General features: G+C 61.7%; 56 protein-coding genes. 38 read left to right on the top strand and 18 right to left on the bottom strand.

Features of this window, described 5'->3' with window-relative positions:
- The first annotated feature begins 328 nt into the window (after positions 1-328).
- The 11 genes from glnA to IE093_RS16760 all read left to right on the top strand — a co-directional run bounded on the left by glnA (position 329) and on the right by IE093_RS16760 (position 12,859).
- Positions 329-1,735, top strand: coding sequence for a glutamate--ammonia ligase (glnA, locus tag IE093_RS16810; RefSeq protein ID WP_189471206.1), 1,407 nt, complete (start codon positions 329-331; stop codon positions 1,733-1,735).
- 163 nt (positions 1,736-1,898) lie between these two features.
- On the top strand, positions 1,899-2,504 hold the full coding sequence (locus IE093_RS16805) for a DUF4124 domain-containing protein (RefSeq protein WP_189471204.1): 606 nt from the start codon (positions 1,899-1,901) through the stop codon (positions 2,502-2,504).
- A 212-nt stretch (positions 2,505-2,716) separates the two neighbouring features.
- A complete protein-coding gene (glnL, locus tag IE093_RS16800) occupies positions 2,717-3,760 on the top strand; it encodes a nitrogen regulation protein NR(II) (protein ID WP_189471202.1) in 1,044 nt (347 codons plus the stop codon).
- 73 nt (positions 3,761-3,833) lie between these two features.
- Entirely contained in the window at positions 3,834-5,243 is a 1,410-nt protein-coding gene (gene glnG, locus IE093_RS16795; RefSeq protein WP_189471200.1) for a nitrogen regulation protein NR(I), read from the top strand.
- A 137-nt stretch (positions 5,244-5,380) separates the two neighbouring features.
- Positions 5,381-6,331, top strand: a complete 951-nt coding sequence (locus IE093_RS16790) for a hydroxymethylglutaryl-CoA lyase (protein WP_189471198.1) — start codon at positions 5,381-5,383, stop codon at positions 6,329-6,331.
- Positions 6,332-6,333: 2 nt separating this feature from the next.
- Positions 6,334-7,539: a CaiB/BaiF CoA transferase family protein gene (locus IE093_RS16785; protein ID WP_229803678.1), complete on the top strand. Its 1,206-nt coding sequence runs from the start codon at positions 6,334-6,336 to the stop codon at positions 7,537-7,539.
- An 84-nt stretch (positions 7,540-7,623) separates the two neighbouring features.
- Positions 7,624-8,619, top strand: a complete 996-nt coding sequence (locus IE093_RS16780; RefSeq protein WP_189471196.1) for a Bug family tripartite tricarboxylate transporter substrate binding protein — start codon at positions 7,624-7,626, stop codon at positions 8,617-8,619.
- 26 nt (positions 8,620-8,645) lie between these two features.
- Positions 8,646-9,104: a tripartite tricarboxylate transporter TctB family protein gene (locus IE093_RS16775; RefSeq protein WP_189471194.1), complete on the top strand. Its 459-nt coding sequence runs from the start codon at positions 8,646-8,648 to the stop codon at positions 9,102-9,104.
- A 10-nt stretch (positions 9,105-9,114) separates the two neighbouring features.
- Positions 9,115-10,608, top strand: coding sequence for a tripartite tricarboxylate transporter permease (locus IE093_RS16770; protein ID WP_189471192.1), 1,494 nt, complete (start codon positions 9,115-9,117; stop codon positions 10,606-10,608).
- Between the two features lie 122 nt (positions 10,609-10,730).
- The gene (locus tag IE093_RS16765) at positions 10,731-12,068 is read left to right on the top strand and encodes a deoxyguanosinetriphosphate triphosphohydrolase (RefSeq protein WP_189471191.1); all 1,338 of its coding nucleotides are present in this window, start codon (positions 10,731-10,733) and stop codon (positions 12,066-12,068) included.
- Positions 12,069-12,076: 8 nt separating this feature from the next.
- Positions 12,077-12,859: a ribonuclease T2 family protein gene (locus IE093_RS16760; protein ID WP_229803676.1), complete on the top strand. Its 783-nt coding sequence runs from the start codon at positions 12,077-12,079 to the stop codon at positions 12,857-12,859.
- 4 nt (positions 12,860-12,863) lie between these two features.
- On the opposite strand, the gene IE093_RS16755 is transcribed toward IE093_RS16760, so the two are convergent.
- Positions 12,864-13,775 carry a nuclease-related domain-containing protein gene (locus IE093_RS16755; protein WP_189471190.1) on the bottom strand — a complete coding sequence of 304 codons (912 nt, stop codon included), beginning with the start codon at positions 13,773-13,775 and terminating at the stop codon, positions 12,864-12,866.
- 96 nt (positions 13,776-13,871) lie between these two features.
- On the opposite strand from IE093_RS16755, the gene IE093_RS16750 reads away from it, so the two are divergent.
- Positions 13,872-14,780 carry an NAD-dependent protein deacetylase gene (locus IE093_RS16750; RefSeq protein WP_189471188.1) on the top strand — a complete coding sequence of 303 codons (909 nt, stop codon included), beginning with the start codon at positions 13,872-13,874 and terminating at the stop codon, positions 14,778-14,780.
- Here the strand turns inward: IE093_RS16750 and IE093_RS16745 are convergent.
- The 3 genes from IE093_RS16745 to IE093_RS16735 all read right to left on the bottom strand — a co-directional run bounded on the left by IE093_RS16745 (position 14,746) and on the right by IE093_RS16735 (position 16,320).
- A complete protein-coding gene (locus IE093_RS16745) occupies positions 14,746-15,132 on the bottom strand; it encodes a YbaY family lipoprotein (RefSeq protein WP_189471187.1) in 387 nt (128 codons plus the stop codon). The genes IE093_RS16750 and IE093_RS16745 overlap by 35 nt on opposite strands.
- Positions 15,133-15,154: 22 nt before the next feature.
- Positions 15,155-15,529, bottom strand: coding sequence for a translation initiation factor Sui1 (locus tag IE093_RS16740; RefSeq protein ID WP_189471186.1), 375 nt, complete (start codon positions 15,527-15,529; stop codon positions 15,155-15,157).
- A 113-nt stretch (positions 15,530-15,642) separates the two neighbouring features.
- The gene (locus tag IE093_RS16735; protein WP_189471185.1) at positions 15,643-16,320 is read right to left on the bottom strand and encodes an HAD family hydrolase; all 678 of its coding nucleotides are present in this window, start codon (positions 16,318-16,320) and stop codon (positions 15,643-15,645) included.
- Positions 16,321-16,597: 277 nt separating this feature from the next.
- Between IE093_RS16735 and IE093_RS16730 the strand changes: the two genes are divergently transcribed.
- From IE093_RS16730 to uxuA, 8 genes are all read left to right on the top strand, one after another.
- Positions 16,598-17,341 carry a GntR family transcriptional regulator gene (locus tag IE093_RS16730; RefSeq protein ID WP_189471184.1) on the top strand — a complete coding sequence of 248 codons (744 nt, stop codon included), beginning with the start codon at positions 16,598-16,600 and terminating at the stop codon, positions 17,339-17,341.
- Positions 17,338-18,549, top strand: a complete 1,212-nt coding sequence (gene manD, locus IE093_RS16725; RefSeq protein ID WP_189471182.1) for a D-mannonate dehydratase ManD — start codon at positions 17,338-17,340, stop codon at positions 18,547-18,549. The genes IE093_RS16730 and manD overlap by 4 nt, the downstream gene beginning before the upstream one ends.
- A gap of 15 nt (positions 18,550-18,564) precedes the next feature.
- Entirely contained in the window at positions 18,565-19,587 is a 1,023-nt protein-coding gene (locus IE093_RS16720) for a Zn-dependent oxidoreductase (RefSeq protein ID WP_189471180.1), read from the top strand.
- 64 nt (positions 19,588-19,651) lie between these two features.
- Positions 19,652-20,620, top strand: a complete 969-nt coding sequence (locus tag IE093_RS16715; RefSeq protein WP_189471178.1) for a TRAP transporter substrate-binding protein — start codon at positions 19,652-19,654, stop codon at positions 20,618-20,620.
- Positions 20,621-20,673: 53 nt separating this feature from the next.
- A complete protein-coding gene (locus IE093_RS16710; protein ID WP_189471176.1) occupies positions 20,674-21,273 on the top strand; it encodes a TRAP transporter small permease in 600 nt (199 codons plus the stop codon).
- Positions 21,264-22,544 (top strand): TRAP transporter large permease, encoded by a 1,281-nt coding sequence (locus IE093_RS16705; RefSeq protein WP_189471174.1) that lies wholly within the window; start codon positions 21,264-21,266, stop codon positions 22,542-22,544. Before IE093_RS16710 ends, IE093_RS16705 begins: the two co-directional genes overlap by 10 nt.
- Positions 22,545-22,591: 47 nt before the next feature.
- Positions 22,592-24,058 carry a mannitol dehydrogenase family protein gene (locus IE093_RS16700; RefSeq protein ID WP_189471172.1) on the top strand — a complete coding sequence of 489 codons (1,467 nt, stop codon included), beginning with the start codon at positions 22,592-22,594 and terminating at the stop codon, positions 24,056-24,058.
- An 84-nt stretch (positions 24,059-24,142) separates the two neighbouring features.
- Positions 24,143-25,318 carry a mannonate dehydratase gene (gene uxuA / locus IE093_RS16695; protein WP_189471170.1) on the top strand — a complete coding sequence of 392 codons (1,176 nt, stop codon included), beginning with the start codon at positions 24,143-24,145 and terminating at the stop codon, positions 25,316-25,318.
- Between the two features lie 261 nt (positions 25,319-25,579).
- Here the strand turns inward: uxuA and IE093_RS16690 are convergent, their stop codons facing one another.
- Complete coding sequence (locus IE093_RS16690) at positions 25,580-26,554, bottom strand: LysR substrate-binding domain-containing protein (RefSeq protein ID WP_189471168.1); 975 nt, start codon at positions 26,552-26,554, stop codon at positions 25,580-25,582.
- A gap of 198 nt (positions 26,555-26,752) precedes the next feature.
- Here IE093_RS16690 and IE093_RS16685 point away from each other — a divergent pair, with 198 nt between their 5' ends.
- From IE093_RS16685 to IE093_RS16640, 10 genes are all read left to right on the top strand, one after another.
- Entirely contained in the window at positions 26,753-27,787 is a 1,035-nt protein-coding gene (locus tag IE093_RS16685) for a GlxA family transcriptional regulator (protein WP_229803673.1), read from the top strand.
- Between the two features lie 200 nt (positions 27,788-27,987).
- The gene (gene dapA, locus IE093_RS16680; RefSeq protein WP_189471166.1) at positions 27,988-28,878 is read left to right on the top strand and encodes a 4-hydroxy-tetrahydrodipicolinate synthase; all 891 of its coding nucleotides are present in this window, start codon (positions 27,988-27,990) and stop codon (positions 28,876-28,878) included.
- A 24-nt stretch (positions 28,879-28,902) separates the two neighbouring features.
- The gene (locus IE093_RS16675; protein ID WP_189471164.1) at positions 28,903-30,231 is read left to right on the top strand and encodes an NAD(P)/FAD-dependent oxidoreductase; all 1,329 of its coding nucleotides are present in this window, start codon (positions 28,903-28,905) and stop codon (positions 30,229-30,231) included.
- 25 nt (positions 30,232-30,256) lie between these two features.
- Complete coding sequence (locus IE093_RS16670; RefSeq protein WP_189471162.1) at positions 30,257-31,762, top strand: aldehyde dehydrogenase; 1,506 nt, start codon at positions 30,257-30,259, stop codon at positions 31,760-31,762.
- A 266-nt stretch (positions 31,763-32,028) separates the two neighbouring features.
- Positions 32,029-33,063, top strand: coding sequence for a TRAP transporter substrate-binding protein DctP (dctP, locus tag IE093_RS16665; protein ID WP_189471161.1), 1,035 nt, complete (start codon positions 32,029-32,031; stop codon positions 33,061-33,063).
- 77 nt (positions 33,064-33,140) lie between these two features.
- On the top strand, positions 33,141-33,662 hold the full coding sequence (locus tag IE093_RS16660; RefSeq protein ID WP_189471159.1) for a TRAP transporter small permease: 522 nt from the start codon (positions 33,141-33,143) through the stop codon (positions 33,660-33,662).
- A 45-nt stretch (positions 33,663-33,707) separates the two neighbouring features.
- On the top strand, positions 33,708-35,006 hold the full coding sequence (locus IE093_RS16655; protein WP_189471157.1) for a TRAP transporter large permease: 1,299 nt from the start codon (positions 33,708-33,710) through the stop codon (positions 35,004-35,006).
- Positions 35,007-35,053: 47 nt separating this feature from the next.
- Positions 35,054-36,106: a proline racemase family protein gene (locus tag IE093_RS16650; protein ID WP_189471155.1), complete on the top strand. Its 1,053-nt coding sequence runs from the start codon at positions 35,054-35,056 to the stop codon at positions 36,104-36,106.
- Positions 36,107-36,142: 36 nt separating this feature from the next.
- Positions 36,143-37,135, top strand: coding sequence for an Ldh family oxidoreductase (locus tag IE093_RS16645; RefSeq protein ID WP_189471153.1), 993 nt, complete (start codon positions 36,143-36,145; stop codon positions 37,133-37,135).
- A gap of 417 nt (positions 37,136-37,552) precedes the next feature.
- Positions 37,553-38,140 (top strand): enolase C-terminal domain-like protein, encoded by a 588-nt coding sequence (locus IE093_RS16640; protein ID WP_189471151.1) that lies wholly within the window; start codon positions 37,553-37,555, stop codon positions 38,138-38,140.
- Here the strand turns inward: IE093_RS16640 and IE093_RS16635 are convergent.
- On the bottom strand, positions 38,049-39,002 hold the full coding sequence (locus IE093_RS16635) for a LysR family transcriptional regulator (protein ID WP_189471149.1): 954 nt from the start codon (positions 39,000-39,002) through the stop codon (positions 38,049-38,051). The genes IE093_RS16640 and IE093_RS16635 overlap by 92 nt on opposite strands.
- 150 nt (positions 39,003-39,152) lie before the next feature.
- On the opposite strand from IE093_RS16635, the gene IE093_RS16630 reads away from it, so the two are divergent.
- From IE093_RS16630 to IE093_RS16620, 3 genes are all read left to right on the top strand, one after another.
- A complete protein-coding gene (locus tag IE093_RS16630) occupies positions 39,153-40,280 on the top strand; it encodes a 4-oxalomesaconate tautomerase (RefSeq protein WP_229803671.1) in 1,128 nt (375 codons plus the stop codon).
- Positions 40,281-40,344: 64 nt separating this feature from the next.
- Positions 40,345-41,463 carry a Bug family tripartite tricarboxylate transporter substrate binding protein gene (locus IE093_RS16625; protein WP_189471148.1) on the top strand — a complete coding sequence of 373 codons (1,119 nt, stop codon included), beginning with the start codon at positions 40,345-40,347 and terminating at the stop codon, positions 41,461-41,463.
- 84 nt (positions 41,464-41,547) lie between these two features.
- On the top strand, positions 41,548-43,497 hold the full coding sequence (locus tag IE093_RS16620) for a tripartite tricarboxylate transporter permease (protein WP_189471145.1): 1,950 nt from the start codon (positions 41,548-41,550) through the stop codon (positions 43,495-43,497).
- A gap of 173 nt (positions 43,498-43,670) precedes the next feature.
- Here the strand turns inward: IE093_RS16620 and IE093_RS22795 are convergent, their stop codons facing one another.
- Positions 43,671-43,937, bottom strand: coding sequence for a BCCT family transporter (locus tag IE093_RS22795; protein ID WP_308427209.1), 267 nt, complete (start codon positions 43,935-43,937; stop codon positions 43,671-43,673).
- Positions 43,913-44,098, bottom strand: a complete 186-nt coding sequence (locus IE093_RS22790) for a BCCT family transporter (RefSeq protein WP_308427211.1) — start codon at positions 44,096-44,098, stop codon at positions 43,913-43,915. Before IE093_RS22790 ends, IE093_RS22795 begins: the two co-directional genes overlap by 25 nt.
- Here IE093_RS22790 and IE093_RS22785 point away from each other — a divergent pair.
- The gene (locus IE093_RS22785; RefSeq protein ID WP_308427210.1) at positions 44,012-44,284 is read left to right on the top strand and encodes a hypothetical protein; all 273 of its coding nucleotides are present in this window, start codon (positions 44,012-44,014) and stop codon (positions 44,282-44,284) included. The two genes, IE093_RS22790 and IE093_RS22785, sit on opposite strands and share 87 nt — an antisense overlap.
- A gap of 26 nt (positions 44,285-44,310) precedes the next feature.
- On the opposite strand, the gene IE093_RS16610 is transcribed toward IE093_RS22785, so the two are convergent.
- Genes IE093_RS16610 through IE093_RS16595 form a run of 4 tightly spaced genes read right to left on the bottom strand, consistent with a single transcriptional unit; the run spans position 44,311 to position 48,099 of the window.
- Complete coding sequence (locus IE093_RS16610) at positions 44,311-44,988, bottom strand: HAD-IA family hydrolase (RefSeq protein ID WP_189471143.1); 678 nt, start codon at positions 44,986-44,988, stop codon at positions 44,311-44,313.
- A 14-nt stretch (positions 44,989-45,002) separates the two neighbouring features.
- A complete protein-coding gene (locus IE093_RS16605) occupies positions 45,003-45,989 on the bottom strand; it encodes a 2-hydroxyacid dehydrogenase (protein WP_189471141.1) in 987 nt (328 codons plus the stop codon).
- Between the two features lie 23 nt (positions 45,990-46,012).
- Entirely contained in the window at positions 46,013-46,999 is a 987-nt protein-coding gene (locus IE093_RS16600; protein ID WP_189471139.1) for a sugar kinase, read from the bottom strand.
- Complete coding sequence (locus IE093_RS16595) at positions 46,996-48,099, bottom strand: LacI family DNA-binding transcriptional regulator (RefSeq protein ID WP_229803668.1); 1,104 nt, start codon at positions 48,097-48,099, stop codon at positions 46,996-46,998. Before IE093_RS16595 ends, IE093_RS16600 begins: the two co-directional genes overlap by 4 nt.
- 220 nt (positions 48,100-48,319) lie before the next feature.
- Here IE093_RS16595 and IE093_RS22515 point away from each other — a divergent pair, with 220 nt between their 5' ends.
- On the top strand, positions 48,320-48,760 hold the full coding sequence (locus tag IE093_RS22515; RefSeq protein ID WP_229803667.1) for a hypothetical protein: 441 nt from the start codon (positions 48,320-48,322) through the stop codon (positions 48,758-48,760).
- A 197-nt stretch (positions 48,761-48,957) separates the two neighbouring features.
- Here the strand turns inward: IE093_RS22515 and fba are convergent, their stop codons facing one another.
- From fba to IE093_RS16565, 5 genes are all read right to left on the bottom strand, one after another.
- Positions 48,958-50,022 carry a class II fructose-bisphosphate aldolase gene (gene fba / locus IE093_RS16585; RefSeq protein ID WP_189471137.1) on the bottom strand — a complete coding sequence of 355 codons (1,065 nt, stop codon included), beginning with the start codon at positions 50,020-50,022 and terminating at the stop codon, positions 48,958-48,960.
- A gap of 67 nt (positions 50,023-50,089) precedes the next feature.
- Positions 50,090-51,262 carry a phosphoglycerate kinase gene (locus IE093_RS16580; protein ID WP_189471135.1) on the bottom strand — a complete coding sequence of 391 codons (1,173 nt, stop codon included), beginning with the start codon at positions 51,260-51,262 and terminating at the stop codon, positions 50,090-50,092.
- 31 nt (positions 51,263-51,293) lie between these two features.
- Positions 51,294-52,334: a type I glyceraldehyde-3-phosphate dehydrogenase gene (locus IE093_RS16575; protein ID WP_189471134.1), complete on the bottom strand. Its 1,041-nt coding sequence runs from the start codon at positions 52,332-52,334 to the stop codon at positions 51,294-51,296.
- A 108-nt stretch (positions 52,335-52,442) separates the two neighbouring features.
- The gene (locus IE093_RS16570) at positions 52,443-53,153 is read right to left on the bottom strand and encodes an LrgB family protein (protein WP_189471132.1); all 711 of its coding nucleotides are present in this window, start codon (positions 53,151-53,153) and stop codon (positions 52,443-52,445) included.
- Entirely contained in the window at positions 53,146-53,538 is a 393-nt protein-coding gene (locus tag IE093_RS16565) for a CidA/LrgA family protein (protein WP_189471130.1), read from the bottom strand. The genes IE093_RS16570 and IE093_RS16565 overlap by 8 nt, the downstream gene beginning before the upstream one ends.
- 143 nt (positions 53,539-53,681) lie before the next feature.
- Between IE093_RS16565 and IE093_RS16560 the strand changes: the two genes are divergently transcribed.
- The 3 genes from IE093_RS16560 (at position 53,682) to IE093_RS16550 (ending at position 55,787) form a co-directional block, all read left to right on the top strand.
- Entirely contained in the window at positions 53,682-54,143 is a 462-nt protein-coding gene (locus IE093_RS16560) for an Hsp20/alpha crystallin family protein (RefSeq protein WP_189471128.1), read from the top strand.
- Positions 54,144-54,164: 21 nt separating this feature from the next.
- Entirely contained in the window at positions 54,165-54,560 is a 396-nt protein-coding gene (locus tag IE093_RS16555; RefSeq protein WP_189471126.1) for an Hsp20/alpha crystallin family protein, read from the top strand.
- A 174-nt stretch (positions 54,561-54,734) separates the two neighbouring features.
- Positions 54,735-55,787, top strand: a complete 1,053-nt coding sequence (locus IE093_RS16550) for a class I fructose-bisphosphate aldolase (RefSeq protein WP_189471125.1) — start codon at positions 54,735-54,737, stop codon at positions 55,785-55,787.
- Positions 55,788-55,861: 74 nt separating this feature from the next.
- On the opposite strand, the gene IE093_RS16545 is transcribed toward IE093_RS16550, so the two are convergent.
- Positions 55,862-56,193 (bottom strand): transketolase-like TK C-terminal-containing protein (locus IE093_RS16545; RefSeq protein WP_308427208.1); only part of this gene is annotated, 332 nt, incomplete at its 5' end.

Below are 56,193 nucleotides of genomic sequence, written 5' to 3'. Positions count from 1 at the left end.
GCGATTTTGATGGGCTATAATGGTGCAAGGCGATCTATTTTTGCACTCATGTGGTGCGTTTGTGCTCGTCGTGGTGGTGAAACGCACCGATGTCGCGCTCGAGATCAATTGAAGCTGGTGCAATAAATTATTTTTATTTCAATGTGTTGTCTGTGAGTGGGATCGGATGCGCGCCATTTTGGCACGCTGCCTGCATTGCACTCTTCAGAGTCATGAATGCCTATTCGTCGTCAAGACTGCCGTGGGCAAGCTGCCCGGGGCATGCTACAAACGACGCGGGATACTTAAGCCAACGAGACGAGCCATCGCTCACATAGTGGAGGACAACATGTCTGAGAAGACCCTCGCCCTGATTGACGAACATGATGTTAAGTGGGTCGACCTGCGTTTCACCGATACCAAGGGTAAGGAACAGCACGTCACCATTCCGGCCAACGCCGTCGACGAGGAGTTCTTCGAGAACGGCCAGATGTTCGATGGTTCCTCCATTTCCGGCTGGAAGGGCATCAACGAGTCCGACATGATCCTGCGTCCGGAGGATGGCACTGCCTTCCTCGACCCGTTCACCGAGGATTCAACCCTGGTGCTGCGCTGCGACATCATCGAGCCGGCCACCATGCAGGGCTACGAGCGTGATCCGCGCTCCATCGCCAAGCGCGCCGAGGCCTACCTGCAGTCCAGCGGCCTGGGCGACACTGCCTTCTTCGGTCCGGAGCCGGAGTTCTTCATCTTTGACGAAGTGCACTGGAAAGCCGACATCGAAGGCGCCATGTACAAGGTGACTTCAGAAGAGGGTGCCTGGTCCACCGACCGTCCCATCGAGGGTGGCAACCTGGGCCACCGTCCGCGCATCAAGGGTGGTTACTTCCCGGTACCGCCTGTGGACAGCTTCCACGATATCCGTGGTGCCATGTGTAACACCATGGAAGCCATCGGCCTGACCGTCGAGGTACACCACCACGAGGTGTCCAACGCTGGCCAGAACGAGATCGGCGTCAAGTTCAACACGTTGGTCAAGAAGGCCGACGAACTTCAAATGATGAAGTACGTGGTGCACAACGTGGCGCATGCCTATGGCAAGACCGCTACCTTCATGCCCAAGCCGCTGGTCGGTGACAACGGCTCCGGCATGCACGTCCACCAGTCGTTCTGGAAGGAAGGGGTCAACCAGTTCGCCGGTGACGAGTATGCCGGTCTGTCCGAGATGGCGCTGTACTACATCGGCGGCATCATCAAGCATGCTCGCGCCCTGAACGCCTTCACCAACGCTTCCACCAACTCCTACAAGCGCTTGGTGCCGGGCTTCGAAGCGCCGGTGATGCTGGCCTACAGTGCCCGCAACCGTTCCGCGTCCATCCGCATTCCGTACACTGCCAGCCCCAAGGGCAAGCGTGTCGAGTGCCGCTTCCCGGACCCGACCGCCAACCCCTACCTGGCGTTCGCCGCCATGTTGATGGCCGGCATCGATGGGATCAAGAACAAGATCCATCCGGGCGACGCCATGGACAAGAACCTGTACGACCTGCCGCCGGAAGAGGGCAAGTCCGTACCGACCGTGGCCGAGAGCCTCGACCAGGCCCTGGCGGCGCTGGACGCCGACCGCGGCTTCCTTACCGAGGGTGGCGTGTTCACCGACGATATGATCGATGCCTACATCGAGCTCAAGAACGAGGATGTCGAGCGTCTGCGCATGACCACGCATCCGGTCGAATTCGACCTCTACTACAGCTGCTAAGCCCGGTTCCGACCGTCGCACTGCAACTGGCGTGACCTGAAGGGGTTCCACCGCGAGGTGGAACCCCTTGTTTGTGCTTTACACTCACCAGGAACTGATCGCTTCGCGTCGGGGGGACACCGCTGTGAGCTCACCGCGCCCTGCACTGGTGGGAGAAGAAAGAGTGCGACTTCGTCTGATAGGGCTGGTGTTCGGGCTCTGTTTGCCGCTCGCCGCTTCGGCGACGCCCATCTATCGCGGCACCGATGCGCAAGGCAACGTGATCTTCACCGACCGGCCCCTCCCGGGTGCCGAGCGGGTCGAGCTGCCACCGGTAACGGTCGTGCCGTCGCGCAAGCTCCAACTCTCCGAGCCTTCTCGCGAAGCCGACAGGGATCGCATGCGCCGCGAAGAGACGGCGCCGTTGCCGCCATTCATGCCGTATACCACCTTTCGCATTACCTCTCCCGGCGATGGGGAAACCTTGCCCACAGGGTATGCCGGTAATGTCCGGGTCGAGCTGAATATCGAGCCCGAACTGCGCCGGGATAATCGGGTGCGGCTGCTCGTCGATGACCGTGTCAGCCAGACGGCCAGGCATACCTCGACCTTCATGCTCACCAATCTGGAGCGAGGCGAGCATGAGCTGCGGGCGGAACTGCTCGACACCAATGGCGAGGTGCGTCACCTCAGTGCGCCGGTGACTCTCTACGTGCAGCGTGCCAGCGTGAATCTCCCGCAAAATCCCAATAACCCCTCTCATCGCTTGTCGCAGGTCTCGCCACGATGAGGCACGGCGCCGACAACATGGCATGGCGGTGCGCAACGAACGCGCGGCGTTCCTTCCTGTTTTGCCCAAGATGATAGCGGCCGTCTTCCTTTATGCACTAAATTGGTGCATAGGGGTGGGTTGCGTGACCGAACCGGCGCGCTTTTTCGCCATTTCAGGGCTGGCGCGCTTTTTGCACAGCAATAGTGAATGCCATCAATGTGGGATGCACCATGTACCAACGTCTGCTCGAACACCTGACCACGGCGGTGCTGCTGCTCGACGGCACCCTGCGGGTGCGCTGGCTGAATCCGTCGGCTGAGGCGTTGCTTGCAGTCAGTCTGGGACGCGTGCAAGGAACTCGCCTCGAATGCTTGGAGGGCGTCGGTGGTGAAGTATCCGAGGTGTTGACCAAGGCCCGCGTCGAATTCCACCCGTTCACCCAGCGTGAAGCCCTGTTGCGGTTGGCCAGTGGCGACAGCATCACGGTCGACTTCACCGTGACACCGTTGTCGGATGATGAGCTACTGTTGGAAATCGAACCCCGTGATCGCTTACTGCGCATCTCGCGCGAAGAAGCTCTCATCGCACGCCAGGAAACCATCAAGGTGCTGTCCCGCGGCTTGGCGCACGAGGTCAAGAACCCGCTGGGCGGCATTCGCGGTGCGGCACAGTTGCTCGAGCGCGACCTGCCCGATCCGCAACTGGCCGAGTTCACACGCATCATCGTCGAGGAAGCCGACCGGCTGCGCGACCTGGTCGACCGTATGCTCGGCCCCAACCGGCCGGAGCGCCATGCGCCGCTGAATATCCACAAGGTGCTCGAAAGGGTTCGCACCTTGCTGACCGCCGAACATCCGCATATCGAGGTGGTTCGCGACTACGATCCCAGCCTGCCGGAGCCAGTGGGCGACGAAGCGCAGTTGATCCAGGCCGTGCTCAACGTGGCGCGTAACGCTCTGGAAGCCATGGAGGAGAGTGGGACGACCGAGCCACTGCTGACCCTGCGTACTCGCGCCAAGCGCCAGTTCACCTTGGGCACCGAGCGTCATCGTCTGGTTTGTGAAGTGGCGATCATCGACAACGGCCCCGGCATTCCCGAAGGACTGCGTGAAACCTTGTTCTATCCGATGGTGTCCGGTCGCGCCGAAGGCAGCGGCTTGGGATTGTCCATCGCCCAGTCGATCCTGCATCAACATCAAGGACTGATCGAGTGCGATTCCGCTCCCGGGTGGACCGAGTTCCGTTTATTGATGCCGTTGGAGACCGCTTCATGACGTCAGGCGTATCTCTCTCAGTGGCGAATTCTTCCATCTCAGCCGCCGCAGGCACTATACGCAGGAGGCCCTTATGACCGATGCCGCGCGTATCGTCATTGTCGACGATGACCGAGCCATTCGTTGGGTGCTGGAGCGCGCCCTAGCCCAACCCGATCTCGAGGTCGAGAGCTTCGAGCGCGCCGACGCGGCTCTCGAGAGCCTGCTGCAATCGCCCCCGGAGGTGCTGCTTACCGATATCCGCATGCCTGGCCTGGATGGCCTCGACCTGATGGCCAAGGTGCGGGAGTCCCATCCAGACCTGCCGGTGATCGTGATGACCGCGCACTCCGATCTCGATAGCGCCGTGGCGTCCTACCAGGGCGGTGCCTTCGAGTACCTGCCCAAGCCGTTCGATGTCGACGAGGCGTTGGCCCTGGTGCGGCGCGCCGTGGCCCATGCCCGTGAGCGTCAGAGTCCAGCCAGCGCCCCCGAGGGGCTGTCCGCCGAGATCATCGGTGAGGCGCCGGCCATGCAGGAGGTGTTCCGCGCCATCGGCCGGCTCTCGCAGTCGCACATCACGGTGTTGATCAATGGCGAGTCGGGGACCGGCAAGGAGCGCGTGGCGCAGGCGTTGCATCAACACAGCCCACGGGCCGGCAAGCCGTTCATCGCGCTGAACATGGCGGCGATTCCCAAGGATCTGATGGAATCGGAGCTGTTCGGCCATGAAAAAGGCGCCTTCACCGGCGCTACCGCCCAGCGTCGCGGTCGCTTCGAGCAGGCCGACGGCGGCACCCTGTTTCTCGACGAGATCGGCGACATGCCGCCGGATACCCAGACGCGCCTGTTGCGTGTGCTGGCCGATGGCGAGTTCTATCGGGTTGGTGGGCATGTGTCGGTGAAGGCCGACGTGCGGATCATCGCCGCCACACACCAGAACCTCGAAAAGCTGGTCGAGGACGGGCGCTTCCGCGAGGACCTCTTCCATCGCCTCAATGTGATTCGCATCCATCTGCCGAAGCTTGCCGAACGTCGCGAGGATATTCCGCGCCTGGCCCAGCACTTCCTGGCCGAAGCGGCCAAGGAGCTTTCCACCGAGGCCAAGGTATTGACCAAGGAGGCCGAGGAGCACCTGACGCGACTTCCGTGGCCGGGCAATGTGCGCCAGCTTGAGAACACTTGCCGCTGGCTGACGGTGATGGCCTCGGGTCGCGAGATCCTGGTCGACGATCTGCCGCCGGAGCTGCGCAATGTCGGAGACAGCGAAGCCGCCGCCGGCGACTGGCGGGCAGCTTTCCGCGACTGGGCCGATCGTGCCCTGTCTGCTGGCCATACGCATCTGCTGGAGGAGGCGGTACCCGACTTCGAGCGCATCCTGATCGAAACGGCGCTCAAGCACACCGGTGGGCGCAAGGGGGAGGCCGCCGAACTGTTGGGCTGGGGACGCAACACGCTGACCCGTAAGGTCAAGGTCCTGTTGCCGGCGCTAGCCGAGGATTGAGCTTTATGGCACCGGGGTGGTAGAGCCTCGGCCCCGGCAGTACGTACCATACTAGTACGAAAGGTGCATGGTCGCCGGTAGCGGGTGGTCCTTATATTCGAGGGATATTCGACACTCACTACGTAGTAGGCGCGATTATGCACGACGCCACTCCGAACCCAAGGCGGGTTCATATCACCGAAGTTGGCCCGCGTGATGGGCTGCAGAATGAGACAGTCCTGCTATCCACGTTGGAAAAGGCTGAGCTGGTGAGAGCCTTGGTGGCCGCCGGGGTCAGGGAATTCGAGTTGACTTCCTTCGTCAGTCCGCGAGCGGTACCGGCTCTCGCCGATGCGGCGGAGCTAGTGGCCGAGCTCAAGGATATCGAGGGCGTTCACTTCTCGGCGCTGGTGCCCAATCTTCGCGGTGCCGAGCGAGCGCTGGAAGTGGGAGTCGACTCCGTGGTGCTGTTCGTCTCGGCCTCGGAGAGCCACAACGCCAAGAACGTCAATTGCAGCGTGAACGAATCGCTACAGAGCTTCGAGCGGGTAGCCGGGTTGCTTGAAGGCAGTGGCATCGAGTTGCGTGGGGCAATCGCCACCAGTTTTGGCTGTCCTTTCGAAGGTGATATCGATGTTGCTTCCGTGGGTCGCATCGCCCGACATTTTGTCGAACTCGGTGCGGCTCATGTGTCGCTGGGCGACACGACCGGCATGGCGACTCCTCCTCTGGTGACCGAGCGTATCCTCCACCTGCGTGAGGTTTCACCGTCGCTGTCGCCCACGCTGCATTTCCACAATACTCGCGGTATCGGCCTGGCCAACGTCATGCAGGGCCTGGCGCTCGGCGTCGACCGTTACGAGAGTTCGATTGGCGGCCTGGGAGGCTGTCCTTTCGCTCCGGGCGCTTCAGGCAATATCGCCAGCGAGGATCTCGTCTACCTGCTCGAGGAAATGGGGATCGAGACCGGCATCGATCTCGAGGGTATGATCGATGCCGCTCGCATTGCCACTCGCCTGATGGGGCATCCATTGCCTGCGCAGGTTTCCAAGGCCGGGCCGCGTCTGTCGCTCAGCGACTGTTCGGCCGTGGCCACGGCAAAAGGATGAGCATGTCAGCTTCACAATCCCACATGGCGGGCTCCCTCGACGGCATTCGCGTCATCGATTTGACGCGGGTGATCTCCGGGCCCTTCTGTACCCAGATACTCGGCGACCATGGCGCCGAGGTGATCAAGATCGAACCGCCGGGGCGCGGCGATGTGCTGCGTGTGCAGGGCAACATCGTCAACGGTTTCAGTTGGTATTTCGCCCAGTTCAATCGCAACAAGCGCTCCCTGACCCTCGATCTGCGCAGCGACGAGGGCAAGGCGATTCTCTGTCGGCTGCTGGAAGAGGCCGATGTGCTGGTCGAGAATTTCCGTCCCGGCGTCATGGCCAAGATGGGGCTCGACGACGAGACATTGCGCAAGCGTTACCCACGCCTGGTCGTCGGACGCATCAACGGCTTCGGTTCCAGCGGTCCTTACCGCGACCGTCCCGCCTATGACTTCATCGCCCAGGCCATGAGCGGCTTCATGGGCGTCAACGGGCCCAGTGACGGTGAACCCATGCGCGCGGCTCCGCCAATCAGCGACATGGTCGCTAGCCAGAACCTGGCCTTCGGCGTCTGCGCGGCCTTGGTGCGTCGCGAGCGAAGCGGCCAGGGCGATATTGTCGAGACCGCGCTGACCAATGGCTTGATCAGCATGATGGGCTATCTGGCGGCGGAGTTCTTCGCCACCGGCCAAGTTCCGGCGCGCACCGGCAATGACCATCCCATGCTCTACCCCTATGGCCTGTTCAAGGCCAACGATGGTGAGGTGGCCATCGCACCCAGCAACGACATCATGGTCGAGCGTTTACTGGAAGCGCTGGACATGTTGCACCTGCTAGAGGATGAGCGCTTCAGTGACAATGCCCGCCGCATGGCTAACCGTGAAGCGCTACGCGAGATCCTGACGGGGGTGACCGAGCGGCGCAGCGTCGACGAATGGATCGAGCACCTCAACCGGGCCGGTGTACCCTGCGGGCGGGTCTATAGCCTGCGCGAGACTTTCGAGGATCCCCAGGTGCAGGCCCAGCACATGAAAATCGAGCTGGATCAGGGCGAGTTCGGCCGGGTTCCCACCACCGGCTTTCCGGTGAAGATGAGCGAGGCTCCGGCGGCGGTGCATCATTCGGTGCCGAGACTTGGCGAGCATAGCCGGGAGGTCCTGCTCGAACTGGGCTTCGATGAAGCGGAAGTCGACGCCTTGCATGAGCAAGGCGTGATTTGAACTACCCTGCAAGGTGTCGCCGGGATCCAGACGGGGCTCGGCCATAACAACAAGCGACATAAAAACAAGCGGAGGAACGACAAGATGCCAATTTTCAAGCATGCCCGCCACACTCTTGCTGCTTCGACCTTGCTGAGTCTTGGTTTGGCTTTCAGCGCGCCAAGCCAGGCGCTGCCCATTAGTGAATGCATTGCCCCGGCCGATCCCGGGGGCGGCTGGGATTTCACCTGCCGTTCGGTAGGCAAATTGCTGCTAGATCTGGAACTGGTGGACAGCCCGGTTCAGGTCACCAACATGCCGGGTGGTGTCGGAGCCGTGGCGTTTTCCAACGTGGCCAGCAAGCGTCCCGCCGACAGCGATGTGGTCGTCGCCACCAGTACGGTGGGCATGACCCAGATCGCTCAGGGCAAGTATCCAGGCGGCGCCGACACCATGCGCTGGTTGGCCATGCTGGGAACGGACGTGGGTGTCATCCTGGTCGACGATGAGAGTCCCTATGAAAGCCTGGACCAGTTGCTCGAAACCATGGTCGAGGAACCGGGCTCGCTGGCCATGGCAGGCTCCAGTGGGGCTGGGGGATGGGATCACATTCGTGCCCTGATGCTGGCCAAGGCTGCCGGCATGCCGGCCGACCAGATCGGCAGCGTGCGCTGGGTACAGTTCGACGGTGGTGGCCCGGCCGTGACCCAGATGATGGGTGGCCATGTGGATGTCGTCTCCACCGATCTGGGCGAGATCGCCGGCTTCATCGAGTCGGGTGACGTGCGGGTCCTGGCGGTGCTGTCCGACGACCCGCTGCCCGAGCCCTTCGCCGATCTCCCGACCGCCGTCTCCCAAGGCTACGATGTAACCGGTTACAACTGGCGCGGTTTCTACACCGGTGGCGAGGTGTCGGACGAGGACTACGCTGCCATGGTCGATACCCTGCAGACACTCTATGAGAGCGACGAGTGGAAGGACGTCGCCCAGCAGAACGGCCTCGTACCGCTATGGCGTGGCGGTGAAGAGTTCAACGACTTCGTGCGCCAGTCGATCGATGAGGTCGAAGCGGTCTCTCGGGAGATCGGGGTCATCCAGTGAGCGATCCCGGTATGAATGAGTCCGGCATGGAGTCGTTACGCACTTCCGGTGTCGTCGGCGACCGCATCGCCGGCACCGTGCTGGCGGTGCTGGCGGCAGGCGCCTGGTGGCATTCACACAGCTTCGCCACCGGCTTCATGCAGCCGGTGGGGCCGGGCGCCTTTCCCCGCCTGGTCAGCGTGCCGCTGGGCCTGCTGGCGCTCTATCTGATCCTGCGTCCCGGCTTCAACCAGCGCTGGCCGCACCGTGCCGCCCTGTTGCGTCAGGTTGGGGCGCTGATGCTGCTGGGAGGTTATTCCGCCTTTCTCGAGCCCTGGGGCTTTCTGCCAGCGTCCCTGGTCACCGTCATCGTGTTGATCCGGCTGTTCGGAGCGCCCTGGAAGCAGTCGCTGGTCAGCGGCGCCATCCTGACAGTGGGGCTCTACGCCCTGTTCGAATTCGCCCTGGGCATGCCGCTTCCCAATATGCCCGGCCTGAGTTGGTAACCCCTTCGCTATGGATATTCTCACTTTCCTCGCCCAGGGGTTCGCCGTAGCGCTCGAGCCTCAGCATCTGTTTCTGGCGCTCATCGGCTGTGCCTTGGGTACGCTGATCGGTGCCCTGCCCGGGCTGGGGCCGGTCAACGGCGTTGCGCTGATGATTCCCTTGACCTTCAACTTCGGGTTGACGCCCACTGCCGCCTTGATCCTGCTGGTCAGCATCTATTACGGCTGTATGTACGGGGGGCGCATCAGTTCCATCCTGCTCAATATCCCGGGCGACGAACCGGCCATGATGACCACGCTCGACGGTTATCCCATGGCGCTCAAGGGGCGAGGGGGCGAGGCGCTGGGGCTCTCCGGAGTGGCGTCCTTCATCGGTGCCACCGTCGCCACCATCGGCTTGACGCTGTTCGCGCCCTTGCTGGTGGGCTTCGCGATTCGCTTCGGTCCGGCCGAGTACTTCGCCCTGTTCGTGCTGGCCTTCGCCACCATCGGCGGCGTGACCAGTGGCAGCTTGACCAAGAGCTTCATCGCCGCCTGCCTGGGGCTGCTGCTGGGCACTGTGGGGATCGACGCGGTCAGCAGCGTACCGCGCTACACCTTTGGTTGGTTCGAACTCTATGACGGCATAGATTTCATCGTCGCCTTGGTTGGCCTGTTCGCGATCTCCGAATGCCTGGTTTTCCTCGAGAATACCCAGCATGGCAGCAAGCCCACCATGAAGCTCGGCTCGGCTATTCCGGGCATGCGTAGCGCCTGGCAATGCAGCCCCACCATCGCCCGCAGTTCGTTGATTGGTTTCATTTCCGGGGTTCTGCCGGGGGCCGGCGCCGCGCTGGGCAGTTTTCTTTCCTATACCCTGGAGAAGCGCTGGCTGGGGAAGCGGGGTGACTTCGGCCGCGGCGACCCGCGCGGCGTAGCGGCCCCGGAAGCGGGCAACAATGCCGCCGCCGGCGGTGCCCTTATCCCCATGCTGTCATTGGGGATTCCCGGCAGCGGTACCACGGCGATCCTGCTGGCACTGCTGCTGTCGATGAACATCACTCCGGGGCCGCTGCTGTTCGCCCAGCAGCCGGAGATGGTCTGGGGACTGGTGGCGGCGTTGTTCATCGGCAACGTCATGCTGCTGGTGCTCAACATCCCGCTGGTAGGGTTCTTCGCCAAGGTGCTTCAGGCGCCCGGCTGGTTCCTGATGCCGATGGTGGTGATGGTGGCCTTCGTCGGTGTCTACTCGCTCAGCAACAGCGCCTTCGACCTGTACCTGATGCTGGCCTTTGGCGTGCTCGGCTACGTGTTGCGCAAACTCGAGATTCCCACAGTGCCGGTGGTGCTCGGGCTGCTGCTAGGCGGCCAGATGGAATACAACATGAGGCGAGCGATGTCGATCTCCGGCGGCGACTGGAGCATCCTATGGAATAGCGGCATCTCCATCGGCATCTATGCGTTCGCCATCACGCTGATCGTCGCTGGGTTAGTATTTAGCTGGATGGTCAAGCAGCGGGCGTAGCTGGGCTGCAGGTGTGGGCCAAGGACGAACATGCTTGATGGTGTACACAGCCAATGCCGGAGTGATGGCTGGCCGGGTAGCTCGGAGGGTGCCAGAATGGGGTTTCTCGAGGAGAATCGCCCATGACGCAGATGCACTGGGAGCGGTTGCTCTCGCCCGACCGCCTCAATGACAAGCCGCGCGAGGCGCGCGGCGAGATCGGTCGCAGTCCCTTCCACAAGGATCACGACCGGATCGTCTTCGCCGGTTCGTTCCGCCGTCTGGGACGCAAGACCCAGGTTCATCCGTTGACCGACAACGACCACATTCATACCCGCCTGACGCACTCACTGGAGGTCGGCTGCGTGGGACGTTCGCTGGGTATGATCGTCGGCGAGCGGCTTCGCGAGCGGCTGCCCGAGTGGATCACCCCGGCCGACCTGGGCGTGATCGTCCAGGCCGCCTGTCTGGGCCACGATATCGGCAACCCGCCTTTCGGCCATGCCGGTGAGTACGCCATCCGCGACTGGTTCAAGCGTGCAGAGAGTGACGGCAGCGGCCTGCTCGATGATCTCTCCGACGCCGAGCGCGCTGATTTGCTGACCTACGAGGGTAATGCCCAGGGGTTTCGCATCGTCACCCAGATCGAATACAACCAGTTCAAGGGCGGCATGCGCCTGACCGGGGCCACGTTGGGGACCATGCTCAAGTATCCCTGGACGGTGGAGCATGGTGGTGTGGCCGGCAAGTTCGGCTGCTATCAGTCGGAGAAGCATTTGCTGGCTGAGGTCACCAGTCGCCTGGGGTTGAAGCCTCGCGGCGAGTGGACCTGGTGTCGCCACCCCTTGGCCTGGCTGGTCGAGGCCGCCGACGATATCTGTTATGCGCTGTTGGATCTTGAGGATGGTCTGGAAATGGGCATCCTACGCTTCGACGAAGTCGCCGACGTGCTGATCCAGATCGCCGGCGAGTTGCCGCCGGAATATCACGACATGCAGCGCGACGGTGTCTCTCAGCGCCGGCGTATCGCTGCCCTGCGAGGCGCGGCCATGGAACGTGCGGTGAACGACGTGGGCGCGGTGTTCGTCGAGCACGAGCAGGAGTTGCTCAACGGCAACCTGCGGGACGATTTGCTTGAGCTTTGCCACCCGGACCTGGACTGGGGAGTGAAAGCGGCCAAGCAACTGGCTCGCGAGCGGATCTTCCAGAACGAACGCAAGGCCAAGCTGGAGATCGGCGCCTACACCACCTTGGGAATCTTGCTGGAAGCCTTCATCGGTGCGGCCCATGAATTGCACTACACGGGCCGTTCGACCTTCAAGCACCAGCGGGTGCTGGCGCTGATCGGCGAGAACACACCGCGGCCGTCGTGGTCGCTATACGACAGCTACCGGCGCATGCTCGACTTCATCGGTGGCATGACCGACCACTATGCGGTGGATCTGGCACAAGAGATGGGCGGGCGCCTGAAAGGCGACTGAGTGAAGTGATGAACGACTGGAAGTGGCGACTCCGTGTGGTGGTCCTGTCGGCGATGGTGGCGCTCCTGGTTGGCTGGGGGGTGTCCACTGCAGCCGCGCCGACGCTCGAGAGCGAGGGATTCGATCATTACACTCTGGCGCTGACCTGGCACCCCGGCTTTTGTAGTACGCAATCGCGTCCGCCTCGCGAATGCCGCGAGCCGTCGCTGCGTGAGGGCTCCGAGCAGGGCTTCGTTCTGCATGGGCTGTGGCCGTCACTACCGCAACGCTTTGCCGAGCGTGGTGTCGACCGACCGCGCTGGTGGCGCGAGGGGTGTTTTCTCGAGCAGCCGCGTGCCGATGGGAGCTTCTGTCGCGCGCATCCCCCGTTCGATTTTCCCGCCGAGCTTGCCAGCGCCCTGGACGACGCCATGCCCGGGCGCGCCAGTTGCCTGGATCGCTACCAGTATGCCAAGCACGCGGCTTGCCTGGCGCTGCCGGAAGAGCGGTATTTCGCAGTGTCATTGGCCCTGCTGGAAGCGGTCAACGAGAGTGCTTTCGGCGCCTTCGTGGCGCTCAACCAAGGGGGCGAGGTTGGCCGTAACGACCTGATCGCCGCCTTCGAGGCCGCCTTTGGCGAGGGAACCGGACGCGCCCTGCGCCTGGAGTGCCGCGGGCGTGGCAACCGGGTGCTGACCGAGGTGCGCATCGGTATCGACGCCCAACGGCTGGGCGACTTTCCGGCCGCCGAGAGCCTGGCGATGCAGGGGCGCGGGCGCTGTCATCCGCGAGTTACCATCCCCACTTTCTAATTCCCTATACCGAGGGGCCCTGAATATCCTTCAGCTCCGTCAGGGTGGCGCGTTTCATCAGCACCCGGATCACCCGGTCGTGCACTTCCACGTCGAAGCGCCCCAGGGACATGGCACCGAGCAGGTCGGCCAGCCCTTCGCCGCTGACCACCAGCAGGTCGCCTGGCGCTTGGCTGACGTCGATGTCCCAGCCGGGCAGGGTCAGGATGCCGCGCACCGGCACTTCTCCCCGGCATTCGCGCGCCAGCCAGTGGCGCAGCCATTGGACCGCCTGGCGAGTCTTGCGCATCGGGAGGCGTTCGCTCCAGCCAGGGAAGCGCAGGCGCTCCCGCTCCACCGCCACCTGACTCTGTTCCCGGCCATTGGCGTCGAAAGGGGGGGTACGCGCACGGGTTTCGATGACGAACACTCCGTGTGGCGTGACCGCGACATGGTCGATGGTATAGGTGTCGGCAGGGATATCGTGGAAGACGTAGTAGGGGTGGGCATCGGGGCGAATCAGGCGCTCGAGCTCCTGGCCCACGGCGAGTTCACAGGCCAGGCCGAGCTTCATGCGTCGGATACGCTGGAAATCACGGATCAACAGGAAGCAGAATAACAGTACCAGAGCGGTGCTCAGTAGACCGTACAGCGCCCATTCGAGCCAGTCCTGTTCGCTGGCGAACAGCATGCGCCCCATGCCGTAGACCAGCGGCACCATGGTGAGGATGGGACCCAGGGCGCCGTTGAGGAAGAGGCTGGCGAAGGCGCGGTCGAGTCGATCGCGCAGCACCTGGCCGGGTTCGCGCAGTTGATGCGCATCGAAGGGAGAACGCACACGCGCATCGTGCAGGTTGCGCAGGGCGAGCACGATGACCGCCATGGCCCCCAAGGGGAACAGGAAGATCAACGGTAATAGGTATTCCAGCCAGGCCATCGAGAGGAGTCCTTGCCCATATGATGTCGGTGACGCTCCATTCTAGCCAACCCAGGCCATCGAGAGCCATGAATCCTTGCCCGGGAGGATGACGGCATGCAGCCCGACAGTAAGCGCTTGCTGGCCGCCGACCAAGAGGCATTGGCGGCTTTCGTCGAACGTCATCCGCGATTGATGGTGCTGACCGGTGCTGGTGTCAGCACAGAGAGCGGCATACCCGACTACCGTGATGATCAGGGAGCGTGGAAGCGTTCCCCTCCCATGCGGCACCAGGAGTTCATGGCCAGCCCAGCCGCCCGGCAACGCTATTGGGCACGCGCACTGATCGGTTTCCGGGCGCTGAGCGAAGCGCGGCCGGGGGCTGCCCACCGGGCTCTGGCGCGATTGGAAACGATGGGGTATGTCAGCGCCGTGGTCACTCAGAACGTCGATGGCTTGCACCAACAGGCCGGTTCACGGCGGGTGATCGACCTGCATGGTCGGGCCGAGGTGGTGCGCTGCATGACCTGTCAGGGGCGGCGCATGCGCCATGACCTGCACGCCGAACTCGAGGCGCTCAATCCGGACTGGCTCGCGCGGAGCGCGGCGGCCGGACCGGACGGCGATGCCGACCTGGAAGCGGAGGATTTCTCGAGCTTCCGGGTCCCGGCCTGCCAGCGTTGCGGCGATGGCATTCTCAAACCGGACGTGGTGTTCTTCGGCGACAGTGTGCCGGCCGAGCGGATAACGGCGGCACTGGCTGCTCTGGAGGCTGCCGAGGCACTGCTGGTGGTGGGTTCATCGCTGATGGTCTATTCCGGCTACCGCTTCGCCCGCGAGGCCGCGCGCCAGGGTAAGCCGGTCGCCTGTCTCAACCTTGGCTATACACGCGCCGACGACCTCTATGCCCTGAAGGTAGAGGCTTCTGTCGGCCTGACGCTGAATGCCTTGGTCGAATCGCTTGGGCGGCGCAAGGCGGCCGATACCGCCGTCAGTGGTTCATCGTCTCCAGCGGAATCTCGATAACACCAGGGGGGACATCGCCGGTCAGCACTGGTACGGGCTCGGGGCTGACGTGTGTCGACCGGCCATCGGCCCGCACTTGGGCGCGCAGGACGTAAGCATGGTCATCGTCGATGGCATTGGCGTCGTAGCGCAGCGCAACATCGTAGGGACCAGCGTCAAGGCGGGTATAGATGCTCTCGGCGATCACCGTGGCTTGCGAAACGTCTTCCAATGTCACGCGTAACTCGGCGTCTGCGGGCAACTCGAGAGGGGTAGTCGGCACCACCCGGGCGTCGAGGGTCGCGAAGCGTGGGCCGCTGGCGCAGGCGCCGAGCAGGACCAGCATCGCCAATAGCGGCAGCGATCGTAGCATGTGAAGGGCGACCATCCTCCGTTCAGCCTCCTGCCAGCTTGACCTGGAAGCCACGACGTTCCAACTCGGCCTTGAGGACGTCGCGGTGGTCGCCCTGGATCTCGATGACCCCGTCCTTGACGGCACCGCCGGTGCCGCAGCGTTTCTTGAGCTCCTTGGCCAACGCCTTGAGCTCCGAACTGGCCAGGGGCACCCCTGCGATAGTGGTTACACCCTTGCCCTTGCGACCGCTGGTCTCGCGTCGAATGCGTACGGTGCCATCCAGAACTGCCAGACGTTCGCTTTCGGCCCGCTCGGTACATTGGCAGGCGTCGATGGGCTGACGGCAGTCGGGGCAGGTCTGACCATGCTCGGTGGAATAGACCAGACCGCGTAACTGATCTTGAAGAGAGGCCATGCCGCACTCCTGAGGAGAATGTGGCGTTATCTTAGCGCAGTTGGTAGCGGTGCTCATCGTCCGGGTTATCCACAACGTCTTTGTCTCCAGGTGTTGTGGATAACTCGGCTGGTTCATGACAGCAGCGCAGGTTCGCGTGCCAGGTTGGCGACGACCGTGGGGAGTTGGTACATGCTGCTGATGGCAATGGCGCCATCGGGGGTCATCTCGGCGTCGGGGAAGCGGTTGAGATGGATCACGGTCATACCGGCCGCCAGGGCCGCCTTGACGCCGACAATGGAGTCGTCGATGGCCACGCACTCATCGGGACGGAAGCCCATGATGCTGGCCGCATGCAGGTAAAGGCAGGGATCGGGTTTCCAGCAGTTGGCGGTATAGCCGCTGAACAGCTTGTCGCCAAAATAGTCGCTGAGCCCGGTAGCGGCGAGGCCGGCACGAATCTTGTTCTCGGGACCGTTGGAAACCACCGCGCGGGGATAGGATGCCAGAGCATCCAGGGCCTCGTGCACGCCCTCCAGGGGGCGGAGCTCGGTGGCCAGTCGGTCGGCCAGCTTGCGGCGCATGTCGGCTTCGGACTCCTTGAGTCGTTGCGGGTCGATGTCGCCGTGACGGCGTTGCAACTCGGTCACGATATTGACGAAGCGGGCGCCGCGGAATTCGCCCATGTAGTCGCTGGGCGAGAAAGGCAGGCCAATGTTGGTCAGGCTTGCCGCCATCTCGTCGGCAAGCAGGGGCTCGCTATCAACTAGGGTGCCGTCGCAGTCGAACAACAGACAATGTGGTTTCGTCATCGCCGGGCCTCTCGGGTCAACTCAAGGGCTCATGAACCCAGTGTTACAGTTATCGGCTCCCCGCGGCCATAATTGAGCCTGGATTTCCTTCTTTTTTGAACACTGTTCTTTAACCTTTCCTTGCAGTGTAATCGATCTTTCTTCGTTCTACCAAGGTCGTATCGCGTGAGGGCGATTCAGGCTTGTGTCTGCCAATTTGTTTGCCATACTACCATACTAGTCATATCAGGGTGCCGTCGCCAGCCGGCCGACATCCAAGTTTCGGGATGAATGCGTCATGAACACCACCTTGCAGTCCTTGTGGCGGGATACCCCAGACAATGGCTCCGTACGCCAACGCCTCTACCGGGTGTTGCGGCAGTCGATCATTCGCATGGTACTGGCGCCGGGACAGGCGTTGTCCGAAAAGGAGCTGGCCGACACCTTCGCGGTGAGCCGCCAGCCGGTACGCGAGGCCTTCATCCGGCTCTCGGAGGCGGGCCTGGTCGAGGTGCGCCCGCAGCGCGGCACCTATGTGGTGAGAATCTCGCAGCAAGCGGTGCTCGAGGCCCGCTTCGTGCGTGAGGCGATCGAGGTCGCCGTGGCCAGGGCTGCCGCAGAGGCAGGGCTCGAGCCGCGTGTGCTGGCCGAGCTCAATGAACTGATCGAACGCCAGCGGCGTTGTGAGACGACGGGAGATTACGACCGTTTCTTCGAGCTCGACGAAAACTTCCATCGTGCCTTGTCGCTAGGCGTGGGACACGGTGTGGCTTGGCGGGTTACCGAGGAGGTCAAGGCGCAGTTGGATCGGGTGCGTTACCTGAGTATTCCGGAGTCGACCCCGATCCCCAAGCTCACCGATCAGCACCAGATGATCGTCGATGCCATCGCCAGCCGCGATGCCGACGCGGCGGCACAGGCGATGGGGGTTCATCAACGCGAGATCCTGCAGTCGCTGCCGGATCTGGTACGTCGCTTTCCCGAGATGTTCGATGCCGGCGCCCAACAGGCGGAGACCCTGGTCAAGGAGGTCAGCGCATGAAGATCCAGGATGCTTATCTCATCGTCACTTCGCCGGGACGTAATTTCGTCACCCTTAAGATCGTTACCGAATCAGGTATCCACGGCATTGGCGACGCCACCCTGAACGGCCGCGAGATGGCCGTGGTCGCCTACCTCGAGGAGCACGTGATTCCGGCTCTGATCGGGCGCGACGCCAGCCGCATCGAGGATATCTGGCACTACCTCTATCGCGGCGCCTACTGGCGGCGCGGGCCGGTAACCATGTCCGCCATCTCGGCCGTCGACGTGGCGCTGTGGGACATCAAGGCCAAGGCGGCCGGCATGCCGCTCTACCAGTTGTTGGGTGGCAAGAGCCGCGAGCGGGTGATGACCTATGCCCACTGCACCGGCAAGGACATCGATGCCTGCCTCGAGGAAGTCGACAAGCACGTCAAGCTCGGCTATCGGGCGGTTCGCGTGCAGGCCGGGGTGCCCGGCATTCCCACCATCTATGGCGTGGCCAAGCGTGAGGGCGAACGCTACGAGCCGGCGGACTCGGCGATTCCCGCCGAGCATGTGTGGAGTACCGAGAAGTACCTCAACCATGTGCCCAAGTTGTTCGCCGCGGTACGCGAGCGCTTCGGCGACGACCTCCACGTGCTGCATGATGTGCACCACCGCTTGACGCCCATTGAGGCCGCGCGGCTGGGCAAGGAGGTCGAGCCCTATCACCTGTTCTGGCTCGAGGACTGCGTGCCGGCCGAGAACCAGGAGAGTTTCCGGCTGATTCGCCAGCACACCACCACGCCGCTGGCGGTGGGCGAGGTGTTCAACTCGATCCACGACTACCGCGAGCTGCTCGAGAACCAGTGGATCGACTACATCCGCACGCCGCTTTCCCACGGCGGCGGCATCACCCATGTGCGTCGGATCGCCGACCTGGCGGCGCTCTATCACGTGCGCACCGGCTTCCATGGCCCGACCGACCTGTCCCCGGTGTGCCTGGGTGCGGCGATCCACTTCGATACCTGGGTGCCCAACTTTGGCATTCAGGAACACATGCCGCACGAGGAGATCACCGAGCAGGTCTTTCACCATGACTACCGCTTCGAGGATGGCCACTTCCTGGTCGGCGAGACGCCGGGGCACGGCGTCGATATTGACGAGGAACTGGCAAAAAAATACCCCTACAAACGCGCCAGCCTCCCGGTCAACCGACTGGAAGACGGCACGCTCTGGCATTGGTAACGAGGTGAACCGACGATGAAAGCCTTTCAGGTAAGTGCACCGCTGAACTACCGCATCACCGAGATCGATGTGCCCGAGGCCGCGCCCGGCGAGGTGTTGGTGCGGGTGGCCTTCGCCGGCATCTGCGGTTCGGACATGCACATCATCCACGGCGACAACGCCTTCGTGCGTTTCCCGCGCATCACCGGCCATGAGTTCGCCGGGCTGGTCGAGGCCGTGGGCGAGGGCGTCGAGGATGTCGCCGTGGGCGACAAAGTGTGCATCGACCCGGTGGTTAGCTGTGGCCACTGCTACCCCTGCCGCATCGGTCGGCCCAACGTCTGTTCGGCGCTGGAGGTGATCGGGGTGCATCGCAACGGGGGCTTCGAGGAGCGCGTCAACGTGCCGGCGGCCAATGTCCATCACCTGCCTGAGGGACTGGGGTTGGACGCCGCGGCGTTGGTCGAGCCCTACTCGATCGCCGCCAACGTGCTGGGTCGCATGCAGCCGCTGCCGGGGGATCGATTGCTGGTCTTCGGCGCCGGGGTGATCGGCCTGACCATCCTGCAGATGGCGCGGGCACTGGGCATCGAGGACATCACCGTCACCGACGTGATCGATGCCCGCCTGACCACCGCCCGCGAGCTAGGCGCGACCCGCACCCTGCATGGCCAGCAGGATGACGTCGAGACCGCGGTAAGCGAACTCACCGGCGGTGAAGGCATGCCGCTGATCGCCGATGCCGCCTGTGTACCGGCGCTGTTGCCGCAGATGCTGCGCCTGGCATCGCCGGCCGGGCGCATCGGCCTGCTCGGCTTCAACCCCACGCCCAGCGACCTGGTGCAGCTGGAGGTGATCAAGAAGGAGCTGACCCTGGTCGGCTCGCGACTCAACAACCGCAAGTTTCCGGAGGTGCTCGAGCTGATGGCTTCAGGGCGTCTGGATCCGTTGGCGCTGGTCAGCCACCGGCTGGCGTTCGATGAGATGCCCGACGCCATCGACATGCTCGACCACCATCCCGAAAGGGCGCGTAAGGTGCTGATCCAGATCGGTGCCTGAGGCGTCATCTCGATACGCGCAATCGCTGACAATCCACAACAAGCAAGTGCCAGGAGAGTACGCCATGATCAAACAGCTCATCACCAGCACCGTCCTCGGGGCGGCCATCCTGGGTAGCCAGGCCACCCTGGCCGCCGACTACACCCTGCAATTCGGCCATCTCGCCAATGAGCAGAACATCTGGCATCTGGCCGCGGTGAAGTTCAAGGAGGAAGTCGAGGCCAACTCCGACGGGCGCATCGAGGTGCAGATCTACCCCAGCGAGCAGCTCGGCGCCGAGATGGATGTGATCAACAGCATCCAGCTGGGGACCGCCGACATGACCATTACCGGCGAGAGCCTGCAGAACTGGGCGCCCAAGGCGGCGATGATGGCGGTGCCCTATGCCTTCCGTGACTCCGAGCATCTGCATGCGGCGGTCAGCGGTGAGATCGGCGACGAGATCGAGGCCCAGATCACCGAGCGGGCCAACCTGGTGCCGCTGGCCTGGTTCGAGCGCGGTCCCCGTCACCTGACCTCCAACCGTCCGGTCCGCGATCCCGACGATCTCGATGGCCTTCGCCTTCGGGTGCCCAACGTGCCGCTGTTCGTCGACACCTGGGAGGCGCTTGGCGCGCGCCCCACGCCGATGGCCTTCAGCGAGGTGTTCACCGCCCTGCAGCAGAACACCATCCAGGCTCAGGAGAACCCCTTGAGCCTGATCGAGAGTGCCAGCTTCTACGAGGTCCAGGACTACGTGAACTTCACCGGCCACGTACGCAGTTGGATCTATGTGGTGATCGGCAAGGATCAGCTCGAAAGCATGCCCGAGGATCTGCAGCAGGTGATCTTCGATGCCGCCGAGACCATGCAGGCCTACGAGGCCGAACTGTTTGCGGAGGACGAACAGCGCCTCGGGCAAGCCCTGCAGGAACGCGGCATGGAATTCGTCGAGGTCGATACCGAGGCCTTCGCCGAGAAGGCGCGCCCGGCCGTGCTGGAGGCACTCAACGAGGAGCAGCGCGCGCTGTTCGAAGCCATCCAGGACCTGTGAGCCCTGCGCCGGGCGGAAGCATCCCGCCCGGCCGTCTTGCGTGAGGAGTGCCCATGAGTGCTCTCGATCGAGAATCGGATATCGAGCGTCAGGTTGCCGAGAACCTCGATGCCCTGTCGTCTGTCCCCAGGCTCGGCGGGTGGATCGGTCGCGCGATCGGCTGGCTCGACACGCTGTTCACCTGGCTCGCCAACCTGGCGCTGCTGGGAATCGCCGCGGCCGTGCTGCTGCAGATATCGGGACGTCTGTTCCTGCCGTTCTCCCCGGCCTGGACCGAGGAGCTGTCGCGCTACCTGTTCATCTACATGGTGGCGCTGTCGGCAGGGGTGGTGATTCGCCAGCATCGTCACGTCAATGTCGAACTTTTTCACCACTGGCTGGGACCGCGGGCGCGGGCAGGCTATCAGGCGCTGGTGTGCCTGCTGGTCGGGGCCTTCGCCTTCATCGTCCTGCCCTATGCCTGGCAGTACGCCGAGAACGGGGTCTGGCAGACCTCGCCCACCCTGAAGGTGTCCATGCTGTATATCTTCTTCTCCACCGTGGTGCTGTTCGCGCTGGTGCTGCTGTATAGCGCGATCGGTTTCATCGAGGGGCTCCTCGCCCTCTGGCGCCCCGCATCCCGGTCCGGTCCGGAGGCGCGCCAATGGAAGTGACCCTACTGTTCAGCGTGTTCCTGGTGCTGCTGCTCGTCGGGGTGCCGATCGCCTTTTCCCTGGGCATCGCCTCGCTGGTCTATCTGCTGGTGGAGGGCATCTCGCTGACCATCGTGCCGCAGCGCATGTACGCGGGCATCGACACCTTCGTGCTGTTGTGCATTCCCGGCTTCGTGCTGGCCGGCAACCTGATGAATGTCGGCAACATCACCGAGCATATCGTGCGCTTCTGCAATGCCCTGATGGGCCATATCCGCGGCGGCCTGGGGCTGGCCAACGTGGGGGGCTCGATGATCTTCGGGGGGATCTCGGGCACTGCCGTGGCCGATGCTGCCAGCATCGGCTCGGTGATGATCCCCGGCATGGCCAAATCGGGCTACGACAAGCCCTTCGCGGCAGCGGTGACCGCCGCGTCCTCGACCATCGGCCCGATCATTCCGCCCAGTGTGCCGATGATCATCGCCGGGTCGCTGACCGGCGTCTCGGTGGGGCGGATGTTCCTGGCAGGCGCCGTTCCCGGGCTGCTGCTGGGGGTGGCGATGATGATCACCGTCTACGTGCTGGCCGTGCGCCGCGGCTATCCCAAGGAATCCCGCGTGCCGTTCCTGCAACTGCTGCGCGAGGGGCGGACCGCCTTCTGGGCGCTGCTGATGACGGCGATCATTCTCTACGGCATCATCGGCGGCTTCTTCACCCCCACCGAGGCGTCGATCGTCGCCAGCCTCTATGCCCTGGTGGTCGGCATGTACATCTACAAGGGGCTCTCGTGGCGCAAGCTGCCGGCGATCCTCACCGACACCGTGCTGACGTCCTCGGCGCTGCTGCTGCTGGTCGGGCTGGCCAACCTGTTCGGCTGGATCCTGACCAGTCAGCAGATCCCACAAATGGTCGCCGGAGCGATCCTGACCATCAGCGAGAACCCGATCGTGGTGATCCTGATCCTCAACCTGATCCTGTTATTCGTTGGCACCTTCATGGAGACCATCGCCGCCTTGATCATCCTGTTCCCGGCGCTGCTGGGGGTGGCCACCGGCGTGGGCATGGACCCGGTACACTTCGCGGTGATGGCGGTGCTCAACCTGATGATCGGCCTGACCACGCCGCCGGTGGGCGTATGCCTATTCGTGGTCTCGGGGATCGGCAACCTGCCGATGCTCAGGGTAGCTTACGCGATCTTGCCGTTCCTGATCTGCAATATCGCCGTGCTGCTGCTGGTGGCCTATGTGCCGGCCATCTCGCTGTGGCTGCCGAATCTGATAATGGGTCAATGAATCAATGTCTGCGCGATCCCTCGCAATCCGGACTCAGGGAGACAACCATGAGTGATATCCAGCGTTTGCCGACGGCCGGGGCGAGCGGCCGCATCGGCATCGTCCACCTGGGGCTGGGCGCCTTCCACCGCGCCCATCAGGCGGTCTATCTGGAACGCTATCGGCAGCGTAGTGGCGATCCTGGATGGGGCGTGTGCAGCGCCAACCTGCGCTCCAACGTGGCGTTGGTCGATGGGCTGCGCGAGGCGGGGCATCGCTACCATGTCGCAGAGTACGCCGACAGCCGGCATGTCATCCTGCGTGAGATCGGCGTGATCGAGGAGACGCTGTTCGCCGGCCGCGATACCGACGGCCAGTGGGGGCGTGACCTGGAACCGTTGCTGGCGCGAATGAGCGACGAGTCGGTGCGCATCGTGATGTTGACGGTGACCGAGAAGGGCTATTTCCTGAGCCCCGCCGAGGGCCAACTACTGCGCAGTGATCCAGCCATCGCCGCCGATATCGACGATCCTTCGGCACCCCGCACGGCGCCGGGCCTGCTGGTCGAGGCGCTGGCACGCCGCCGTGAAGCGGGACTGGCGCCGTTCACGGTGCTCTCGTGTGACAACATGCCCGACAACGGCAGGCGCACCCGGGTTGCGGTGGTCCAGCTGGCGGCGATACGCGACGTGGGGCTTGCCGAGTGGATCGAGCGCGAGGTGGCCTTCCCCTGCAGCATGGTCGACCGTATCGTGCCGGCGATGACCGACGCCGATTTCTCGCGCCTGGCCGAGCTGGGGATCGAAGACCCCAATGCCGTAGTCGGCGAGACTTTCTCGCAGTGGGTGGTCGAGGACGACTTCCCACTCGGACGCCCGGCCTGGGAAGCCGACGGCGTGGAGATGGTCGCCGACGTGGCGCCCTTCGAGACCATGAAGCTGCGTATGCTCAACGGCAGCCATTCACTGCTCGCCTATCTGGGCGCCCTGGAGGGTATCGAGACGGTCTTCGAGGCGGTGAGCCGCAGCGATCTGAAGGCACTGCTGCGTCGCTACATGCTGGCCGAAGCGGCGCCAACCCTCAATATGCCCGAAGGCACCGACCTGGCCGCCTACGCCGAGTCGCTGCTCGAACGCTTCGCCAACGACAGCCTGCGCCACCGCCTGCAGCAGATCGCCATGGACGGCTCTCAGAAGTTGCCTCAACGTTGGCTGCTTGGCGCGTTGGCACGTCTCGAGGCTGGCGCCGAAGTGCCTTGCACGGTGCTGGGCGTGGCGGCCTGGATCCGCTATACCGCAGGCCGCGATCTGCATGGCACTGCCTATCCCGTGGACGATCCGCTGGCAGCCACCTTTGCCTTACTGCATGAGAAACATGGCGATTGTGCCGCGCACCTGGTCGAAGCCTTCCTCGCGGTGGATGCCGTTTTTCCATCGGCGCTGGCCCGCTGGCCCGGCTTTGCCGAGACAGTGACCGTGGCCTATCGCACTCTGACGGAAGAGGGCCTGTCGAAGGCTTTGGGAAACACTAAGTGAATCCCTGCGCTGCTGCATGCTCGTCGGTTTATTCGGTGTTTCCTCTGCAACGCATAGAACACCTGTTGGTTTAGGAGGGTTTTCATGGAACACACTTGGCGCTGGTTCGGCCCCCCGGATCCCATCCACCTGGATGAGATTCGCCAGACCGGGGCCACCGGGATCGTGACAGCGCTCCACGAGATCCCCAATGGCGAGGTATGGCCGGTCGAGGCCATCGCCGAACGCAAGCGAATGATCGAGGCCGCTGGTCTGCGCTGGTCGGTGGTCGAGAGCGTGCCGGTGCACGAGGACATCAAGAAGCAGAGTGGCGACTGCTCGACCTACATTGCCAATTACCAGCAGACGCTACGCAATCTGTCGGCCTGCGGCATCGATACCGTGTGCTACAACTTCATGCCGGTGCTCGACTGGACGCGTACCGATCTGACCTGGCGGCTGCCCGACGGCGGCTTGGCGCTGCGTTTCGATCAGAACGCCTTTGCTGCCTTCGATCTCTACCTGCTCGCGCGCCCTGGTGCCGAGCAGGAATATGGTGATGCCGAGAAGGCCGAGGCGCGGCGCTATCTGAACAGCCTGGACGAAGTGGCGCGCCAGCGGTTGGTCAACAACATCATCGCGGGTCTGCCCGGCGCTGAGGAGCACTACACCCTGGCACAGTTTCGCGAGGTGCTGAGGGAGTATGCCGACATCGATGCCGAGCGACTGCGCGAGAACCTGGGAAATTTTCTCAAGGCGGTCGTGCCGGTGGCCGAAGAGGTCGGCATTCGCCTGGCGATCCACCCCGACGATCCGCCCCGGCCGATGCTGGGTTTGCCGCGCGTGGTATCCAGCGCCGAGGATGCCCAGTGGATCCTCGATGTCGCGCCAAGTCCTGCCAATGGCCTGACCCTGTGCACCGGCTCCTACGGAGTCAGCGAGTCCAACGATCTGGTTGCGATGGCACGGCGCTTCGGGCCGCATATCTACTTTGCCCACCTGCGCTCGACGCAGCGTGAAACACCGAACCCGCGTTCCTTCCATGAAGCCCATCATCTCAGCGGCGATGTGGACATGGTCGGCGTGATCCAGGCGCTGGTGGACGAGGAGCGTCGTCGCGAACGCGAGGGCGGGCCGCGTCTGCCGCTACGACCCGATCATGGGCATCACATCCTCGACGATCAGCATCGCGATAGCCGGCCCGGCTATCCGCTCTACGGGCGCCTGAAAGGGCTGGCGGAGCTGCGCGGGGTGGAACTGGCGGTCAGGCGGTTGGCATAGGCATCGAAGATACGGCGGCACGCCATCTCAGCTTCACCTTGGCCCCCGAGGCGCTGTATGACTGCACCCTGTTGTCGCTGGAGGACACCGACCAAGACTGGATGAGCTGGCAACAGTGGTTCACCCAGGTGGGCGCGACGGCGCGGGGCTCGCGCCTTCCGCGAATGGTTGCTGGATACCGTTCCCAAGGAGGTAGGTGATCTGGGCCTGACGTGAGGTTCCGGTGCCTGGCGCATCACCTGCCCGCCAGACCCTAAGGCCTCAGGTGGCTGTCGGCACGCCGCTTTGGTCCATGAACCAGTCTCGGAAGCGGCCCAGTGCCTCGTCGTCCTCCTTGTCCTCGCGGTAGGCCATGTAATGGTGCGTGTCCTCCAGTACGACCTTCTGTTCGACCGGCCTGACCAGCTGGCCTTGGTCGACCAGCGGACCGATGAGGTGGTCCCAACCCAAGGCCACCCCCTGATCATTGAGTACCATCTGCACCAACATGTTGTAGTCATTGGCATTGAAGAAATGAAGGCTGTCCCGGGAACGGCTCTCGATGTCGATATCATGGATGGCCAGCCAGACCCCCCAGTCCACGTGCTCGGCGACCTGGGAGCGGCCATAGGGGCTGAGATTCAACAGCACGCCATCTCGCAACCCTTCAAGGCTGCGTATCTCGGGATGCTGCTCAAGGTAACGCGGGGTGCAGATCGGATAAATGACATCGTGGAACAGAGGATGACTGTGATACCCCTCTCGCACCTTGGCCATCTTGGTGATGAAGATATCGGGTAGCACGCCGGGCTCCATGGAGAGGAAATTCTGGGTGGTGATCAGGTTGAGGTCGATATCCGGGTTGGCACTGAAGAAGCTCGGCAGCCGACGTGACATCCACAGTGCCGAGAAAGCGGGAGAGCAACAGAGTGTGAGGACTCGCTTACTGGTGTTGCCGTGGTCCTGACGAATACGTTCCGCGGCCTGGGCGATATTGATGAACGACAGTTGCGCCGCATCGAAGAAGATCGAGCCGGCCTTGGTCAGTTCTATTGACCGCCCCGTACGTTTGAACAGTTCGGTACCCAGGTAGCTCTCGAGCTCACGGATCTGCCGGCTGATGGCCGCTTGAGTGACGCACAGTGCCTCGGCGGCTCGGGTGAAGTTCTGATACTTGGCCGCCGCCACGAAGGATCTCACCGCGCGCAGCGATGGCATCTTGAGCAGCCTCTGATCGGGATCGGTGTGTGTTGTCATAATGAAAAGTTATCAACATCCTGGAAAAAAAGTCGATGTCAGCGATAATCGGCCGGAACATAGACTACGGATCATGGAAAAGACGCTGCACCCGTATCTTTCAGGTTATCCAAAAGCGACACAGGACAACAGCCGTAATTCTCCCTCAACCATTGATGCATGCTTGACATGCGACGTTGTCGGGGCCCCTGGAGTGACATGATGAGCGCCTCCTTCAAGAGCTTGTTGAAACGCAAGAACATGGCACACCTCAACGCGGAGGAGGATTCAAGGCCGTGTCCTGCGGTGCGACGAGTGGCGTTCGTGCTCCTGGATAACTTCTCTTTGATGGCCTTCGCCGGAGCGGTGGATGCCTTGGTAACCGCCAACCTGATGACTCGGGAACCGCTGGTCGAGGTACTGGTGGTCGGTGCAACGAGCGATTTGGTCGTCAGCGATCTGGGCACCTCCATCTCGACGGATTGCCAGCTATCGGGGCTTCAGGAACAACGGCTGGACCTGCTCATCATGTGTGGTGGCTTCCGTGTGCGCTTGCAGAGCTCGCCATTGATCCGCTCCACGCTACGCAGCTTCGATGCCGCAGGCACGACCTTGGGAGGGCTGTGGAACGGCTCCTTCTTTCTTGCCGATGCGGGAGTGCTGGATGGCCATGACTGTGCAATACATCCCGACTCCCGGGCCATGCTGATCGAGTCATTTCCCGGCGTACGCCTGTCCAGGCATTCCTATGTGCTGGACAGGAAACGGATCAGCTGCGCCGGTGCCAATAGCTCGCTCTCCATGATGCTGGACTGGTTGAGACGTGATCATGACCAGAGCTTTGTCGATGCGATCGAGGAAATACTCAATTGTGACAAGACTCAAGAGGTGATGGATGTTTCCGTCCTGAGCCTCGATCGTGATCCTACCCTGCCGCAAGCCCTGAAACTGGCACTGGAGCTGATGCATAACAATATCGACGAACCTCTTTCGGTGGACGAGATAGCCCGCTGGGTCAACATCTCCCGTCGTCAGCTCGAACGGCTCTTCAGTCGTTATGTCGATGCCTCCCCGTCCCGCTACTATATTGAGCTCCGCGTGACTTACGCTCGGCAACTGCTGCAGCAGACCAACAAGTCCATTGCCGATATCGCGGTGGCCAGTGGTTTTACCAGTATTACCCACTTCCGTCATTGCTTCCGCCAATTCTTTCATGTCGCCCCCGCGAAGTTCCGAAGGCAGCGCCAGTCCTGAAGTCTTTGGCCTGACTTTTCGTAAGGGATAAGCATTCCACATCGACCTGTCGGCACCGCGTGGCGCTTTGCTACGAAGGTATGACCATAACGTCTGGTCATGATTTGCCGGGATTAAATGTTGCTTTTTCGGGGCGAAGTTGCCCGCTTACCATCAGTTTTACCGACCAATCTTCCAGCAAACAATCACAAGGTGATTTCATGAACTTCGATGGTATCTGGACACCCGTCGTAACTCCTTTCGCCCAGGGCGGCTCCATTGAGCTCGACACGCTGGGGAAGGTGGTCGACACGCTGATCGACCAAGGGGTGCATGGCCTGATCATCGGCGGCACGACCGGCGAGTACTATGCCCTCAGCAAGGAAGAACGCAAGCAGGTCTTCGACTTCGTGGCCGGCCATGCCAAGGGCCGCATCCCGATCATGGCGGGCATCAATGCCACCACGACCGAGGACAGCCTGGAGCTTGGCCAGCATGCCAAGACTGCCGGTTTCGATGCCATTCTCGTGGCGGCTCCCTATTATTGCCAGCCGACACAGGAAGAGTTGCTGACCCATGTCCGTCGTGTCGACGATGCCCTCGACATGCCGATCATGCTCTACAACTTTCCCGACCGCACCGGCACCCCGATGAGCCTCGAGTTCATCGAGGCCCTACGCGAGCGTCCGAACTTCCAGGCGATCAAGGAAAGCACCGGCTCGATCGAGCGGATGCATGCGCTGGCGACCGAGTTCCGTGATCAGCTGCAACTGAGTTGCGGCATGGACGACCAGGTGCTGGAGTTCTTCGTCTGGGGGGCGCGGAGCTGGGTCTGCGGCGCCTCCAACTTCCTGGCCCCCGAACACGTGGCGCTGTACCAGGCCTGTGTCGTCGACCAGGACTTTGTCGCCGGCCGGGAACTCGCCATGCGGCTGTTGCCGATGCTCAACCTGCTCGAGCAGGGCGGCAAGTTCTGCCAGTACATCAAGCACGGCTGTGAACTGGCGGGTCTGTCTGTTGGGCCTGCGCGGGCCCCGCTGCTACCGCTGAGCGAAGCCGAGAAGGCCAGCTTCCGGCGTACCTATGATGCCCTGGTTCAACACCGCGGCTGACATCTTGCGCTGGAGATTCGCCCCATGCAGCTGACATGCCATTTCCTGCCCCAGAACGACGGGCGTTGTGGCTGGTACGAGACACTGCCCCCGCCGCCCGCTTCGACACCACTTCAAGGGGAAGTGAAGGCAGACTGGGTGGTGCTGGGGGCGGGGCTGGCCGGCCTGGCCGCCGCTCGGCGGCTGGCCGAGCTGCAGCCGAACGCCGCCATCGCCCTAGTGGATGCCCGGCGTGTCGGTTTCGGCGCCGCCGGGCGCAATTCCGGTTTCATGGTGGACTTGCCGCATAACCTGAATTCGCATAGTTACACCGGCGATCAGTCGGCCGATCGCAAGCTCATCCAGCTCAACCGGGGGGCGATCGACTACATGCGTGAGATCGTGCAGCGCCATGCGATCGAGTGCGACTGGCGTGAGCAAGGCAAGTTGCATGGGGCGGTGGAGGCGCATGGGCTGCGCGCCCTGGAAACCTTCGCCAAGGGGCTCAGTGCTCTCGGCGAGCCCTACCGCGAACTCGATGCCCGGGAGATGCAGGCGGTGACCGGCACCGACTTCTATCGGGCCGGACTGCATGCGCCAGGCGCCGTGCTGGTTCAGCCGGCTGCGCTGGTACGTGGACTCGGCACCAGCTTGCCGGAGAACGTCCGCCTCTACGAGGACAGTCCCGTCCGCGAGATCAACGTCGGCAAGCCTCATACGCTGGTCACCGACACGGGGCGACTCAAGGCGCCCCGGCTGGTGCTCGCCAACAACGCCTATGCCGCCCAGTTCGGCCAGCTCGGGCTCAAGGGGCGCCTCCTGCCCGTCTACACCTACGGCAGCCTGACCCGGCCCCTCAACGAGCAGGAGCGAGCGGACCTGGGCGGTGAGGAAAGCTGGGGATTGATCCCGGCCGACCCGATGGGCACGACGGTGCGGCGTATGGGAGGCGGGCGCATCTGCATCCGCAACTCTTTCACCTATAACCCGAGTGTTCGGGCTAACGGAGGAACGCTGGAAAGCGTGCGCGCCGCCCATCGACGCTCGTTCGACAGGCGCTTCCCCATGCTGCGGGGAGTCGAACTGGAATACACCTGGGGAGGCGCACTGTGCCTGACCCGCAACGGAGGCACGCCGTTCGGCGAGATCGCCCCGGGCGTCTACAGTGCCGTCTGCCAGAACGGACTGGGCCTGACGCGCGGCACGATCTCCGGAAAGTTGATCGCCGAGTACGCGCTCGGCGTCGAGAGCGAACTGCTCGATATCATGCTGGAACAACCCAAACCCGCTGCCAATCCACCCGAACCGTTCCTCGGCCTGGGCGTGCGCTCGACTCTTGCCTGGAAGGAGTGGCAAGCCGGCAAGGAACTCTGAACCATCCGACACGAGGAGAACAACAATGTCCGATACTCTGACTCCGGACGCCATTGCGCGTCAGATCGAGCAACTCGAATATCGTAACCTGGCCTTCATCGACGGTCGCTTCGTTCCCGCAAGTTCAGGCGAAACGTTCGACACCCTGAACCCGGCCACCGGGGAACTCCTGACCCGGGTAGCCGCCTGTGACGGCGCCGATGTGGACCTCGCTGTCCAGGCCGCCCGCCGGGCCTTCGAGGCCGGGGTCTGGTCGGGACTCCCCCCCGCCGAGCGCAAGGCCATCATGCAGCGCTTCGCTGACCTGATCGAGGAACACTGCCTCGAACTAGCCGTCCTGGAAGCCTTGGAGGCGGGCAAGCCGATCGGCGAATGCTTCAATGTCGATATCCCCGATACCGCCAACACCATCCGCTGGCATGCCGAAGCCGCCGACAAGCTCCACGACGCCGTGACGCCCACCGACAAGAGCGTCCTGTCCATCGTCAAGCGTGAGCCGATCGGGGTCGTCGGCGCCGTGCTGCCGTGGAACTTCCCCGCCATGATGGCCGGCTGGAAGCTGGGACCGGCCCTGATCACGGGTAACAGCGTGGTACTCAAGCCCGCCGAGCTGACGTCGCTCAGCACGCTGCGGCTCGCCGAGCTGGCCCATGAGGCCGGCATCCCGGCCGGCGTGTTGAACGTGGTGCCGGGGCTCGGTCATGTGGCCGGCAAGGCCATTGGCCTGCATCCCGACATCGACCTGGCCGCCTTTACCGGTTCCACCGAGGTGGGCCGGCGGTTCCTCGAGTACTCGGCGGCGAGCAATCTCAAGCGCGTGGTGCTGGAGTGTGGTGGCAAGAATCCGCAGGTGGTCATGCCCGATGTCGGCGACCTCAAGACCGTGGCGAGCAATGTCCTGGCCGCCGCCTTCTGGAACATGGGGGAGAACTGCTCGGCGGGCTCGCGGCTGATCGTGCATCGCTCGGTGAAGGACGCACTGGTCGACGAGATGCAGCGCCAGCTCGAGGAGGAGTGGGTCACTGGTGATCCCCTCGACCCCAATGTGCAGCTCGGCGCCCTGATCGAGAAAGATCACATGGACAAGGTGCTGGCCCATATCGAGCGGGCCAAGGTCGACGGGCTGAAGCTGATAACGGGCGGTAGCCGTATCCGTGAAGAGAGCGGCGGCTACTTCGTCGCCCCGACCATCTTCGATGACGTGCCGCAGGATGCCGGGGTGGCGCGGGAGGAGATCTTCGGACCGGTGCTGGCGGTCATTCCGTTCGATACCGAAGAAGAAGCCATCGCCATCGCCAACGATACCTGCTATGGCCTGGCGGCCTCGCTGTGGAGCGAAGACCTCAACACCGTGCATCGCATGGCCGCGGCCATTCGAGCCGGAACCGTCTCCGTCAATTGCTTCTCGGAAGGCGATATCACCACGCCATTCGGCGGGTACAAGCAGTCCGGCTTCGGCGGGCGGGACAAGTCGGTCTATGCCCATGACCAGTACTGCGAGCTCAAGACGACCTGGATCCAGTTGTCTTGACGCGTCGCTGAGCACGCAACATAGCGTGATCCTTACCTGCCATCCCTGCTTGCCGGGGATGGCAGCTTGCTCGCCGATAGCGAACATCAGCATGTGGCGATTAATGTCTGCCCATAAGTCATGGCAACGATAACCTCAGGTTATGTTTTGCGCTGAAGAAAAGTCGTTTCCATTACCTCCGCCACAGTAATAGCTTGAATACATGCTTGGCCATGGCCAAGCAAGAGATGGATCCTAACTACAATAGCTCGTCTGGAGAAGGTGTTATGACATTAAAAAGCTCAATAAAAGTTAGCTCAAGCGTAGCCGCAGTATCGGTTATCGCCGCTCTTGGTTTCTCAGCTTCCACTTGGGCAAGCGATGAGGAATTAAAGCTTACGATAGCAACGGAGGCAGGCGACCGGGAATCGCCCCAAGGCCAGGCAGTAAAAAGAATCTCTGATATAGTCGCAGAGCAATCTGATGGAAGAATTACCATGAATGTCTTCTATCAGGGGGAGATCGGTGGACCTCAGGAGCTTTTTGACCAGTTGTCCAGAGGCAACATCGACCTCTTTTTGGGCTGGCCTCAAACGTCCTACGATGAGCGGCTTGGCGTACTAACGCTGCCCTATCTGACCTTGGGTTGGGATGAAGCACTAGATGCCTATGGCAAGGATGGCTGGATCTCGGAGGTCATTGATCCCATCCTTTCGGATATTGGTCTGGAATATCTGGGGCCCTTTCCGGAAGGCTTTGGCGGTATAGCCACAGCGGATACCTATGCCACTAACTACGAGGAAGCGCAGGAGAAGGGGATCAAGCTCCGGTCACAGCCCATCTTCCCGCTGCCTCAAACGATACAGGCCATGGGGTTCCAGGCCGTTCCCATCGACTGGTCCGAGGTCTACACGTCCATCCAGACCGGGGTCGTCGATGGCGATTCGAGTAATGTGATCTACTGGGACTATACCTATTTCAACGACCTGCTCGACTATTTCGTTCACTCCAAGCATAACTTCTCATTCTATACCTTCCTGATGAATCAGGATTCCTGGAATGCACTCGACGAAGAAGATCGCGGGATCATCGCGGATGCCGTGGAAATCGTCGTCAATGAGCAGTTCGAGAATGCCAGGGAAGAGGATGAAAAGTGGATCCAGACGGCCCAGGAAGAGGGCATGGAATATATCGTGCCGTCCGATGAAGAGATGGCTGCCTGGATCGAACGGGTCCGCGAGACAGTGTGGGTCGAGGCGGAGGAGTCCCTAGGGGCGGATGTCATGAGCGCTGTCCGCGAGCATGCATCAGAACCTAAATAAATAATACCTGCCGGGTGACACGGAGTGGTTCCTGCTAGTGAGGGCCACTCTGTGTTCGATACCTTTGGGGTAACATCATGAAAATCATTATGGATTACTTAACCCGCATCGATAATGCGCTCGCATTTATTATAAAGGTTGCCGTTACGGTGCTGGGCCTTTTCATCGCTTTTTCCATGGTAGGCGGCATAGTATTCAGGGCGCTGCTTGGCGTGCAGGTATTCGGCCTTGAGGAGCTGGTGTTGATGGCCGCCATGTGGCTGTACATGCTCGGGGCGGCCTTGGCCTCGCGGGAGCGGTCCCATCTCAGTGCCGATTTCTTTCAAGCCTTTTCCGATAACGAGGCCTTGCACGACACAATGAGGCTTATTGCCACAATCCTGTCGGTAGTAATGGCGGCTTTTTTCGTTAACTGGAGCTACAGCCTTTTTTCCTGGGGTTTCGAGAAGGGGCAAGTCACACCGGTGTTCGGTATTCCGCAATACATTTCTCAAGGAAGCCTCCTCGTTGCGAGTATTCTGTTGTTGCTCTACGTGCTCCGGGACTTCATTCATGATGTCAGCAAGCTATTCAGAAAAGCTAAAGCTGTAGCCCAATAAGTCGTCTTTCCTCAAGAGACTTCCTGACAATAATCGGAGAAACATATGGGTGCCTTGTTAGCGATAGGTGCAGTCATACTGTTAATGATCATAGGCGTGCCAGTCGTATTCTCGTTCGCCGCCATGACTCTCGTACTCTCGTTCGCTTATGATGTCGATATATCGTCACTAATGACAACGGGCTTTTGGTCCATCAATTCCATTATCCTGCTGGCTCTCCCGTTATTTATCATGACAGGGTATTTGATGCAGTCAGGGGGGATTGCGGCCAGGCTCATACGCTTTGTCGAGGCAATCGTCGGCTCGTCCCGCAGTGGGATGGGGACCTCAATGGTGATGGCCTGTGGTGTCTTCGGAGCCATATCGGGGACGGCCTCGGCCGCAGTGGCCTCGATTGGCACCATCATGATCGACCCGATGGAAAAACACGGCTACAGCCGTCCGTATTCCACCGCTCTGGTCGGGATATCTTCGCTGCTCGGTCTGCTGATTCCGCCCAGTATCACCATGATCCTGTACGCGGTGGTGACCCGGCAATCCGTCGCGGCCGTGTTCTTGGCTACCATCGGGCCGGGTATTTTGCTGATGATATTCCTGTGTGTGATCAATGCTATCAAGATGCGCAGGAATCCCGCCTACAGCCCAGAGACGCTCACACTGAGTAACCGGTTCCGGAATATCGGCAGTACTGGCTGGAAGGCCTTCCCTGCATTGATGCTCCCGGTCATCATCCTGGGCGGCATCTACGGTGGCATCTTCACCCCCACCGAGGCGGCCGCCATCGCCGTCGTCTATGCCATTCCCGTCGGACTGTTCGTTTATCGTGACCTCAACCTGAAGGCCCTGGCACAGAGTTTCATCCATGCCGCCACGACCACCGGCGTCATCATGATCATTCTGCTCTTTTCCTTCGTGGCCAGTCGTATCTTCACCTTCGAGCGAGTGCCGCAGGAGCTGACCGAGGTGTTGCTCGAGGTGTTCCATAACAAGCTGCTGATTCTCCTCATGGTCAATATCTTCTTGATCTTGATGGGGATGATCATGGATGACGTGAGTGTCGTGGCCATCCTCAGCCCGCTGCTGTTGCCGGTCATGGAGAGCATCGGCATCCATCCGGTGCATTTTGCCGCCATCGTGGGCACCAGCGTCGTCATCGGATGCAATAGCCCGCCCATGGCGCCCATCCTGTTCATGAGCTGTCGGATCGGCAAGGTCGGGATGTCGCAAGTCATTCGGCCCGCCTTCAGCTTCATGCTGCTTGGCGCTCTGCCTGTGATGCTGATCACGACCTACTGGCCGGATCTGTCGCTCTTCCTGCCAAGGCTGCTCGGATACGTGAATTAATCGGACCCTCCATAGGCCACCACCAACAATATTCAAAGGGGGTAGAAATGGCATTCAAGAGAACCATACATGCCATAGATACGCACGCAGGTGAACCGATGCGCGTTGTCACTGGCGGTGTTCCAAACATCCCCGGCAAGACGGTGCATGAGAAGATGGTTTGGTTGAGAGAAAATGACGACCAGCTGCGTAAGCTAATGCTGCGTGAGCCTCGTGGTTATCCACCCCTCTGCTGCAATGTCATCGTTCCCCCATGCCACCCTGATGCCGATGCCGGCTATGTGATCATGGAACAGATCGAGTATCCGGTCATGTCTGGTGGCAACACCATTTCCGTGGCGACGGTGCTGCTTGAAATGGGAATGCTACCGATGCAAGAACCCGTTACGGAGCTTGTTCTTGAGGCGCCAGCTGGGCTGATTCGTATCAGGGCTGAGTGCAAAGATGGGAAGGTGAAAAACGTCACTTTCAAGAATGTTCCGGCATTTGCGGCCTACCTCGACGCAAAAATAGAGGTTCCTCATCTTGGCGAGGTGACTGTGGATGTAGGGTGGGGAGGGATGTTTTATGTTATTGCGGATGTCCGGCAGTTTCCTGGAGTGGAACTAATACCCGAGCATGGGGCGGAGATAGCACGGATTTCGGCCATGATCAGGCAGGCAGCTATCGAGCAGTTGCCAGTTGAGCACCCTGATTACCCGGGGATTGGGATCACGATATCACAACTTTCTGGGCCAGCAAGTAGCCCGGATGCCGACTGGAAGAATGCGGTGACAGTGGCGTCGGGTGACTTTGATTGGGACAAGCCCAGTACCTGGACAGGAGCCCTCGACCGGTGTCCATGCGGCACCGGGACATGCGCAAAAATGGCGGTTCTTCATGCCAAGGGGGAGCTGCCATTGAATAAGGATTTTCGCCATCAGGGAATCCTTGGCAACGTGTTTACGGGGAGACTTGTCGAGGAAACGAAAGTTGGTGAAAAGACAGCGGTAATACCTACTATCACTGGAACAAGTTGGATCTATGGGATCAATACTTATGTATTAGATAATGATGATCCCTTCATTGAAGGATTTTGCGTGCAGGACATCTGGGCTTGAGCCGATTTTAAAGTGAACATCGGGAGGTATCTTTTCTTGGATCAGCAGACACTTTCCGCCCACGATGCAGAGATATTGGCCGAACAGGCCTGTCTCGCCGCAGGCGCCAACCATGCCACCGCACGCTCCTTGGCAAGGGCAACGATTTCGGCTGCGCTTTTCGGACGTCCCGGTGTCGGATTCCCGCATCTCCTGGATTATCTCTCCAGCTTCCGCGCGGGACGCATCAATGGAGAAGCCGAGCCGAAAATCACTTCGCCCTTGCCCGCCATCATCCACTCGGACGCGGATGGAGGAATTGCGCAGCTCGGCTTCGACCGGGCAATGCCAACGCTTGTCGAAAGAACTCAGGAACTGGGCGTTACGATCTTTACCCAAGGCAACAGCTATACCACTGGTGAACTGGGCTACTATGTTCGCCGTCTTGCCCTGGAAGGACTGATCGCTTTTGCCGTGTCCAACAGCCCAGCCGTGGTCGCGGGCTCGCCCGGTGGCAAGATCGTTTTTGGCACCAATCCGATGGCGTTTGCCGCGCCTCTGGCCAACGTTAACGCTCCCCTTGTGATTGACCAGGCGTCCAGTGCAACGGCCTTTGTCAACCTGGTAAAAGCTGCGGAAGAAGGACGCAAGATTCCCGAAGGCTGGGCAATCGACGAAACGGGCAACATGACCACCGATGCAGCGGCAGGCCTGCGCGGTGCACTTTTGGCATTCGGTGGTACGAAAGGCGCAAACGTGGCGCTGATGATTGAGTGCCTCGCGGCCGGATTTTCCGGTGCCTCATGGTCGCTCGACATGCCGGATTTCCAGAACGGGGATCGGGTGATCGACGCCGGGCTGACGATCATTGCCATCCTGCCCACCGTTATCGACGACGATTTTTCTACCCGCCTGACCCAACAGCTTGACCGGATCGCCGAACGTGGTGCCTATGTGCCCGGGCGTCGTCCCGTGCGAAGCGATATTTCGGAAAAGGACCAAATTGCCATCGACACCGTGGTGCTTGAAAAGATCCGCCGCTCCTTGTGAGCGGCGGATGATGGGGCAGTCGCTAGGCACTGCCTTATTCTCACGAACCGGCCTACCTTGTGCTGAGCTGCTGTACCAGCATCACATCCAATGTGAGTGTGGAGTAGTCAGCAGCGTCTGGCCGGAATCGGTGTGTTTGGGCATAACATGGAGGTTATCCGTACTTTGACAAAAAAGTTGATTGAGCCCGGGTAGCGGCGTATTTAGACTCCGCAAAACAATAAACATACAGCCCTCGACAATAACGTAAGCATCTTCATTAGGCTAACCGAAAGTCTCTGCAGGCAACAGGCACCCTCGTTCACTTGATGGACGGGCGGTCTACCGATGGCAGAACCGGTCGGGACGGACAGCAGGACTTCATCGACAAGCGCTACGCCGGCAAGTTGGTGCTGGTACCCCCGCAGGAGAGTGCCCGTGAAGATTCGTGAGATCGAGGTCTATCAGGTCGACCTGCCCTATGCCGGCGGTACCTATCGCCTCTCGGGCGGTCGCAGCTACACCGGTTTCGATGCCACCCTGGTGTGCCTCCGCACCGATACCGGGTTGGAAGGCTGGGGAGAGTCCACCCCCTTCGGCCCCAACTACATCGCCTCGCACGCGCGCGGCGTCCGGGCGGGAGAATTCTTCATCGTCGACAGCAATGGTGGCCTAAGTGTCGAGCACCTGCTGTGCATGCTGAACCTGCTGCCCTCCGGGCTGGACTTCGTGCTGGAGGCACCCTGCGCCACCTGGCGCGAGACCCTGTCCCTGCGACGCCGTACCTCGGTCCCGATCATCTTCGATGAGTTGGCCACCGACGATGCCTCGATCATGCAACTGATTAGTGAGGATGCCGCCGAGGGCATTGACCTCAAGATCTCGAAGTGTGGCGGCGTGACCCGCGGGCGTCGCCAGCGGGACATGTGCCCCGTCACCGCCGCCTTCGAGGCGCCTCCCGAGCCGGCATCGTTGTCGCATGCGCTACATGTGAACTCCCCCAATGCTCGAGAAGCATATCGATAAACAACTGGGCGGTGCTGGAGATACTGTGCGAACTGCTCCTGACCAGACCGATGGTGCGCTGAATGCGGGGTTCGGGAAGCTCACGTGAGCAGAGCGTGTCATGGTCCGGGCCGGGCATCGTCATCCTGGGCAAGATCGCCACGCCTAACCCGGATTCGACCAAGCCAAGTGAGGTGGAAAGGTGCTGGACTTCGTAGAAGCTGTTCAGGCGGATGCCTTCGGCAGAAAGCGTATTGTCCAGTAGGGTGCGATTGCCACTGTCTCGACTCACGGTGATCAACCTAACCTGTTCAAGATCTGACCATTCGATGCGTTCTTTATCCGCGAGAGGATGGTCGGAACGTAGCGCCAGGACAAAGGGGTCTCTCAACAGAGGCGTGAATGAGACTTCCGGACTCTGTGTGCTGAACATGTTGATACCAAAATCGGCCTCGCCGCTGATCACCCTTTCCAGACCTTCCTTGGCACTCACATCGAGGATCCTGATGCGGATCCCCGGCCATGCCTCGCTGAAGCCACGGATCACACTCGGCAGGAAATAGAAGGCCGCGGTGGGTATACAGGCGATGGTGACCGTGCCCTTCTGGTGTGTGGCCAGCTCACGGATGCCCAAGATCGACGATTCGTACTCCTCGATCATGCGTCGTGCGCGAGGCAGGAAGTCCGCTCCGATCGGTGTCAGGCGGGTTCGACGAGTGGTGCGTTCCAGCAGTTCCACTTCCAGTAACTCTTCCAGTTTCTGGATTCGGCGCGTCAAAGCAGGTTGGGATAAATGCAGGCGCTGCGCCGCTTCATGGAACGTGCCCAACTCTGCAACCTGGATAAATGCCTGAAGATCAAGGAACTCGAGTCTATGCAACATGCCAGCATTCTTGCATCAAACAAGGAATATCAATAACACTAGCACATTAATCCACTTTACACATTAATTGAAATATATATTTGCATTTGAGACATCAAAAAAGCACTGACATGCTGTCACCACGATCTCCCAACGTGGAATGGCAAAACGATGATGAACAGCATTCCTTGCATGATCATGCGTGGTGGTACCTCCCGAGGGCCGTTCCTGCGTATGAGCGATCTCCCTTCCCAGCAGGAAGAACAAGCCGAGATACTGCTCAGCCTCATGGGCTCGGGTCATGCCTTGCAAATCGATGGCATCGGCGGGGGCGACCCTCTCACAAGCAAGGTCGCCATCGTGGAGCGCTCGTCCCACCCGGAGGCCGATGTCGACTACCTGTTTGCCCAAGTCGACGTTCTCAACCGGCGCGTCGACTTCAATCCGAATTGCGGCAACATGCTGTCTGCGGTTGGCCCTTATGCGATCGAGACGGGACTGGTGGAACCTCAGGATGGCAAGACCATCGTGCGAGTTCGCAACCTGAACACGCAGCGCCTGATCGAATGCCATGTGCCAACCCCCGGATGCCAAATCAGCTATGAGGGCGACACCCGCATCAGTGGTGTGCCGGGAAGCGCCCTCGGTATTCAGCTCAGTTTTCTGGATATCGTCGGGACCAAGACCGGCGCACTGCTACCGACCGGGGAGGCCAGCGACACGATCGATGGCATCGAGGTCACATGCCTCGATGCCGCAACCCCCATCATGATGATCAACGCCGCTGATCTCGGCCTCAGCGGCCGGGAGTCACCCGCGGAACTGGACGATCATCCCGCCATGCTGGAGCGTCTTGAGTTGATTCGACGCCAGGCCGGGTTACGTATGGGGCTGGGCGATGTCAGCGAGAGTGTATTGCCCAAGCCTGTACTGGTTTCCTCGCCGCGAGACGAGGCCCAAACGTTGTGCACCCGCTACTTCGTGCCTCATCGCTGTCACAAGGCCATCGCCGTCACGGGGGCCATTGCGGTCGCTACGGCGGTCAGTGTCCCTGGCACCGTGGCAAATCGGATAGCCATCGGGGCGGGGAAACTTAAGGCTGGTGGTCAGCTGTCGCAGGTGAGTCTGGAACACCCTTCTGGTGTCATCGATCTGGACGTCGAACACCGCAACGGGGATCCCTGCGATATTGCCCGTGTTTCCCTCATCCGCACCGCCAGGAAGATCATGAGTGGGACCATTTTCTACTCGCTTCCTTCCACACCCAGTCCGGATATGCTGACTTCAAAGGCCAGCTGAGTCCTCGTATCTACTGGGCCCTCACCACCAACCATGACAACGACAACACGCCAGGAGAAATGCCATGATGATCAAAAAGACTGCGACTTCTACTCTCGCGCTCGGACGGCTCAAGAGGGCCGCTTTGGTTGGGCTTGCGATCTTCGGGCTGAGCCTGACGGTCTCCGCCCAGGCCCAGGACGCCGAGGTGCCCGGTAACATCAAGTGGACCATCCCCTTTGGTGTCGGTGGAGGCACCGATGTGTGGGCACGCTTCTTCTCGCCCTGGCTCAGCAAGCAGCTGCCAGGAGAGCCGACCATCATGATCGACAACGTTCCCGGAGGTGGCTCCATCAACGGTGCCAACCTGTTCGCCGTACGCGCCAAATCGGACGGTAGCGACTGGCTGGGTACGTCGGCCTCGACCCAGTATCCCGCTATGCTCGATGACCCCCGCGTACGTTATGACTACAGTGAGTGGACTCCGATCCTGGCCACACCCACGGGGGGTGTCGTCTATGCCCAACCCAATCTGGGAGAAAATGCCGAGACGGCCCTCGAGGCCATGCTGGCACAACCGGTCAAACTGGCAGCACAGAACCCGACCGGTGTCGAACTGCCGGTGTTGATCGCCCTGGACATGCTGGGCGCCGACGTACAGGCCGTCTTTGGCATGCGTAGCCGGGGAGAGGGCCGCTTGGCGTTCGAGCGCGGCGAAGCCGACATCGACTTCCAGACCACTTCCGCCTACCTGAGTAACGTGACGCCGTTGGTAGAAGCCGGCAAGGCCGTGCCACTGTTCTCGCTCGGGGTCCTGAACGATGAAGGGAAGATTGTCCGCGACCCGGCCTTCCCCGATTTGCCGACCTTCAACGAGGTCTATCAGGAACTCAACGGCGAGGCACCATCGGGCAATGCCTATGAGGCATTTCGTAAATTCTTCGCCTCCGGCTATGCCCTTCAGAAGCTGATCATGGTGCCCAAGGATACCCCTCAAGCCCTGATCGACACTTACCGTCAAGCGGCCCGCGACTTCATCGATACCGAGCAGTTCAAGCAGGAAGCCGCTGCACAGTTAGGCCCCTATACGCCGGTCATAGGAGACACCGTCCAGCGGCACCTCGATGACGCCATGTCCATCGATGATGCTACGCGTGAATGGCTCGCCGATTGGCTGAAATCGGAGCACGGCGCCGAGATTTGACACCACGTAGGGGTTCCGCCGGTACCCGCAAAGGCTGGTGGTCCCCAGGCTCCACTCTCCTACACAACACGAGAGCCTCACTCCATGTTCGATATCCTTTTCTCCAGCCTGGGACAGCTCTTCACCGTGTCCCACCTGCTCTACATGATGTTGGGGGTACTGGTTGGTCTGGTCGTCGGTATCATACCCGGCCTGGGTGGCATTGCCGGGATGTCATTGTTGCTGCCTTTCCTGTATGGCATGGAGCCCACTGTCGCCCTGGGCATGTTGATGGGTCTTGTCGCCGTGATTCCCACCGGCGACACCTTCGCCTCGGTGCTATTGGGCATTCCCGGCTCCAGTGCCTCCCAGGCGACGGTGATCGATGGTTTTTCCCTGGCCAAGCGCGGCCAGGCGGCACGGGCATTGTCCAGTGCCTTCCTGTCGTCGATGATCGGGGGCCTGATTGGTGCCATTGTCCTGACCGGCTTCATCCTGATCGCCCGCCCCCTGGTACTATCCTTTTCCTCCTCCGAGCTGTTCATGCTGACACTGCTCGGCCTGTCGATGGTGGCAGTGCTCTCGGGCCGCGACCTGTTCAAGGGGCTGGCCGCCTGTGGCCTTGGCCTGCTGGTGGGGGCCATCGGCATGGCGCCGGCCACCGGCGAATTCCGCATGAACTTCGGGTTGAACTATCTCTATGACGGCCTGCCTCTGGTAGTGGTCGGCCTGGGAATCTTTGCACTACCGGAAATCATCGACCTGCTGGTCAAGCGCGGCGCGATTGCCAGTGAACCCTGCAAGCTTGGTGAGGGTTGGCGGCAAGGTATCCGGGATGTCGGCCAACAGCGTGGGCTCGTTGCCCGCTGTGCCGGTATCGGTAGCCTGGTTGGCACCATCCCCGGTCTGGCCGGCTCCGTGGTCGACTGGATCACCTACGGCCATGCGGTGCAAAGTGCCAGGGACAAATCCGAGTTTGGCAAGGGAGATATCCGCGGGGTGATCGCCCCGGAGTCCGCCAACAATGCCTGCGCCTGCGGTGCCATGGTCCCGACCCTGCTGTTCGGCGTCCCCGGCTCGGGCACGGCCGCGGTGTTCCTGGGAGGCTTGCTACTGCTCGGTCTCCAGCCCGGCGTCGGCATGATCGAGACCCACCTTGACCTGACCTACACCATCATCTGGTCGCTGGCCCTGGCCAACATCCTGGGGGCCGCGCTGTGCCTGGTGCTCGCCCGCCCGGTAGCCAGCCTGACCCGAGTGCCCTTTGTCATCCTGGCCCCGCTGATCACCGTGCTGATCATGTTTGCCGCCTTCCAGGCCACGCGCGCCACGGGGGACCTGCTCGCCTTGGGGGCGGTCGGCATCCTGGGGGTACTGTTCAAGCAGGCGAACTGGTCACGCCCAGCATTCCTGATCGGCTTCGTACTGGCCCCGGGTGCCGAGTCCTACTTCTACCAGGCGGTACAGTTCCAGGGCACGGACGCCTTCCTGCGTCCCGGCGTGTTGATCATCGGTGCCCTTATCCTCGCGGCCCTCTTCATTCCCATGCTGCGTTCACTGTGCATCAAGCGTCGCCAGGCCTCTTCGGTAGGAGCTGCGTCGACGGCTCGTGCCGAGCCCCCCACCCTGGGCGCCATCGACGTGGTGCTCTTCGTCGCGCTGCTCGGCACCGCCGCCTTTGCCTGGATGGATGTCGCCGACCTGTCCTTGATCGGAGGCATCATGCCCCGGCTGGCTATCGCGATCCTCGCCGTTTCCTGCCTACTGGAGGTCGCGCGCTGCCTGACACGTCGCCCCCAGTGGCAGCATCAGGCCATCGGTCTGCAGGGCCTCTGGCTGGTGGGCTTCTTCGCGCTGGTGGCCGCCATGTTGTTGCTCGGCTTCATCACCGCGGCGACGCTGTTTTGCCTCGTCTTCCTGCTGGTCATTGCACGTCTCAAGCCCTGGGTTGCTGCAGGTATGGCCCTGGGGGTCACGGCCTTTCTGGTCGGCATGGCCGAGTTCCTGACCCTGACCTACCCAAGCGGACTGATCGATCCCTGGCTATTCGGCTGAGTCAGTCCTGTCGCGCATGATCATCCCCGGCAGATCAGTTGGTGTAGCTGCATGCGAAAAAGGCCTGAGCCCCGAACACTACGGGAGTCAGGCCTTGATCTCCACCTGAATGAACTGTCTCGACTATAGGAGGTCGGTTCAGCTTCGACCCGGTGGATTAGCGGCTACTCTACTCAGACCGGCTCCGTACGTAGACCCTGGTATATGCAGTAGCACATGGCCACGGTGACTATCTCGAAGGGGAAGCCGGTGCTGATAGCCAGTGCCTGTAGCGATGCCAGGCCGCCACCGAGCGGCAGGGCGATGGCGATCAGACCCTCGAAACTGCACCAGAACACCCGTTGCACCATGGGGGCATCGACCTTGCCGCCGGCACAGATGGTATCGACGACCAGTGACCCGGAGTCCGAGGAGGTCACGAAGAACACCAGCACCAGCACGATGCCAACCAGGTCGTCCAGCCGTGAAAGTAACCTGTATCCTCACGGCCTATCCAGTTGGAAAGTGCCGGAAGATTGACGATGTAACTGGTCAGTCCCGTGAAGAAGGTGGTAAAGATGTCGGCCGTGGCGCCGGCGAGCAGAACGAACAGGAACAGCAAGAACGCCATCCCCATGTTCAACTCGGAAAGCAGCTCGAGGTCACCGCCGCCGGCGAGGCCCATCGCGTGACACCGGGCCAGATGCTGTGGATTCCCGAGGGCACGGAACTGGTCTACGGCGGCCATGCCCTGTTCGGTTATGCTCTCTATCCCGGTAATTGGAAGGCCCTGCAAGACGAAAAGTGAGCCTAGCTAGCCGGCCTTTGGATCACCTAGGCGGTTATGGGACTCTGCTGTGCCAGCCGGGCGATCGCTGCCGGCAGGTCTCTGGCATGATGGATGGCGATGGCGCCTTCGGGTGTCGTTTCGGTGTCGGGGAAGTGATTGAGGTGGATAACCTGCATGCCGGCTTCCAGCCCGGCGGCAACACCCACTGCGGCATCGTCGATCACTACGCAGCGCCCGGGGGCATGGCCCATGGCCTCGGCGGCGATGAGGTAGAGCGTCGGGTCGGGTTTCCACACCCCCAGCGTATAGGCACTGAACAGGTTGTCGCCGAAATGGGGGGCGAGGCCGGTGCTGTCCATGGCGCAGCGGATCTTGCGCTCGGGGCCGTTCGAGACCACCGCTTTCGGGTGAACACCCAAGGCGTCTAGTGCTTCGGGCATGCCGGCGATGGCCTGCAACTCCTCGCGCATGCGTTCCTCCATGCGGCTGCGCATCCGTTCTTCCAGGTTCCGGCGCCGCTCGTCGTCAAGCGCACCGTGGCGCGCTTCCAGTGTCAGCACGATGGTAAGAAAGCGGACGCCACGAAACTCTTCCATGTACTGCTCGGCGGTAAAGGGCAGCCCGAAACGCGGCAGCACCTCCGCCATGACCTGGGCCAGCAGGATCTCGCTGTCGACCAGGGTGCCGTCGGAGTCGAAAAGCAGGCAGAACGGTGATGACATGGGGACCTCGAATTTTATTGATGACGGCGCTGCCAGGCGCCTTGATTGACCAGACTGATGGGCTGCTTGCCCTTGAGCGCCAGGGTAATGTTGTCCACCGCGCGCTGGGCCATGGCATTACGTGTTTCATGGGTTGCCGAGCCGATATGCGGCAGGGCCACCACGTTGGCCATGTACGGTAAGGGAGATTCCGGCGAGAGGGGTTCCTGCTCGAAGACATCGAGGCCGGCGGCGTGAATCTCGCCCAACTCTAACGCCGCGATCAGCGCGGATTCGTCGACCACCTTGCCGCGTGCGATATTGACGAAGATCGCCGAAGGCTTCATCAGCTTGAACTCGCGCGTGCCGATCAGGTGCTCCGTCTCGGCGGAAAGGGGCACGGTGACACAGACGAAGTCGGCCTGGGCCAGCAATTCGTCCATTTCGCAGCGTCTGGCGCCCAGTTCTTTCTCGAGCGCCGGCTTGGGCGAGGCATTGGAGTACAGGACCTTCATGCCGAAACCCAAGGCGCCACGCCGGGCGATGGCGGCGCCAATGCGGCCGAAGCCGATCATGCCCAGGGTCTTGCCATGAACGTCACTGCCGAACTGCGCTTCGCCGATGCTTTGCTGCCAGTCGCCACGCTTGACGAATTCGGCGAGTTCCACCGCCCGGCGTGCCGCAGCCATGATCAGCAGGAAGCCGGTATCGGCGGTGGTCTCGGTAAGCACGTCGGGGGTGTTGCACAACAGGATGCCGCGACGGGTCAATTCGTCGACCGGGTAATTGTCGTAGCCCACCGAAATCGTGGCGATGGCTTCCAGATGTGGGGCTTCGTCGAGCAATTCGGGCATGATCCTGAGACCCGAGCCGACCATGCCATGGGCATTCGCTAGCGCGGCTCGGAAGTCCGGGTCGTCAGTATTGTCGAGGTGTTCGAAGTAGTCGACGTGACATTCCTGCCGTAGCTGTTCGAGATGCTGTGCCTTGAGGCGGCTAAACGCCACGATACGCTTGGTCATGACACTCTCCTATGGTTGGGCTTTCAATCGTCAAGGCTAGGCAGAACGGCTTCCAGTTCGGTCAACCGAGCGCGGCTGGGCAGGCCTTCCATGTCCCCGACGACCTGGACCGCCTGGGCACCGATCAGGTTGCCACGACGTACCGCTGCCCGCGGCGAGAGTCCGTCGAGCAGCGCGCTGACCACACCCACGGCGAAACCGTCGCCGGCACCCACGGTGTCCACCACCTCGGCGACCTCGAACCCCGGTACGGTGAAACTCTGTTCCTGACCGCCGAGCGTACCACGGTAGTAGCTGCCTTCCGGGCCCAACTTGAGGATCACCGCCTTGGCGCCTCGATCCAGATAGAAGCCTGCGATGTCGTGGGGTGTCTCCAGGCCGGTTAGACGACGGCCCTCGCCAAGCCCGGGTAGCACCCAGTCGGCATGAGCGGCCATGGCGTTCAAGGTCTCGCGCATATCCTCTTCGCTGGCCCACAGGCTAGGCCGCAGGTTGGGATCGAAGGAAATACTGGCGCCGGCGGTCCGGGCCTGTTCCAGCATATGCCAGGCCAACTCGCGACAACTGGCGGAAATGGCCGGGGGAATGCCGGTGGCATGCAAGTGGCGGGCGGCCGTGAAATCTACCTGGACAGCATCGGCGGGCGACAAATGGCTGGCGGCACTGCCACGGCGGAAGTACTCGACGCGGGGATCAGTGCCCCCTTCGGCGCGCTCCTTGAATACCAGACCGGTGGGATGTTCCGGGTCGGCCACCAGGTGGCGGCAGTCTAGTCCTTCAGCTTCCAGCGTACGGCGGATGTAGGTGCCGAAACTGTCGTCGCCGACACGGCTCAGCCAGCCGACGCGAAAGCCCAGGCGGGCGAGGCCAATGGCGACATTGGTATCGGCGCCGGCGATGCGGCGCTGGAAGTGTTCGACCTCGGCCATGGCTCCTGGGGCATCAGCGATGAACAGGGTCATGGCCTCGCCGAAGGCGAGAATCTCGGGGGAAGGGATTGGCTTCGTCATGGCCGCTCCTGGGAAACTGAATCGTACTGGTCGGGAGTGTTCGGGCGACACGTCGACCCTCGGAGGATCAGGCGTGCCTGGTAGTGTGTGCGCTTCGGTGGCGCCTGGCGCTGTGGCTCCTCCAGCCGCTGCAGCAGGTTGTGCACGGCCGCACGGCCGATGGCGTCGGTGGGCTGGGCCAGGGTGGTGATGCCGGGGCCGACCAGGTTGCACCATTCCAACTCGTCGATGCCCAGCAGCCCGATCTCGCCTAGCCTGGCCCCTCGGGCCTGCAAGGCATGGGCGACCGCCAGAGTGACATTGCCATTGCCGCAAAGTATCGCGGGGGCGGAACCCGAGGCTTGCGAAAGAAAGCCGGCGATGACGTCCTGCAAGCGATTGTCTTCGGCAAGGGCCAAGCTGTGGGCCTCGCCGCGTAGCGTCGGGTCGTCCGCCAACCGCTGCTCGAAATGCTTCAGGCGTGCCTGTCGCGAACTAGCCTGGGCCACGGGCTCGCTTAGGTACAGGACGTTGTCGTAGCCCTGCTGGCGGAGATGGTCGAGGGCCATGTCGATGGTCTGGGTATTGTCGAGCCCTACCACGTCGGCCTCGAAATCGCTCAGCATCCGATCGAGTAGCACCAGCGGCGTACCCTGGGCGGCCAGGGCACGCAGCTCGCGACTGGGCTGTCCGGCAGCGTTGATCACCAGCCCTTCGACCCGGTACGACGCCAGCAGTGCCAGGTGTTCTCGCTCCTGTGCCGGGTCGTTATCGGTATTGCATACCAGTAGCGAGAACCCTCGTTCCCGACAGGCCTGCTCCACGCCATGCATTACCGCCACCGAAAAGGGGTTGCGGATATCCGCCACCAACATGCCGATCAGTTGCGAGCGTCCGCCCTTGAGGCCGCGGGCCATCTGGTTGGGGTGGTAGCTCAAGCGCCTCGCGGCGCTGGCGATGCGCGACTGCATATCGCGCGACAGCCGGGCGCGCTCGTCGCTGAAGTAGCGCGATACGCTGGTCTTGGAGACGCCAGCCTCTCGGGCAACCTGCAGGATGGTGGCGCGGTGTGGCGTAGTACGGGGCATGGCAGCATGGCGATGAAATGGGAACGTTCCCATCCTAGTTCGCCTGGTCGGCTTGGGCAACGCCTCCTGATTAGACAAAAGTCGCCTTCCCCCGCAGATGTCCTTGCCTCTTCGGCGGGCAGCAATCACGTGTCGCCGTGACCCATGTGTCACATGTCACCATGCCCAGGCCCGGAAATTCGGCCTTTCCGACTCTGAGGGAACGTGGGGGAATTATTCTCAGTTGGCTGTTTTGTCCGGGTTTTTTGTGCCCATGGCGCAGATTGGCCCGCACGCTGCAATCGTTGGGGGGCTGGACATTCGCGATGGGGGGCAGGTCGCCTCCACGGCCATTGCGAAGGATCCGCTGCCAGGAAGTGACACGCTTCTACATTCAGGAAAGTACGCAAGCACTGCTACCTATGGAGGTGCAAGCATGATGTCCAAGGAATTCCTCAAGAAGCTCAGCATTTTTGGCGTTTCGTTTGGCCTGATTACCAGCCCGCTGGCCTTCGGCGATTTTCACGAAGAGGAAGAGGAGGACAAGAACCCTGCCCAGGAACAGGTGACCGATGACGGTGGCAATGGCGCCGGATTCAGTACCGAGTACGAAAACGAGGAGCAGGAGACGGAAGGAACCGACGAGTGGGAAGAGGAAGAAAGCGAAGAGGAAGAATGGGAGGAAGAAGAGGAAGAAGGTAACGGCGGCTTCTGATGGCGCATCCTCGCGATGCCCTCCAGGGAAGGGGGCATCGCTTCCTGTTCTTGGCGCAAGTGTTAGCGCTGGCTTGTGCAAGGCACCGCCCCGGGCTACGGCCCGGGGCGGCTTGCGTGTTGTCTGCCGGCGCGGTTGATGGAAGTCGCACCAGGACGGCGACAAGCGCCGTCTTTATGCTGGGCAGCGAGGTGAGCTTAGTTCACCTTGGGATCCAGCTCGCCGCTGTCGTAACGGCCTACTATGGCTTCCAGGCTGATCGGCTTGATCTTGCTGGCCTGGCCGGCGGTGCCGAAGGCTTCGTAGCGGGCGATACAGACATCGCGCATGGCGCTGACGGTTTCCTTGAGGAACTTGCGCGGGTCGAACTCGGCCGGGTGATGGGCCAGGAAGCGGCGCACCGCGCCGGTGGAGGCCAGGCGCAGGTCGGTGTCGATGTTGACCTTGCGCACACCGTGCCTGATGCCTTCGACGATCTCCTCGACCGGTACACCGTAGGTCTCGGGGATGTTTCCGCCGAACTCATTGATGATCTCCAGCCACTCCTGCGGCACTGAAGAGGAGCCGTGCATCACCAGGTGAGTATTGGGAATGCGTTCGTGGATCTCCTTGATGCGCGAGATCGACAGGGTATCGCCGGTGGGCGGCTTGGTGAACTTGTAGGCGCCGTGGCTGGTGCCGATGGCAATGGCCAGGGCGTCGACGTGGGTGGCCTTTACGAACTCGGCGGCCTCTTCCGGGTCGGTGAGCAGCTGGTCGTGGGATAACGTGCCCTCGGCGCCGATACCGTCTTCCTCGCCGGCCATGCCGGTTTCCAGGCTGCCCAGGCAACCCAGCTCACCTTCCACGGAGACACCGCAGGCATGCGCCATCTCCACCGTGCGACGGGTGACGTCGACGTTGTATTCGTAGTTGGTCGGGGTCTTGCCGTCCTCGCCCAGCGAGCCATCCATCATCACCGAGGAGAAGCCAAGCTGGATGGAGCGCTGGCAGACCGCGGGGCTAGTACCGTGGTCCTGATGCATGACCACCGGGATATGCGGAAATTCCTCGACCGCAGCCAGGATCAGGTGGCGCAGGAAAGGCGCGCCGGCGTATTTGCGAGCTCCGGCGGAGGCCTGGACGATGACCGGCGAGTCGGTCTTGTCGGCGGCCTCCATGATGGCGCGCATCTGCTCGAGGTTGTTGACGTTGAAGGCTGGAACGCCGTAGCCGTGCTCGGCGGCGTGGTCCAGCAATTGGCGCATGCTGATCAGAGCCATGAACTTACCTTTGCGTGAATATGGCGTGGCCGGCGGAGCGCACGCCATGAACTTTGGGAATAGTGGGTTACTTGGCGGCTAGGGCCGCAGCTTCCAGGGCCGCCACGGCGGGCAGGGTCTTGCCTTCCACATACTCCAGGAAAGCACCGCCCCCGGTGGAGATGTAGGAGACCTGCTCGGCGATGCCGTACTTGTCGATGGCCGCCAGCGTGTCACCGCCGCCGGCGATCGAGAACGCCGGACTTGCGGCGATGGCCTGGGACAGCGCTTCGGTGCCCTGGCCGAACTGGTCGATCTCGAATACCCCGACCGGGCCGTTCCACAGGATGGTGCCAGCATCCTTGAGTAGAGCCGCGAAGCGTTCTGCAGTCATCGGTCCGATGTCGAGGATCATCTCGTCGTCGGTGACATGCTCTACGCCCTTGACCACGGCTTCGGCGGATTCCGAAAACTCGGTAGCCACGACCACATCGCTGGGCAGCGGAATGTCGACTTTCTCCATCAGCGCCAGCGCCTGGTCAACCAGGTCAGCTTCATAGAGCGACTTGCCGACGTTGTAACCGGCTGCGGCGATGAAGGTATTGGCAATGCCGCCGCCGACGATCAACTGATCGCACTTTTCGGCGAGGGCGTTGAGTACTTCGAGCTTGGTGGAAACCTTGGAGCCGCCGACGATGGCAACCATGGGGCGCGCGGGGGTGGCCAGTGCTTTCTCCAGGGCCTCGAGTTCGCGGGCCAGCAGGGGACCGGCACACGCGGTGGGGGCGAAACGCGCCACCCCGTGAGTCGAAGCCTGGGCGCGGTGAGCGGTGCCGAAGGCGTCCATGACGTAGATGTCGCACAGCGCGGCGTACTGCTTGGCCAATTCTTCGGCATCTTTCTTCTCGCCCGCGTTGAAGCGCACGTTCTCGAGCAGCACTATCTCGCCACTGGCAAGATCGACGTTGACACCGAGATAGTCCTTGACCAGGCGAACCGGGCGACCCAGCAATTCACCCAAGTGCTCGGCCACAGGTGCCAGCGAAAACTCCTCCGCGGGTTCACCTTCGGTGGGACGGCCCAGGTGGCTCATCAGCATCACCCCGGCACCCGCGTCCACGGCGGCCTGGATGGTCGGCAGGCTGGCGCGCAGGCGGGCATCGCTGGTCACACGGCCATTCTTGATCGGTACGTTCAGGTCTTCGCGGATCAGCACGCGCTGTCCCGCGAGGTCGAGGTCGGTCATCTTGCGTACGTTCATCGGTCGTGGTCCTCGAAGTTGCAAGCCAGAATTAGGAAGCAGAGGGAAGATCCAGGCGTGCCAAGTGCCTGGCGACATCGAGCATGCGGTTGGCAAATCCCCACTCGTTGTCGAACCAGCACAGCAGCTTGATCAGTCGGTCACCGGCCACCCGAGTCTGAGTGGCGTCCACGATACCGGAGCGGGGATCGTGGTTGAAGTCGATCGAAGCCATGGGCTCCTCGGTGAAACCCAGCAACCCGGCAAGACGTTCTCGGGAGGCTTGGGCGAGCAGCGCGTTCACCTCTTCGGCAGTCGTGTCGCGACGCACGCAGATCGACAGGTCCATGGCCGAGACATTGATCGTCGGCACGCGTACGTGCAGGCACTGGATGCGATCCGCCAGATGCGGCATCAATCGGTTGATGCCACGTGCCAGGCCAGTATCCACCGGCACGATGGAGTGCATGGCCGAGCGGGTCAGGCGCAGGTCGCTGCGGTGATAGGCGTCGATCACCGGCTGGTCGTTCATCGCCGAGTGAATAGTGGTGGTGACGCCGTGTTCCACGCCCAGGGCGTTGTCGAGCACGGTAAGCACCGGAATCAAGCAATTGGTGGTGCACGACGCCGCCGAAACGATGCGATGGTGTGGGGCGAGACTGGTTTCGTTGATACCACAGACGATGGTGGCATCGACATCGCTTTCGGCGGGCTGGGAGAACAGCAGACGGCGGGCGCCGGAATCGAGATGTCGCTCCGCGGTCGCACGATCCTTGAAGCTTCCCGAGCATTCCAGCACCAGGTCGACATCCAGTGCCTTCCACGGCAGTTCCGTGGGCTCGGCTTCGGAAATCACCTCGATGGCCTGACCGTCGATGATCAGGCGGCTGCCCTCGACTTCGACACGGCCCGGGAAACGGCCATGGGTGGTGTCGTAGCGGGTCAGGTAGGCAATGGTGTCGAGATCGGACAGTTCATTGATCGCCACGACCTGCAGCTCTGGGGCAGCCGCATGCGGGGCGCGCTCCATCAGCGCACGCAGTACGCATTGGCCGATACGGCCGTAACCATTGATGGCGATGCGATAGGCCATGAACAGGAGCTCGGCAACCAGGGAAAAAGGCGATTCTAGCGTATAAGCGGTGTTCTTGACCAAGGTGGTGGTCGCAAGCTTGTAGTCAATGTCTCCAATTTTTGGAAATCACACCCCCAACACCCGCCACGCCAGCGGCAGGAACAGTGCGGTGAATATACCGGTCAGGCTCATGCCCAGCGAGGCGAAAGCGCCGGCGGTGGGGCCGAGTTCGAAGGCGCGCACGGTGCCGATGGCGTGGCCGTTGACGCCAAGTACGAAGCCCAGTACCCGTTGATCGGTAATCCGCAGGCGTTTGGCTAAAAATCCAACGCAGGTGGTGGCCATCACCCCAGTGATCAGCAAGCCGCCCATCATCAGCGGGATGGAGCCGCCGATTTGCTCGGTGATGCCGATGGCGATGGGGGCGGTGACCGACTTGGGGGCCAAGGAGGCCAGCACTCGAGGAGAGGCGCCAAGAGCCCAGGCCAGGGCGACGGAATAGAAGGCGGCAAGCATGGCGGCGGGTGGCAGGCTGATCAGGATCGGTCGCCACAGGGCACGGATATGATGCACCTGCTGGTACAGCGGCACGCCGAGAGCCACCGTGGCCGGGCCGAGCAGCAGTATCAACCAGGCGGCGCCACGTCGGTAATCGGTGTAATCGATGGACAGTAGCCATAATGTCGCCGCCGTCAGCAGGGAAGCGAGCAGCACCGGTGGGCACCAGCTTGGCCGGCCGAGTTTTTCGAAGGCCTTGAGGCCGGCGAGATAGGCGGCAAGCGTCAGGGCGATGGCCAGGACGGGGGTGTTCAACAAGTGGTCACGTAATTCACTCATGGGGATGACCTGCCTTGGTCGTCGACTCCTCACTGGATCGGGCAGACTTGGGCATGAAGCGCAGCATGAGCCATAGCGTGGTCAATACGCTGAGCATGGTGCCGACGATTAGGGCGACCGCTACCGCTAGCCACTGGCCGGCAAACTCATCGGCGATGAAGAAGACGCCGACCACACCAGGCATGATCAGCATCGCCAGCAATCGAATCAGCGCCTGGCTGGCGGTGGCGATATCGTCATCCAGCCGTCCGTGCAACATCAGCCAGATCGCAATCAGCAGCATTCCGGCGACGCCGCGGGAAATGGGCAGTCCCAGCAGTGTCACCAGGATATCGCCGAGTATCAGAAACCCGAGCAGCCACAGAAAGCCGCGTAATATCGACATGGTCGTCCTTGGCAGGGCCTTGAAAATCGTTGCGCTGTACCTATTTTACAGATACGGAACCTGGGTGAGCGCGAAGCTCAAGGTACCGCGGTTAGGGTTGACCCGCAAAACAGAAAACCTGCATAGCATGGGAGGTGTTCGATATGTTCGGAGATCTCTGGCGTTTCGATACTGACCAGTTCCAGGGCCTGGACTGGTTCCGGCAGATGATGGATGAGTTCTTCCCGGAAACCGGTGCGGCGGATATTCGCTCGGTGCCGCGCGGCAGCTTTCCGATGATCAATGTCGGGAGTACCGACGATGCTATCCGCGTCTATGTCTTCGCCCCCGGTCTGACCGCTTCCGACCTGGACGTCAGCGTGCAGAACAATGTACTGACCTTGCGAGGCAAGCGCGAGGTGCCGACACCCAAGTCGGAAAGTGAAGAGCGGCGCCCCTACTTCCGCCGTGAGCGGTTTAGCGGCGAGTTCGCGCGCTCCATCGCACTGCCTGATGGATTGGATGCCGATCGTGCGGAGGCCCGTTTCCACAACGGTGTCTTCGAAGTGCTCTTGCCCAAGCGCGAAGAGCTGAAACCACGTCGTATCGAGATCAAGGCAGCGTAAGCGATAAGGAGGTGAGCCATCATGAACGATGTCACCAAGCGTGAAACTTCCCAGGATGTCGCCACACGCGAGCGGAAAGAACAGTTGCGTGCCTTGTTGCCGCCGGTGGACATCTATGAAGAGGACAATGCCCTGCACATCATCGCCGACATGCCCGGCGTGAAGCGCGAGGGATTGAGTATCGAGGTGGACAACAACGTGCTCAGTCTGGAGGGCGAGATCCAGATCGAGATGCCGGAGGGCATTTCCGCGACTTACGCGGAAATTCGTGCCCAACGCTATGCTCGGCGTTTTACCTTGAGCCACGAGATCGATACCGATGCTATCGAGGCCAAGGTCGATAACGGCGTCCTGCATCTGGTACTGCCCAAGAAAGACACTCATCGCAGTCGCCGCATCGATGTCAAGGCGGCCTGATACGCACCTTCTGGGTGTGAGACGAACGAAGAGGCGCTCTCCGAAGACTGGAGAGCGCCTTTCTTGTCAGATCGATCAGATGAGCGGCTGACTTGCGATCAGGACTCATCACTGCGAAATTCTTCCTCTACGCTTGGAAGAACAGAAACCGATCCACAGGAAGGGGACACGACGATGACGGATATTGCCAAACTGCTGGGTGAAGAGGCCGATCACCTGCTTGGCCATACTTGTGAAGGAATTCGCCGCGATAGCTTGCACCTGCCTGGTCCGGATTTCATCGATCGGGTGGTGGCCGATAGCGACCGTAGCCCCGCGGTGATGCGCAACATGCAGGCACTGTTCCAGCATGGACGCCTGGCGGGTACGGGCTATCTGAGCCTATTGCCGGTGGACCAGGGCATCGAACACTCGGCGGGTGCATCCTTTGCACCTAACCCGTTGTATTTCGATCCCGCAAACATCGTCGAGCTGGCGCTCGAGGGGGGCTGCAACGGTGTGGCATCGACGCTGGGGGTACTGTCGTCGGTGGCGCGGCGCTATGCCCACAAGATTCCGATGATACTCAAGCTTAACCATAACGAGACCTTGAGCCTGCCAACCATGTACGACCAGACGCTGTTCGCCGAGGTGGAACAGGCCCACGATATGGGGTGCGTGGCGGTCGGCGCGACCATCTATTTCGGCTCGCTCGAGAGCCGACGGCAGATCATGGAGATCAGCGAGGCTTTCGAGCGGGCTCACCAGTTGGGCATGGCCACGGTGCTGTGGGCGTATCTACGCAACCCGGAATTCAAGAAGGATGGCAAGGACTATCATGTGGCCGCCGACCTGACCGGCCAGGCCAACCACCTGGCCGCGACGATCAAGGCCGACATCGTCAAGCAGAAACTGCCCGAGATCAACGGTGGCTACCGGGCGGTCGGTTTTGGGCATACCCACGACAAGGTCTACGACGAACTGACCTCGGATCACCCCATCGACCTGGCCCGCTACCAGGTTGCCAACTGTTACATGGGGCGGGCCGGGCTGATCAACTCTGGTGGCGGTTCCAAGGGGCACACCGATCTCGGCGAAGCCGTGCGTACCGCGGTCATCAACAAGCGAGCCGGTGGCATGGGACTGATTTCCGGACGCAAGGCATTCCAGAAACCGATGAAGGAAGGGGTGGAATTGCTGAACGCCATTCAGGATGTGTATCTGTCGCCGGACGTGACGATCGCCTGAGGCAAGGCTGACGCAACCCGAGACGAAAAAGGGCACGGCTCGCGCCGTGCCCTTGTCGCTTCTACATGCGGCGCTTACTTGGCCAGCAGCTCTTCAGCCTGTTCGACGACGTTGTCGACGGTGAAGCCGAAGTGCTTGAACAGGTCGCCACCCGGGGCCGATTCACCGAAGCTGTCCATTCCGACGATGCGCCCGTTAAGGCCCACGTACTTGTACCAGTAGGCGAAGTGGCTAGCCTCGATGGCCAGGCGCTTGGTCACGCCGGCCGGCAGTACCGATTCGCGGTAGCTGGCGGGCTGGGCATCGAAGGTGTCGGTGGAGGGCATCGACACCACGCGCACCGCGTTGCCCTTGGCGGTGAGCGCCTCGGCGGCGTCCATCGCCAGGCCGACCTCGGAGCCGGTGG

Origin of the sequence: Litchfieldella qijiaojingensis (assembly GCF_014651875.1) — a bacterium.
Taxonomy (GTDB): domain Bacteria; phylum Pseudomonadota; class Gammaproteobacteria; order Pseudomonadales; family Halomonadaceae; genus Litchfieldella; species Litchfieldella qijiaojingensis.
The sequence above is the reverse complement of the archived record's forward strand: the minus strand, read 5'-3'. Positions and strand labels throughout refer to the sequence as shown.

What these genes read in the sequence shown, in the direction of transcription:
- glnA (WP_189471206.1), top strand. Translation starts at nt 329, where the DNA reads ATGTCTGAGAAGACCCTCGCCCTGATTGACGAACATGATGTTAAGTGG.
- glnL (WP_189471202.1), top strand. Translation starts at nt 2,717, where the DNA reads ATGTACCAACGTCTGCTCGAACACCTGACCACGGCGGTGCTGCTGCTC.
- glnG (WP_189471200.1), top strand. Translation starts at nt 3,834, where the DNA reads ATGACCGATGCCGCGCGTATCGTCATTGTCGACGATGACCGAGCCATT.
- IE093_RS16790 (WP_189471198.1), top strand. Translation starts at nt 5,381, where the DNA reads ATGCACGACGCCACTCCGAACCCAAGGCGGGTTCATATCACCGAAGTT.
- IE093_RS16785 (WP_229803678.1), top strand. Translation starts at nt 6,334, where the DNA reads ATGTCAGCTTCACAATCCCACATGGCGGGCTCCCTCGACGGCATTCGC.
- IE093_RS16780 (WP_189471196.1), top strand. Translation starts at nt 7,624, where the DNA reads ATGCCAATTTTCAAGCATGCCCGCCACACTCTTGCTGCTTCGACCTTG.
- IE093_RS16775 (WP_189471194.1), top strand. Translation starts at nt 8,646, where the DNA reads ATGGAGTCGTTACGCACTTCCGGTGTCGTCGGCGACCGCATCGCCGGC.
- IE093_RS16770 (WP_189471192.1), top strand. Translation starts at nt 9,115, where the DNA reads ATGGATATTCTCACTTTCCTCGCCCAGGGGTTCGCCGTAGCGCTCGAG.
- IE093_RS16765 (WP_189471191.1), top strand. Translation starts at nt 10,731, where the DNA reads ATGACGCAGATGCACTGGGAGCGGTTGCTCTCGCCCGACCGCCTCAAT.
- IE093_RS16760 (WP_229803676.1), top strand. Translation starts at nt 12,077, where the DNA reads ATGAACGACTGGAAGTGGCGACTCCGTGTGGTGGTCCTGTCGGCGATG.
- IE093_RS16755 (WP_189471190.1), bottom strand. Translation starts at nt 13,775, where the DNA reads ATGGCCTGGCTGGAATACCTATTACCGTTGATCTTCCTGTTCCCCTTG.
- IE093_RS16750 (WP_189471188.1), top strand. Translation starts at nt 13,872, where the DNA reads ATGCAGCCCGACAGTAAGCGCTTGCTGGCCGCCGACCAAGAGGCATTG.
- IE093_RS16745 (WP_189471187.1), bottom strand. Translation starts at nt 15,132, where the DNA reads ATGCTACGATCGCTGCCGCTATTGGCGATGCTGGTCCTGCTCGGCGCC.
- IE093_RS16740 (WP_189471186.1), bottom strand. Translation starts at nt 15,529, where the DNA reads ATGGCCTCTCTTCAAGATCAGTTACGCGGTCTGGTCTATTCCACCGAG.
- IE093_RS16735 (WP_189471185.1), bottom strand. Translation starts at nt 16,320, where the DNA reads ATGACGAAACCACATTGTCTGTTGTTCGACTGCGACGGCACCCTAGTT.
- IE093_RS16730 (WP_189471184.1), top strand. Translation starts at nt 16,598, where the DNA reads ATGAACACCACCTTGCAGTCCTTGTGGCGGGATACCCCAGACAATGGC.
- manD (WP_189471182.1), top strand. Translation starts at nt 17,338, where the DNA reads ATGAAGATCCAGGATGCTTATCTCATCGTCACTTCGCCGGGACGTAAT.
- IE093_RS16720 (WP_189471180.1), top strand. Translation starts at nt 18,565, where the DNA reads ATGAAAGCCTTTCAGGTAAGTGCACCGCTGAACTACCGCATCACCGAG.
- IE093_RS16715 (WP_189471178.1), top strand. Translation starts at nt 19,652, where the DNA reads ATGATCAAACAGCTCATCACCAGCACCGTCCTCGGGGCGGCCATCCTG.
- IE093_RS16710 (WP_189471176.1), top strand. Translation starts at nt 20,674, where the DNA reads ATGAGTGCTCTCGATCGAGAATCGGATATCGAGCGTCAGGTTGCCGAG.
- IE093_RS16705 (WP_189471174.1), top strand. Translation starts at nt 21,264, where the DNA reads ATGGAAGTGACCCTACTGTTCAGCGTGTTCCTGGTGCTGCTGCTCGTC.
- IE093_RS16700 (WP_189471172.1), top strand. Translation starts at nt 22,592, where the DNA reads ATGAGTGATATCCAGCGTTTGCCGACGGCCGGGGCGAGCGGCCGCATC.
- uxuA (WP_189471170.1), top strand. Translation starts at nt 24,143, where the DNA reads ATGGAACACACTTGGCGCTGGTTCGGCCCCCCGGATCCCATCCACCTG.
- IE093_RS16690 (WP_189471168.1), bottom strand. Translation starts at nt 26,554, where the DNA reads ATGACAACACACACCGATCCCGATCAGAGGCTGCTCAAGATGCCATCG.
- IE093_RS16685 (WP_229803673.1), top strand. Translation starts at nt 26,753, where the DNA reads ATGATGAGCGCCTCCTTCAAGAGCTTGTTGAAACGCAAGAACATGGCA.
- dapA (WP_189471166.1), top strand. Translation starts at nt 27,988, where the DNA reads ATGAACTTCGATGGTATCTGGACACCCGTCGTAACTCCTTTCGCCCAG.
- IE093_RS16675 (WP_189471164.1), top strand. Translation starts at nt 28,903, where the DNA reads ATGCAGCTGACATGCCATTTCCTGCCCCAGAACGACGGGCGTTGTGGC.
- IE093_RS16670 (WP_189471162.1), top strand. Translation starts at nt 30,257, where the DNA reads ATGTCCGATACTCTGACTCCGGACGCCATTGCGCGTCAGATCGAGCAA.
- dctP (WP_189471161.1), top strand. Translation starts at nt 32,029, where the DNA reads ATGACATTAAAAAGCTCAATAAAAGTTAGCTCAAGCGTAGCCGCAGTA.
- IE093_RS16660 (WP_189471159.1), top strand. Translation starts at nt 33,141, where the DNA reads ATGAAAATCATTATGGATTACTTAACCCGCATCGATAATGCGCTCGCA.
- IE093_RS16655 (WP_189471157.1), top strand. Translation starts at nt 33,708, where the DNA reads ATGGGTGCCTTGTTAGCGATAGGTGCAGTCATACTGTTAATGATCATA.
- IE093_RS16650 (WP_189471155.1), top strand. Translation starts at nt 35,054, where the DNA reads ATGGCATTCAAGAGAACCATACATGCCATAGATACGCACGCAGGTGAA.
- IE093_RS16635 (WP_189471149.1), bottom strand. Translation starts at nt 39,002, where the DNA reads ATGTTGCATAGACTCGAGTTCCTTGATCTTCAGGCATTTATCCAGGTT.
- IE093_RS16630 (WP_229803671.1), top strand. Translation starts at nt 39,153, where the DNA reads ATGATGAACAGCATTCCTTGCATGATCATGCGTGGTGGTACCTCCCGA.
- IE093_RS16625 (WP_189471148.1), top strand. Translation starts at nt 40,345, where the DNA reads ATGATGATCAAAAAGACTGCGACTTCTACTCTCGCGCTCGGACGGCTC.
- IE093_RS16620 (WP_189471145.1), top strand. Translation starts at nt 41,548, where the DNA reads ATGTTCGATATCCTTTTCTCCAGCCTGGGACAGCTCTTCACCGTGTCC.
- IE093_RS16610 (WP_189471143.1), bottom strand. Translation starts at nt 44,988, where the DNA reads ATGTCATCACCGTTCTGCCTGCTTTTCGACTCCGACGGCACCCTGGTC.
- IE093_RS16605 (WP_189471141.1), bottom strand. Translation starts at nt 45,989, where the DNA reads ATGACCAAGCGTATCGTGGCGTTTAGCCGCCTCAAGGCACAGCATCTC.
- IE093_RS16600 (WP_189471139.1), bottom strand. Translation starts at nt 46,999, where the DNA reads ATGACGAAGCCAATCCCTTCCCCCGAGATTCTCGCCTTCGGCGAGGCC.
- IE093_RS16595 (WP_229803668.1), bottom strand. Translation starts at nt 48,099, where the DNA reads ATGGGAACGTTCCCATTTCATCGCCATGCTGCCATGCCCCGTACTACG.
- IE093_RS22515 (WP_229803667.1), top strand. Translation starts at nt 48,320, where the DNA reads ATGGCGCAGATTGGCCCGCACGCTGCAATCGTTGGGGGGCTGGACATT.
- fba (WP_189471137.1), bottom strand. Translation starts at nt 50,022, where the DNA reads ATGGCTCTGATCAGCATGCGCCAATTGCTGGACCACGCCGCCGAGCAC.
- IE093_RS16580 (WP_189471135.1), bottom strand. Translation starts at nt 51,262, where the DNA reads ATGAACGTACGCAAGATGACCGACCTCGACCTCGCGGGACAGCGCGTG.
- IE093_RS16575 (WP_189471134.1), bottom strand. Translation starts at nt 52,334, where the DNA reads ATGGCCTATCGCATCGCCATCAATGGTTACGGCCGTATCGGCCAATGC.
- IE093_RS16570 (WP_189471132.1), bottom strand. Translation starts at nt 53,153, where the DNA reads ATGAGTGAATTACGTGACCACTTGTTGAACACCCCCGTCCTGGCCATC.
- IE093_RS16565 (WP_189471130.1), bottom strand. Translation starts at nt 53,538, where the DNA reads ATGTCGATATTACGCGGCTTTCTGTGGCTGCTCGGGTTTCTGATACTC.
- IE093_RS16560 (WP_189471128.1), top strand. Translation starts at nt 53,682, where the DNA reads ATGTTCGGAGATCTCTGGCGTTTCGATACTGACCAGTTCCAGGGCCTG.
- IE093_RS16555 (WP_189471126.1), top strand. Translation starts at nt 54,165, where the DNA reads ATGAACGATGTCACCAAGCGTGAAACTTCCCAGGATGTCGCCACACGC.
- IE093_RS16550 (WP_189471125.1), top strand. Translation starts at nt 54,735, where the DNA reads ATGACGGATATTGCCAAACTGCTGGGTGAAGAGGCCGATCACCTGCTT.